44 protein-coding genes are annotated in these 44,671 nt (G+C 40.0%); 32 read left to right on the top strand and 12 right to left on the bottom strand.

From position 1 onward, the window contains the following. The first annotated feature begins 71 nt into the window (after positions 1 to 71). Together AAEY98_RS20660 and AAEY98_RS20655 are read left to right on the top strand one after the other, a co-directional pair. The gene (locus AAEY98_RS20660) at positions 72 to 491 is read left to right on the top strand and encodes a S41 family peptidase (protein WP_351019298.1); all 420 of its coding nucleotides are present in this window, start codon (positions 72 to 74) and stop codon (positions 489 to 491) included. Beyond that, the gene (locus AAEY98_RS20655; RefSeq protein ID WP_351019295.1) at positions 491 to 883 is read left to right on the top strand and encodes a hypothetical protein; all 393 of its coding nucleotides are present in this window, start codon (positions 491 to 493) and stop codon (positions 881 to 883) included. Before AAEY98_RS20660 ends, AAEY98_RS20655 begins: the two co-directional genes overlap by 1 nt. Before the next feature lie 368 nt (positions 884 to 1,251). On the opposite strand, the gene AAEY98_RS20650 is transcribed toward AAEY98_RS20655, so the two are convergent. Further along, positions 1,252 to 2,691 carry an OmpA family protein gene (locus AAEY98_RS20650; RefSeq protein ID WP_351019292.1) on the bottom strand — a complete coding sequence of 480 codons (1,440 nt, stop codon included), beginning with the start codon at positions 2,689 to 2,691 and terminating at the stop codon, positions 1,252 to 1,254. Between the two features lie 284 nt (positions 2,692 to 2,975). Here AAEY98_RS20650 and AAEY98_RS20645 point away from each other — a divergent pair, with 284 nt between their 5' ends. The 10 genes from AAEY98_RS20645 (at position 2,976) to AAEY98_RS20600 (ending at position 11,205) form a co-directional block, all read left to right on the top strand. After that, on the top strand, positions 2,976 to 3,413 hold the full coding sequence (locus tag AAEY98_RS20645) for a hypothetical protein (protein WP_351019289.1): 438 nt from the start codon (positions 2,976 to 2,978) through the stop codon (positions 3,411 to 3,413). Positions 3,414 to 3,599: 186 nt separating this feature from the next. Continuing rightward, positions 3,600 to 4,148, top strand: a complete 549-nt coding sequence (locus AAEY98_RS20640; RefSeq protein WP_351019286.1) for a hypothetical protein — start codon at positions 3,600 to 3,602, stop codon at positions 4,146 to 4,148. A gap of 226 nt (positions 4,149 to 4,374) precedes the next feature. Further along, positions 4,375 to 5,277 carry a hypothetical protein gene (locus tag AAEY98_RS20635; protein ID WP_351019283.1) on the top strand — a complete coding sequence of 301 codons (903 nt, stop codon included), beginning with the start codon at positions 4,375 to 4,377 and terminating at the stop codon, positions 5,275 to 5,277. Positions 5,278 to 5,377: 100 nt separating this feature from the next. Continuing rightward, positions 5,378 to 6,091 (top strand): hypothetical protein, encoded by a 714-nt coding sequence (locus AAEY98_RS20630; RefSeq protein ID WP_351019280.1) that lies wholly within the window; start codon positions 5,378 to 5,380, stop codon positions 6,089 to 6,091. A 230-nt stretch (positions 6,092 to 6,321) separates the two neighbouring features. After that, positions 6,322 to 7,560 (top strand): hypothetical protein, encoded by a 1,239-nt coding sequence (locus AAEY98_RS20625; RefSeq protein WP_351019277.1) that lies wholly within the window; start codon positions 6,322 to 6,324, stop codon positions 7,558 to 7,560. Between the two features lie 106 nt (positions 7,561 to 7,666). Continuing rightward, positions 7,667 to 8,068, top strand: coding sequence for a hypothetical protein (locus AAEY98_RS20620; RefSeq protein ID WP_351019274.1), 402 nt, complete (start codon positions 7,667 to 7,669; stop codon positions 8,066 to 8,068). A 58-nt stretch (positions 8,069 to 8,126) separates the two neighbouring features. After that, the gene (locus tag AAEY98_RS20615) at positions 8,127 to 8,885 is read left to right on the top strand and encodes a hypothetical protein (RefSeq protein ID WP_351019271.1); all 759 of its coding nucleotides are present in this window, start codon (positions 8,127 to 8,129) and stop codon (positions 8,883 to 8,885) included. A gap of 1 nt (position 8,886) precedes the next feature. Continuing rightward, positions 8,887 to 9,363 carry a hypothetical protein gene (locus tag AAEY98_RS20610; protein ID WP_351019268.1) on the top strand — a complete coding sequence of 159 codons (477 nt, stop codon included), beginning with the start codon at positions 8,887 to 8,889 and terminating at the stop codon, positions 9,361 to 9,363. 147 nt (positions 9,364 to 9,510) lie between these two features. Further along, a complete protein-coding gene (locus AAEY98_RS20605) occupies positions 9,511 to 10,542 on the top strand; it encodes a hypothetical protein (protein WP_351019265.1) in 1,032 nt (343 codons plus the stop codon). Between the two features lie 54 nt (positions 10,543 to 10,596). Further along, positions 10,597 to 11,205 (top strand): hypothetical protein, encoded by a 609-nt coding sequence (locus tag AAEY98_RS20600; protein ID WP_351019261.1) that lies wholly within the window; start codon positions 10,597 to 10,599, stop codon positions 11,203 to 11,205. 324 nt (positions 11,206 to 11,529) lie between these two features. Here AAEY98_RS20600 and AAEY98_RS20595 read toward each other — a convergent pair whose 3' ends face one another. The 4 genes from AAEY98_RS20595 to AAEY98_RS20580 form a co-directional block, all read right to left on the bottom strand. Further along, a complete protein-coding gene (locus AAEY98_RS20595; RefSeq protein WP_351019258.1) occupies positions 11,530 to 13,332 on the bottom strand; it encodes a hypothetical protein in 1,803 nt (600 codons plus the stop codon). A gap of 150 nt (positions 13,333 to 13,482) precedes the next feature. After that, positions 13,483 to 14,115, bottom strand: coding sequence for a response regulator transcription factor (locus tag AAEY98_RS20590; protein ID WP_351019255.1), 633 nt, complete (start codon positions 14,113 to 14,115; stop codon positions 13,483 to 13,485). 329 nt (positions 14,116 to 14,444) lie between these two features. Further along, positions 14,445 to 15,326 (bottom strand): 23S rRNA pseudouridine(2604) synthase RluF, encoded by an 882-nt coding sequence (gene rluF / locus AAEY98_RS20585; protein ID WP_351011404.1) that lies wholly within the window; start codon positions 15,324 to 15,326, stop codon positions 14,445 to 14,447. 140 nt (positions 15,327 to 15,466) lie between these two features. After that, positions 15,467 to 16,372: a DUF72 domain-containing protein gene (locus AAEY98_RS20580; protein WP_502959377.1), complete on the bottom strand. Its 906-nt coding sequence runs from the start codon at positions 16,370 to 16,372 to the stop codon at positions 15,467 to 15,469. 221 nt (positions 16,373 to 16,593) lie between these two features. On the opposite strand from AAEY98_RS20580, the gene AAEY98_RS20575 reads away from it, so the two are divergent. Beyond that, entirely contained in the window at positions 16,594 to 19,641 is a 3,048-nt protein-coding gene (locus AAEY98_RS20575; RefSeq protein ID WP_351019252.1) for a transglycosylase domain-containing protein, read from the top strand. A 79-nt stretch (positions 19,642 to 19,720) separates the two neighbouring features. On the opposite strand, the gene AAEY98_RS20570 is transcribed toward AAEY98_RS20575, so the two are convergent. Next, positions 19,721 to 20,161, bottom strand: coding sequence for a DUF3429 domain-containing protein (locus tag AAEY98_RS20570; protein ID WP_101086135.1), 441 nt, complete (start codon positions 20,159 to 20,161; stop codon positions 19,721 to 19,723). 312 nt (positions 20,162 to 20,473) lie between these two features. Here AAEY98_RS20570 and AAEY98_RS20565 point away from each other — a divergent pair, with 312 nt between their 5' ends. Beyond that, complete coding sequence (locus tag AAEY98_RS20565) at positions 20,474 to 20,959, top strand: GNAT family N-acetyltransferase (RefSeq protein ID WP_157822781.1); 486 nt, start codon at positions 20,474 to 20,476, stop codon at positions 20,957 to 20,959. 12 nt (positions 20,960 to 20,971) lie between these two features. Here AAEY98_RS20565 and AAEY98_RS20560 read toward each other — a convergent pair whose 3' ends face one another. Beyond that, a complete protein-coding gene (locus tag AAEY98_RS20560; RefSeq protein WP_162022300.1) occupies positions 20,972 to 21,169 on the bottom strand; it encodes a hypothetical protein in 198 nt (65 codons plus the stop codon). A gap of 276 nt (positions 21,170 to 21,445) precedes the next feature. On the opposite strand from AAEY98_RS20560, the gene AAEY98_RS20555 reads away from it, so the two are divergent. The 5 genes from AAEY98_RS20555 (at position 21,446) to AAEY98_RS20535 (ending at position 28,794) form a co-directional block, all read left to right on the top strand. Continuing rightward, positions 21,446 to 22,711 (top strand): DEAD/DEAH box helicase, encoded by a 1,266-nt coding sequence (locus AAEY98_RS20555; RefSeq protein ID WP_351019249.1) that lies wholly within the window; start codon positions 21,446 to 21,448, stop codon positions 22,709 to 22,711. Positions 22,712 to 22,884: 173 nt separating this feature from the next. Continuing rightward, on the top strand, positions 22,885 to 24,945 hold the full coding sequence (locus AAEY98_RS20550; RefSeq protein ID WP_351019246.1) for a PhoX family protein: 2,061 nt from the start codon (positions 22,885 to 22,887) through the stop codon (positions 24,943 to 24,945). 193 nt (positions 24,946 to 25,138) lie between these two features. Next, positions 25,139 to 25,525, top strand: a complete 387-nt coding sequence (gene gloA2, locus AAEY98_RS20545; protein WP_335690678.1) for an SMU1112c/YaeR family gloxylase I-like metalloprotein — start codon at positions 25,139 to 25,141, stop codon at positions 25,523 to 25,525. Between the two features lie 243 nt (positions 25,526 to 25,768). Further along, a complete protein-coding gene (locus AAEY98_RS20540) occupies positions 25,769 to 28,099 on the top strand; it encodes a TonB-dependent receptor (protein WP_502959655.1) in 2,331 nt (776 codons plus the stop codon). Positions 28,100 to 28,113: 14 nt separating this feature from the next. Next, positions 28,114 to 28,794, top strand: a complete 681-nt coding sequence (locus AAEY98_RS20535) for a Fe2+-dependent dioxygenase (protein WP_335690682.1) — start codon at positions 28,114 to 28,116, stop codon at positions 28,792 to 28,794. A 232-nt stretch (positions 28,795 to 29,026) separates the two neighbouring features. Here AAEY98_RS20535 and nrfD read toward each other — a convergent pair whose 3' ends face one another. The 4 genes from nrfD to AAEY98_RS20515 all read right to left on the bottom strand — a co-directional run bounded on the left by nrfD (position 29,027) and on the right by AAEY98_RS20515 (position 31,662). Then, on the bottom strand, positions 29,027 to 29,968 hold the full coding sequence (gene nrfD, locus AAEY98_RS20530) for an NrfD/PsrC family molybdoenzyme membrane anchor subunit (RefSeq protein ID WP_351019240.1): 942 nt from the start codon (positions 29,966 to 29,968) through the stop codon (positions 29,027 to 29,029). Then, complete coding sequence (locus tag AAEY98_RS20525) at positions 29,965 to 30,651, bottom strand: 4Fe-4S dicluster domain-containing protein (protein WP_351019237.1); 687 nt, start codon at positions 30,649 to 30,651, stop codon at positions 29,965 to 29,967. The genes nrfD and AAEY98_RS20525 overlap by 4 nt, the downstream gene beginning before the upstream one ends. A gap of 6 nt (positions 30,652 to 30,657) precedes the next feature. Beyond that, positions 30,658 to 31,122 (bottom strand): multiheme c-type cytochrome, encoded by a 465-nt coding sequence (locus AAEY98_RS20520; RefSeq protein ID WP_124729735.1) that lies wholly within the window; start codon positions 31,120 to 31,122, stop codon positions 30,658 to 30,660. Positions 31,123 to 31,197: 75 nt separating this feature from the next. Next, complete coding sequence (locus tag AAEY98_RS20515) at positions 31,198 to 31,662, bottom strand: hypothetical protein (RefSeq protein ID WP_101086125.1); 465 nt, start codon at positions 31,660 to 31,662, stop codon at positions 31,198 to 31,200. Between the two features lie 518 nt (positions 31,663 to 32,180). Here AAEY98_RS20515 and AAEY98_RS20510 point away from each other — a divergent pair. The 8 genes from AAEY98_RS20510 (at position 32,181) to AAEY98_RS20475 (ending at position 39,373) form a co-directional block, all read left to right on the top strand. Then, complete coding sequence (locus tag AAEY98_RS20510) at positions 32,181 to 33,140, top strand: LysR family transcriptional regulator (protein WP_101086124.1); 960 nt, start codon at positions 32,181 to 32,183, stop codon at positions 33,138 to 33,140. 562 nt (positions 33,141 to 33,702) lie between these two features. Next, the gene (locus AAEY98_RS20505; RefSeq protein WP_351019233.1) at positions 33,703 to 34,488 is read left to right on the top strand and encodes an AzlC family ABC transporter permease; all 786 of its coding nucleotides are present in this window, start codon (positions 33,703 to 33,705) and stop codon (positions 34,486 to 34,488) included. Next, positions 34,485 to 34,787: an AzlD domain-containing protein gene (locus tag AAEY98_RS20500; protein ID WP_059746143.1), complete on the top strand. Its 303-nt coding sequence runs from the start codon at positions 34,485 to 34,487 to the stop codon at positions 34,785 to 34,787. Before AAEY98_RS20505 ends, AAEY98_RS20500 begins: the two co-directional genes overlap by 4 nt. A 97-nt stretch (positions 34,788 to 34,884) precedes the next feature. After that, positions 34,885 to 36,300: a UDP-N-acetylmuramate:L-alanyl-gamma-D-glutamyl-meso-diaminopimelate ligase gene (gene mpl, locus AAEY98_RS20495; protein ID WP_351019230.1), complete on the top strand. Its 1,416-nt coding sequence runs from the start codon at positions 34,885 to 34,887 to the stop codon at positions 36,298 to 36,300. Between the two features lie 25 nt (positions 36,301 to 36,325). Continuing rightward, on the top strand, positions 36,326 to 36,985 hold the full coding sequence (locus AAEY98_RS20490; protein ID WP_182745345.1) for a flavin prenyltransferase UbiX: 660 nt from the start codon (positions 36,326 to 36,328) through the stop codon (positions 36,983 to 36,985). Between the two features lie 7 nt (positions 36,986 to 36,992). Then, positions 36,993 to 37,523 (top strand): hypoxanthine phosphoribosyltransferase, encoded by a 531-nt coding sequence (gene hpt, locus AAEY98_RS20485; protein ID WP_011638672.1) that lies wholly within the window; start codon positions 36,993 to 36,995, stop codon positions 37,521 to 37,523. 144 nt (positions 37,524 to 37,667) lie between these two features. Continuing rightward, positions 37,668 to 38,603, top strand: a complete 936-nt coding sequence (locus AAEY98_RS20480; RefSeq protein ID WP_101086323.1) for an ABC transporter ATP-binding protein — start codon at positions 37,668 to 37,670, stop codon at positions 38,601 to 38,603. After that, positions 38,603 to 39,373 (top strand): ABC transporter permease, encoded by a 771-nt coding sequence (locus AAEY98_RS20475; RefSeq protein WP_350997714.1) that lies wholly within the window; start codon positions 38,603 to 38,605, stop codon positions 39,371 to 39,373. The genes AAEY98_RS20480 and AAEY98_RS20475 overlap by 1 nt, the downstream gene beginning before the upstream one ends. 124 nt (positions 39,374 to 39,497) lie before the next feature. On the opposite strand, the gene AAEY98_RS20470 is transcribed toward AAEY98_RS20475, so the two are convergent. Further along, positions 39,498 to 40,490, bottom strand: a complete 993-nt coding sequence (locus tag AAEY98_RS20470; RefSeq protein ID WP_351019226.1) for an integron integrase — start codon at positions 40,488 to 40,490, stop codon at positions 39,498 to 39,500. Positions 40,491 to 40,803: 313 nt separating this feature from the next. On the opposite strand from AAEY98_RS20470, the gene AAEY98_RS20465 reads away from it, so the two are divergent. The 5 genes from AAEY98_RS20465 to AAEY98_RS20445 all read left to right on the top strand — a co-directional run. Further along, positions 40,804 to 42,246, top strand: a complete 1,443-nt coding sequence (locus tag AAEY98_RS20465) for an amidohydrolase family protein (RefSeq protein WP_351019223.1) — start codon at positions 40,804 to 40,806, stop codon at positions 42,244 to 42,246. Positions 42,247 to 42,358: 112 nt separating this feature from the next. Then, the gene (locus AAEY98_RS20460; RefSeq protein WP_351019220.1) at positions 42,359 to 42,799 is read left to right on the top strand and encodes a hypothetical protein; all 441 of its coding nucleotides are present in this window, start codon (positions 42,359 to 42,361) and stop codon (positions 42,797 to 42,799) included. A 114-nt stretch (positions 42,800 to 42,913) separates the two neighbouring features. Then, a complete protein-coding gene (locus tag AAEY98_RS20455) occupies positions 42,914 to 43,315 on the top strand; it encodes a DUF4259 domain-containing protein (protein WP_351019217.1) in 402 nt (133 codons plus the stop codon). A gap of 92 nt (positions 43,316 to 43,407) precedes the next feature. Beyond that, entirely contained in the window at positions 43,408 to 43,635 is a 228-nt protein-coding gene (locus AAEY98_RS20450; protein ID WP_351019214.1) for a hypothetical protein, read from the top strand. 93 nt (positions 43,636 to 43,728) lie between these two features. Beyond that, on the top strand, positions 43,729 to 44,671 hold a 943-nt coding region (locus AAEY98_RS20445; protein WP_351019212.1), incomplete at its 3' end, for a transposase.

The following is a 44,671-nucleotide window of genomic DNA, read 5'->3' as shown; positions in this document are numbered from 1 at the left end:
TGTTAATGTTGGCATTGTTAATGTTGATATATATATTGAACTAATACATATAAAAATGGGTGGCATTGTTAATGTTGGCATTGTTAATGTTGATTCAAATTGGTGGCACAACGTGCGGAAAGCCTTATGGATTTTACCCAACACCAAACTGCGGCATCACTTACTTTAGCATTCAATTTAAAGGTGTGAACGATAAAGGTTTTGGTGATTATTCAGATGGTTTTGTACCCACTACAAGTCCAACACTCGACAGTGAAATTAAAGGTTGTGCGCTAAGCGATGATTTAAACCATGCGCTTGGTGATACCAATGAGCGACTCTTAAGCGCCGCATTGTATTACCGTGATAATAACCAGTGTCCAGCGCTGACGTCATCAGCGGCTAAAGTGTCAGCGGCCCCAACAATGATGGATAAAGGCTTTATGTTGAAAGATGACCGTCACTCAACATTGCTTAAAAATAATCGGATAATGTCGACAGGAGCCATGTAATGTCCCGTTTACCTTCTGGTTTCCTTATCGCTGTAGTGATGTTTTCCACGGCTTTTATGGGATGTGGTACTTCAACGGCCGGAAACGATAGAGCGGTTCCTGCGCTAATCACGTCGCCAAATAGTGCCAGTGTGGATGAACTACAAGCGGCTATTGCCAGTTTGTTGAATACAGACCATGTGATGATTGCTCAAAGCGCGTTTACAGACACCAGTGTCTTGTCTATTGAACCTGCAATGCACAAAGACACTAATGGTCGTTTATTAATGGGTCGCTCTACCGAGATGCCAGAGAGTGTGCAATTATTTATGCAAGCTGATACATGCTTGCTTGAGCACGCCAAAAGCGGCCAGCGTAAAATATTGCAAATAACCACCTGCCGAGCCAAGTAACACTGGCTAACTTATGGCGTAGTTACCTGTTAATTCAGGCTTGGACTCAGTAGTACCAATGACGAAATATTATCATTGGTACTACTGGAATATTGCTGGTTTATTACCGGAGTTTTATTGTCAATCTGATGGATATTATTGTGGTTATTTAACGCTTCAGCGTTAATCTCAATAATGAGTTAAGAGTTAAGAGTTAAGAGTTAAGAGTTAAGGATTGAGTTAAGAACTAAATTCAGGACTAAATACAGACTACGTATTAACCTTGTGTCTGGTAAGTAAAATATTCTTAGTGAATAGAAAGGTAGCCTAGGCTGCCTTTCTATGATTACTTCTCCAGTGAGATAATTATCTATTATCTGTAGCAGAGGTTATTTATTATCTGAACGTATCACTAACTCAACGCGGCGGTTTTGTTTCTGGCCCGCTTCATCAAGATTATTGGCAATAGGCGAGTACTCACCAACCCCTTTGGCTTCAACTTGTTGTGCAGAAATAGAGAACTGTTTGATCAAACGGGTTTTAATTGCAGTCGCGCGTTTTTCTGACAAGGTTTGGTTATAAGCTTGCGAGCCCTGGTCGTCTGAGTGTCCTACAACATAAAACAGCTGTTTAGGGTGTGTTTGTAGGTATTGAGCTACCACTTCAACAATCGGATAAGCTTCTGGCAGTAATTCATCGCTATCATATTTAAACAACAAACCGTCTAGTGCCACATGGCCCGTTTTGGCTATCTCGTCAGTTAAGCCCTGCAAATCAATTCCCACACGATTATTGTTTAATATGGTTTCTTCAATGATCCTGATTTCAGCGGATAATCGCCCTGAAAACCCAATAACGTAAACCATAGCGTAAACATTACCTTCAGCTCTTTCTAACTTATAGAGTCTATAAAATTGGTTTTCTTCGCGACCAATTGCTGAATGTAATGCTATCTTAGTTTCTAATGTATCTTCGTTTCCGCACTCCTTCCCTAAACAGGTATAAACTTCCGTAAAACCAAGTTTGGTTAATGCGTTATGGTAGTTTGCATCAATCTCAAATTCTGAGTAAGTACGTGGCAATATGTATGTAATATCGGTAACTTTCCCTTCCAGTTCCAACGTTTTATAGTTATCTCCAGCAAGTACCATGGTTTGGTTAAAGCCATGAGTCATATATTCCTGTATGTAAGCTCCAGCGACTCTGCTAAGCATTGGGTGGTCAGCCGAGTTTTTAGTATCTTTATCGCTATTGTCTTTAACCGTTATTTCACTCACAGCTTGTGATAAATAACTTTGATTAGTGGCCACCAAATCTAATGGCTCAGCGATGACTTCTATAATATCCAATTCTAAATTGGTAGCATTCTGCCAGCTAATCGCATATATCGACACATAAACTTGTTTTTTAGGCAGGGTAATATGTGCTGTTATTAATGATGGCAAGCTACTGGAAATATTTGTCAAAGGCGAGATAAATGAAGATAGCTTACGTTCATCACCACAACTTGCTTGTTCACATTCAAAAATAATCTCGGCATTGAGCGCTTTTAGCTGATTTTTATAGTTATTGATTAAATGTGCCGGTGTATAAGACGGCGGTAGCTCATAGTTGGTTCTAGTTAGTTTACCTTTCACTTCTTTTGATTGAATATTTTTATCGTCAATTGCCGTGATCAATTGCACAGGCGTGAAGTGCCTTAATTCATTTTTTGTGTCTTTTACCTCTTTAGGCTCAGAAAATAATTCTTGTGATGTTGCCGAATAGGCATTCATCGCTGGCATCACTGCAATAGTAACAGCCAATGACATAAGTACGGGTTTTAACATTTCAACTCCCTGTTGTGTGGTATCCAATATTTTGTGAAATAACATTAAGTGATCATAAGATATTCAAACATCAATAAGGTGTAAATGAATTGTGCTCATAATTAAAAACAATCTAATTATAAGTGATATATTTTTATTTTAAGCACACCTCTAAGGATGTATTTTGTGCTGGGTAATTGAGCGGTGTTAATTATTAGATGACAGTGAACAGGAATTTGTTAATGATAAATAAAAGTTGATAGTGATTAAAGTCATAATCGGGTTAATTTTACAAGGAAGTTGCTATGTACAAATTATTTTTTATAGTGGTATTTGTATTGCTCAATAGCAGTGTTGCAGAAGCTCAGTTTAATGAAGATTTACAAAAAAGATGCGTTAACATTGTCAACGATAAGCTGGCAGGGGAGCTAGACTCGTTATTGCAATATTATTACCTTAAAACCAGAAGTAATCCTAAATTTGTTGATTTTCATAAAAAAAGGCAAGTCAAACACGCTAGAAGAATTGCAGAAAAAGGGACTGTTGATAGTGTATCTGTCGTCGACACTAACGAGCTTGCTAATCCTGCAAGCGACAGTAAGCATGCCGGATTTAATATTGCTGAACAACGCTCAATTCTAACTCATGTTAAGTTTTCTAAACAGGAGCGACCCGTAAGCTATGAATGTATATTGGGTCGTGAAAAAGAGTCAAATGAGTGGTTTATTTTAAACGCGATTTAGACTTTAGATGATAAAAACAAACTAAAACGACTGACATTTGTTAGTCGTTTTATATTTTCAAATAAAAGACTACAGTGATTTTTTATGCCTTGGATAGCAAACAAGCTCCGAAAATTTAACAACACATCCTCTTTATCAGACCAATTGGCACAACAGCATAAGGTTGTTTTAACATCAAATAGAATAGTGTGGCCCTTATCTAACTACACTTGGGCGCTATTTTTGCTGTGTTTAGTGAGTATTCCATTGGGGTTATTAGCATTGGATTATTATCAATATGTATTAGAGGCGACGTTTACTGCATTAGCCGTCATTCTGGTTAGCCATTTTATGCTTCATTTTAAGAAAGGTTTGAAAGCAATCTTAACAAAAGAGGCCATTGAATTACCGACGGCATTAATGGGGCGGCATTCTACGGGATATGTGCCATTTAGTCGGGTTGAAGAAATTCGTATTCAACGTTTTTATCATATTTATCGCTATGTCAAACCCGGCGCCATTTTTAACTCGTCCGCCAAGGGCGAGATATACACCCACGCGCGTCTAATATTAAGCAATGGCGAAGTGGTTAATTTATCTCGGGTAAACGTAATAGCATTACCTGAGCTTATCGAATACATACAGCAGCGTTATTCTCCAAAAATCAGTTATCGTTATCCAATACCTCTGACATTTTTAGGTGGGATGTTTCTGTTATATATCGTATTGCTTACCTCACAGATTATAATGACTTAAGTGTTTGACTAGGCAAAACCTCTGCTTAGTATTTTTACGCCAGAACCGCTCGTTTGTAATGCACTGTAGTCAACGGTAGTCAATAGCGGGGGAGAGTGATTTAACTCAGGTTTGGTAAGGTGAACTGTGCGGATGCAAGCACCTTTTAGATTGTTATTAACGTAAAGATGAGCTTGGAATAACATCAGTAAAAATTGAAAAATGGATTTATATAGGGATATAGGCAATGAAATATAATGTACTTTGGTTAACAATGTTGTTAGCTGCTAGCGTAGGTATGAGTGGTTGTAATCGTGATTTAGCTGAGGGTGTGCAGCAACCGGAAACTCCTACTACTGCAATTGATTCTATAGAGGCTGTTATTTCACCAAATCAAGTGGTTCAATCCGATCTAGGTAGGCTTATTGGTACCTGGGAAAACAAAGATGAGGACGTTGATGGCGTGCTCGATGAGCAAGATGACTATCCATTTGATGCGAGTAAGAGTAAATATCCGCTATTCATCGAACAGGAACCGAACGATTACCCTGGCATCGCTACGCGGATAGAAATTGATCAAGGGGTTAGAGTACAAGGGGTCATAAGCTCTGAATTGGACAAAGGTGATCTGTTTAAGTTTGTGACAACTGAGCTTAAACAATACACAGCGGTTTTCAAAACTTCATCAGCGAGATTTAAACCACAAGTGTACATTTCAAACGCTGACGGACTAGTGATTGATGCAATATTTTTATATAAGTACACTAAACCGAATGTGTACGTGGTTAATTTTCCTATTTACGACGCAGGTATTTATCAACTGAGTTTAATCGATGACAATTTTGCTGGGGGGCCAGACCTTTCGTACGAAATTGTATTTTTTAACGATACTGATGTTGATTCATTCGATGATATGAAAGAGCGTGCATTAGGTTCTGATTTACTTGAAAATGATATGGATCAAGACAAGATCCTTGATGGTTTAGAGTTCATTTTTGGTATGTTGAATTCAACGATTGATCAAGATAATGATGAACAACCCAATTGGCTTGACTCAGACTCTGACGGCGACGGTATTTCAGATTTGATTGAAGGTAGTGGTGATACTAATCAAAATGGGAAGGTTAATTTTTTGGATTCGAAAAGCTGATATAGATGTCAAATCTATTAAAATAATCCGCTTAACACCAAGCGGGCGCATTAATACATAGTGGTTAAATTTTTGTTATGCAGTAAAAAGGACATTTTATATGCAAGGAAAGCTTACTGTCGAAGATGAACGTTGGTTTGGTTCAACTTACTTTAAAGGTATAAAACAACTTAACCCTGCGAGTAATATCACGCTAAAAATTATCACATTTTTCTATCCATTAAAGGTTAGGACGCAGTTACTATTATCTGTTGGCTTACTTTTGATGGGATTGTTGCCTTTTATCACGCCTAGCGCGATATCGTTATATCCAATGTTCCCCGAGGTTCCGTTAATTTTTGTCATTATTAATCTGTGTTTTGTTCCTGGGCATTTAGTATTACGTCATTTTTTAATTAGACGTCAATATAAAATAGAGGCCCTGCAACGTTGTCATATTAGTGCTCGAACAGTCTCATTACCGGTAAACAGCTTGGTTAATGAGCCAGATGGACAATTGGTATTATCGAAAAATGATATAAAGGAAATAGATGTAATTTATAATGTTCAAACCAATAAAGGCCATTCTATTCGCACCGTATATCAAGTTACTATTTGTTTAGCTTCTGGTAAGGAATTAAATTTTGATATGTTGCATTACCCATTAAAAAGTATTTTTTATTTATTAGTTTATTTTAATTACCCTATGAAATTGACTCAGCGACGGTGGACGATGAAGTATCAGTTACATGTAGTGGTGTTAATTTTCCCTATACTAGCTCATTTTGCATTGACTAGCTTGATGGTTTTATTGGTATCTCCGTTAAATTTATAATGATTTTAAGTCATTTACATGACTTATCTCCGCTCACTCCGTTTACACTATATGGTGTGTGTATTGTTTTATTCTACATCACTTATGATAATTGGTGTCGCAACCTACAAGCTGTTAATATTATTTCTATTCATATTTTTTAATTTAATGAATTCCAAAAATGGGTGGCATCTTTATATTAGTAGTACCTGACAGCAACACTAGTAAGTTAAATACGATTAAGGAATAGGATGTTTAACAAGTTAACAGGGACGTTATTGAATACCGCGTCATCATTTTCAATTGTGTCAGCCGTTGAAAAAATAAAGTGGATTTTTATATGCTTTAATCTAGTTTATGTGGTGTTGGCGGTAAGTGTCTTTTCTTTTTCGGCTGAAACTGTCGGGCGTTTAATGCTCAGTATATTGTCGATGTTGGTAGCGTTTAGTTATCAATGTCGATGGTGCTTTGATGCCTCACGCAAGGTGTTAACACGGTTCCATGGTTTCAAGTTAGGGAGGAAATCCATTTATTCCCTTCAACAACAAGATGTTGATTACTCAATAATAAAAAATATTGAGTTAAAAGAAGTGCATAATACTTATAAAGTGATTTTGCATGTTAAAGAGAGTCAACAAGCTCAATTTTCTGAACCGATATCGATATCGTTAAAAGTGAAGCAACATAAGTTGCCCGCATTGGTGCAACAATGTCGAAAAGAGTTAATGTCGCAGGGGATTAATGTTGTCGGTCAATTTGATAGCGTTAGTCGTAAAGATTGGCCAACCTTTAGTTCAGTTCCGCTCGACCTAGATACCGTAAAAGCCTTTATTGGGATTAAGCTATTTAACGACCCGATAAAATTACAATACCCCGTCACACTGTTTATGCTGCCTTTACCTCGGCAATACTTTCATCAAGTCTGGGCTTCAAGTTATATTAGTTTTATGGCCGCCCTGTTTATCCTTTATTCCAGCCATAATATCGTAGCGGCCATAGTGGTTGCCTTATTTGGGGTAGCTGTGTCTGCTGTAAGGCGAAAGCTCATTTGCGATAAGCATTATACACAGGGTATATCGACTCCTAATGAGATTGTTATCAGCGAAAATTCACTTGTTATTCCAAGAGTGTATTTTGAGGACAAGCAAGTTAGACAGATAGAAAAGTCTGCGATTAAATCAATTAATATTGAGTGGAATTGGTATAAAGCTGGCGATGGTGACAGTACCCGGAGGCAATACAGGCGACCTTTTGTATTTAGAGTAAACATTGATGTGAGTAACGGTGAAAGCATTACGTTAGCCGGGCAAACATTTGATAGTAATAAATTTGTTATTGCACTGTCTCAACTCGGCTACAGTGCAACGTTGACGCAAATCCCAAAAATAGCAGCGGTATGGCGTTTTTACATACTCATACCGATGGCTATAGCGCTACTAGGTATGACAGGCTTTGGCTTGTACTCGCTATATATTCGTTATTTGGTTTAACAGCAAAAGCATTTACGTTGTCATAGCACGACAGAGTTAGTGTTATAAACGTGAAACCTCTGGGAAATGGTATAGACAAATATCGAAAGATGAATTTTATACCCTAGTGCTTCACTACAATGATGACTCTGGCTTTAAGCCAAATATCTATTTTTCAGGCGAAGATGGTATGGCATTGAATTTTGGTAAGATACCAATAAGTAACGCATTGAAAATTATTGCAATTAACGTTGGGATCTTAAAAGACGGAAAGTATCACATCGGTGTTAATGACATTGATTTTGATGGCAAAGAGAGTTTTACCTACAATGCCACAATCTTTATTGATAGAGATGGAGATGCGCTCAGTGATGATCTGGAATCTGCAATGGGTATCAATAACTTAACGCACGATACTGATAAAGATAACATTTGGGATACGCAAGAGTATTACCTTGGGTATTTCGACTCATTTAATGTTGATCAAGATGATGATGGTTTACCCGATTGGTTAGATAAAGATAAATAAAATCAATTAGCTGTTCTATTTATAAAATAATATTTCGTATCGTTGTTAAGGATAACAAATGCAGTATTCGCAATTACCTAAACAGTATAAATTTATCAATCCGGTAGGGTTACCAGAGCAATTACGCATTGCCACTAAAAGGCATTATTTTTGTAAGGCGTTTTGTTTTCTTGGGCTAATACCTCTGTGTGCATCAGTGCTAATGACTTTAACACTTGATGGAAACCAGCAACTTTTTTATCAAGCTGTGGTGGCGTTATTATTACCGACGCTAATATTGTTAGGTTTGTGCCAACATTACCTCGTGTTTGACCGCGCAACTCATCAACGTTTTTTGCAATTACAATTGTTAGGTTATTATTTTAAAAAAAATAACTGTGAGTCACTGCAGTCAACTGAATTAATCTTGCTGCATAATGTTAATGACAGAAGCCAATACTGCATGAGATTAAACGGTACCAGCTATATGATTGGTACTCTTCAAGAAGCATCTAATCTTGTGTTATTTATTGCACAAAATTTTAATATTACAGCAAAAGAGCAAGTTACTGACTTTCCTAACATCCATACTTTAGATACTCATGTGCCAGCCGTATCATTGGCTGAATCGGGCTCTCAAGGCATTTATACCATGGATATGCCTACCTCTAACTCTAACTCTTTGCATAAAGCTAATGCCAAGCAGACAAATTCCATTGATTCACCGTCAATGTTTATCCAACCACTTTGGCAAGTTCGTATTGGATTAAGGCTGTTATACCCATTACCTTTTATATTGTTATTTTGCTTTTCCATGAAATACATCGGAGGCTTATAGCATGTTTTTTAAACCACTATCACCAACAATGGCCGTTATGGCCAAGACTCGTTTACACATTATCACCCGAGTATTTTTTAGTTGCCTGTTTGCTTGTATGCTTTTAATTGTCATGATGGGGATTGCGCAACACACATATAGTGAGGTGTTCATGTATTCAACTCTTGCGCTACTCTGGTGGCATTTCACATTTGCAAAGCGACAAGTCACATTTGATCTTCAAAGCCAGCATATTACCACCAAAATCAGCTCCCTCTATTTATTAACTCAGCAGGTTATTCCCATCAGGAATATTGCAGCGCTGCAATTACGCCGCAGGGCAAGTAATAATGGCGGTCGTGCTTACGAGTTATTAATCGTGATGCACACCCAAACTGAACCGTTAAGGTTTGAGTATGGGGGATTATATCGAATGCAATCGCTTGGTAAGCAAATAGCAGATTTCTGCAACATACCGTTTATAAATCAGTTAGATTAACAATAAAAATGAGCTCAAACCGCTAGTTGACTCGTTTTGTTGATAAGCTAGAACAAGCACATAATGGACATAGTGACCTAGGCTAGTCGTATCAATTAAACCACGTCACTTTGCTTTTTTAATACCTAAAGCATATTAAAGGGATTTATGAGTTATAAAATTTGTAAGCAGACTGATGATTGCATTGTGCTGCAAGATACTGGTGGCATTATCGACTTTATTTTTGGTATTGGTATGGCCGCCATGGGGGCAGGTGTTATTTATTTAGGTTGGTTTGGCTACCAAGATACCGGTGAGATATTTATGCCACTCATTATAGCCCTTGTCGGCAGTTGTTTATTCTTCCCTATGTTTAAGCGTAACCGATTAACGATTGATGCGATCCGTAAAGAGGTGGTGAAAACAAAGTCCTGGTTCGGTATAACCAAAGAAAAAGAGATAGTGACTAATAACAATCTTTCATTACTCGAAATGTCTGGTTTCATTACCGGTGAATTTAACGCTTTTTTTGATCGTCAAGAAATAGTTAGGCATCATTATGCGCTTAAGTTTTATAGCTTCCCTGAATGGCATATCACTATCAGAAATGTTTCAACCATGATCAATATTGTGATGTTTTTTGAAAAACACTTTGATACCGATTTGGCATTAGTTGTTCAGCATAAAAGGCATAAATTTAATACCAAAGGGTTATTAAAAGACCATAAGCCGACTGCACTTCCAACAGGTGATTTAGTACGTGAATCAGGCTTTCAGCAACTAACTATCGGCGGCATGCCTTTTACATCATTAAGATTTTGGTTGTTTGCGATGAGTACCATAGGCATATCATTTTTTATGTCGATATTTATATTATTCTTTTCTGAATCCGTTTTTACGCTTTATATATCCTTGCCAGTTCAATATGCTTTATCAGCGTTACTGATTGGCTTTTTTTCTTGGGTATTTTTTTACCGCGCAGCGGGGACAAAACTCAGAATTTATAATGATACTTTGATTGTTAAACATGGTGTGTTTAACGAAAAAACCTATAAACGTTCAGATATCATTGGTGTAGTAAACATTACCCGAAATACGTATTTAGTGACTCGATTGGGTGCCGAATGGTTAGCTTTTAGATTACCAACAGAGCACAGCTATGCGATTCACAGTTGGTTAATGCCATATCTGAAACACTAAACGCTGGATTTATTATAAGCACTTATTTAAAACTCAACTAACAGGATGTTATCGATGAATATGATGAAAAAAGCCAGCTTGCTGGTGGCCATGACTACCTCCATTACGACAATGAGCTTTGCTGCATTGGCGAGTAACCAAGCTGCTATTGATGCATTTGAAGCTAAAACCAAACCCATAGCGCAAGATGCAAAAGTGCTATCCGATAAGCAGCTAGTCTTGATGCAAGAGTTTAATCAGCTTATGGATTCTGGCAATGCGTCGGCTGTATTCCAAAGTGGCAAGGTGCAAGAATTACAAGCACTCGGTGAGCAGACGTTGGTGCAAGCTAGGTTGTTTGTAAAAGAGTATGAGCAGTTTTTATCGCAATTACCTGAAACATCTACCTGCAATTTGCCTGAAAACGTCACAGAATATAACAATCTCATTGATGAGGTCTCTGCTAATAACCAGTCGTTATCTGAATTGAGCGCTACAGTATCACCCGGCGATGATGCAGGTGCCACCATGGCATTATTAAATGTACAAATGCATGCAGGACGGGTTAGCTCTTTTGTGCAAATGTTTCAGCTGGTGAAAATGTGTTATATAACCGAAGCCATGGGTTACACCAAGCAAGATGTTGAGCGTATGGAAGCTGAAGAAGATGGTGATGAGCTGTAATGCCAGTATCTAATATGTCACTTTACATATTGGCAGTGTTTACTTTGTTGATTGTTAATAAGTAACAGGTTATTGAGTTGGATGGGGTGTATGCTATAGCAGTCATTCTATCTAGCATATTTAGTGCATTAGGGATTCATCATTTTTATGGCAGCAGAACGGTCCTTTGTCTATGGTGTGTTTGATTTAGTCTTAGCGATTGTTGGTCGTTTTATTGATAAAGAAAACGATATGATTAAAGCAGGCTAATATTTGTGGCTTGATGATAAAAAACCATTAGCTTTTGCTAATGGTTTTTTACATTGCGAGTAAGCAATAAGCCTCTTATGGTGTTGTTTTTAGTGACAATAAATGATTGTATAATATTTGGGTAAAGCGTTCTGAATTGTCATAAGTCATCATTAGTTGATTGTTTGCGTCTTTCGTGTCGAAAGCTTTATTTAAATTGACTTCAATTAACTGTTGATCTGCAACTAAATAATATGTCGGAAGAATGTGCTCAGCAACTTTGTCATTTATAGCGTCCTCAGTTGTAATAATAAATGGCTGATTACTTGGGCTAATGCTGCGTTCTACTGTAAATGTCGTTTCTGGTTGCAGGTTAATATCAAGCAGAGTGATCTTACTTTGTTGCTCATCGACGATGATAAACTCTGGATATAAACTATCAAATTGTGCTCTAGCGATATCATCAACTGTGATCATATCAGCCGTCTCGTAATCAGGAAGGTCGTAGATTTCATAATTATTGACTTCACGACACATGACATCAGCTTCTTGAGATACGTTTATAGAATATAATGTTTGTGGCCAATTTAGCGTGTTGAATTTAAGACTATCAGGAATAATGTTAAGTATTGAGCTCCAGCTATCACTTGGTGTGAGTATTTTTTCTACATTAATAGTGACATTAACATCTGTTGATTCATACACTGTTTTGTAACTATTACCATCTATAAACGGTTCAGTCGTCGGCAATGGTGCAATGGTATACCAACCGTTATGGGTTGTGTTCCAGCATTCTATTTCTATTTCTTGTTCACCTATATCTTTAGGGAATTCGGTAACATACCCAATTCCGTCAATAGAGGCTGATCCTATAACAGTCTTTCCTGTCTCATCATTGTCTAGTGAGAATGTGCTGAACTGTGACAGCAACGCTAGCGATAAGGTATTAGCAAAGCCGCTATCATTAATGATATTACCTAGCACAACATCCCAATCGTTTTGTGACAAAATACGTGAATCGATCGGTAATTCTGTAAATCCTAATGCGATAGCTGAATCACTAAAGAGTATATTTGCGGCTAAAGTAAATATGTCGTCTGAGAAGAACTCTTCGATAGAAAGGCCGCTATCACTTAATATTTGCCAAAGTTGAGCATAAGTAGCTGCAAGAATTTTTTCTGCAGCGATTAAGTTTGGGATTTGAGTTGCGATGACTTGCTGTAAATAAGCAATGGCATAGTCTATGCGCATAAAGTTAGCTGAGGCTGATGTTTCCGCTGAAATAGAATACAAGGAGTCTGCATCTAATTGATACAAAATAGCCAATAGAGTGTCTAATTCAGCCGATAATTGACTAATATCACTGTTAGACAGACTTTGACTCTTCATCTCAATCACCCGGGAGAGTTTAATATGGGTCAGGTTATTAATCGCGCCATTGTACTGTGGGCTAGCGATTAAAGTGCCTTTTCCTGCGTCACTAACGATAGATTTTGGCGTAGCGCGGGTGGTTGGATTTTTAACCTTAAGTGCTAAAGAGCGGGCTTGGATTGCTTGTGTTGCTGTCGCCGCCTGCCAGTTAGCCACTAAATAATAGTCTGGGGTTTCGACTTCGCTCTTCCAATCAATTTGGTAGTTACCGTCAACATCTGTAATAGTAAAAGGTTCATCACTATCACAGGCTAAGTTTTGGTTTAAATCGGCGCAAACAGTCGCACCAGATAATGCACCTTGATATACCGCTAAACCGGTTACCTGGTGATCGTATTCTGATACGGGCGTTGTTGGTGTGCCTAAATCTGGTTGCGTGATTTCGGTATTAGAATCGTCGTCAGATGAACCGCAACCGACTAAGAGTGCGCCAGAGATTAATATGGCTAATATGCTTTTATGGTGCATTAATGTGTCCTTACATTATGAGGTGAAATGTTTTCACCTGTTATAGAAAATTCTAACGAGTGAATATTAAGTAACTTAGCTATATATCTCTTAAGGGATACATAGGTGAGTTTATTTTCGGTTTTAGTTGAATTGTTAGGTGTAAATAAGTTAACTGGCAGCGAAAGCAAATAATTGGCCACGGTTTTTAATCTTGGTTTTTTTATAAATATTCTGTACGTGCATTTTGACGGTATTAACAGAGATGTTGAGCTCTTTGGCCATTTCTTCGTTGGTTAATCCATGCAGTATAAGTGATAAGACTTGTTGTTCTTTTTTTGTGGTGACGGCAAGTATTTTGGCTCGATTACCTGATGATGGAATACGCTTTCTTTGGAGGATGTATTTAGAAACGGCTTTAGGGTTAAAGCTAATGTCGCCATCTTGTACTTGTTTAATGCTTTGTATTTGATGAGCGATAGAGTCAGAGACACTAATGGCGCCATGAAATCCAGATGAAATAAGGATAACTTCTAGTTCTACATTCAAAGCAGAACAAAATGCAATGTGCAAGTCGCTTTTAAATAATTCAGCAGATAAGTAACCAATTTCTTGTAATGGATTATCAAGATAATGAACCATAATGGCGCTGCCATTTTCGGCATTTGATGCAGCAGACAATTCTGATAACGCGCAGTTCGCATTGGTTGGAATTAAGTTAAATTCAATCAAACTAGCGAGATTTTGAAATTGTCCATGAAGATGGACAGGGAAATCTACGATTATAAGGTTATTGCTGAACATGTCACATTCCTTGTTTAAAAACCCAGCGTCCGTTTGCTGTTGTTTTATACTTTTTCGATGTTTGTTTGTGCTATTTATTGAAAACTTGCAGCAACACTAGCATGTATCAAATCAATAAAAAATGCATTTTGTGTAATCTATTAGCATGAGTGATTATACAATGTTTACTGTAAACCGATGTTTTATTTACATTTGAGCAATATTGATTGTTTAAATAATGCTCAGAGCAGTATCCTACAACATAAAAAGACTATTGCATACGGTAAAATGATTATTTTTAACCCGTAAGCTTATCCTAAGCGGTGTATCACTTATGCTGTTTTTTTGGATCAACGTTTAGGTTTTCTTGAATGACTTGGTTTACCTTTATTCGCCACCGGCTTTTTAGGTTTCGCGCCTCGACCTTGCATAAAGTGCTCTGGACCTTCAATTTTATCTCGTAAACTTTGAGTCGGCTTTTTCTTGGCTTTTTTGGGCGCGTTTTTGACTTCTGAAGATGAATGTTCAATTAACTTCATTAGCGTGCTGAGTTCTTGCTCATCCAAATCGCGCCATTCTCCTACAGGCAGCCCTTTAAGCGACACATTCATAATTGACTGACGTTCTAGCTTGGTCACTTCAAAGTTGAAATGTTCGCACATTCGACGAATTTGACGATTAAGCCCTTGAACTAGAATTATGTTAAATACGAACGTTGAAACTTGTTCAACTTTACATTTTTTAGTGATGACACCTAACATCGGCACGCCTGCTCGCATACCTTGTAAAAATGCTTCGGTGATCGGCTTATTAACCGTGACCACATATTCTTTGTCGTGATTGTTGCCTGCGCGGAGAATTTTATTGACTAAGTCACCATTGCTGGTGAGAAATATTAACCCTTGTGAATCTTTGTCTAAACGACCAATCGGAAATACGCGTTCGCTGTGGTTTACAAAATCGACAATATTATCGCGTTCGGTATTTTCGGTGGTACTCACAATACCTACTGGTTTATTAAGGGCGATGAAAACAAGATCGGCTTCGTCTCGAGGGGCGATATCGTGACCATTCACTTTGACTTTATCGCCAAATTCGACGCTGTCACCAATTTTGGCGCGTTTACCGTTGATAAAAACATTACCTTGCTCAATGTAGCGGTCTGCTTCACGGCGTGAGCAAATACCACTCTCACTAATGTACTTATTTAGACGGGTTGCAGATTCACTCATGGTGGTTCCTTTATCAACATAAACGCACTGCAAAGGCAGGCTGGATCGGCGCAGATAATATCATAAAATAACCGGACAAAGAGCTGTTTGATAAACGTTTATTATCAGTCGTGAGGTTTCCTATGTCATATAGGTGAGTATCACAAATCAAAACCCAGTTGCGTTGTGGTGTGCTGTTGTTGAGGTAATAGGTTAATGTCGGCCAATACTGATGCACTGTGTGCCAACTGTTGTTGCAGTAAACGGTACAAATCGACCGCTAATTGCGGTGCATTGTGATTGTCTGGGGTGTGGATAAACAAATAGGGTTGTTTGTTTTGCGCGATCCATAAAGGCAGCTGTTTAAGCCAGTTTTGGAAAAAATGTATATTGGCTTCCGCTTGCGGATGACCAATAAAGCGCACCACAGGATTGTTTGCGGTTGCAATGGCGTGTACTGGCACTTTAGGCTTTTTTTGGTGGGCATCTATCACTGCGGCTGTGGTTGGCGCGGCCGCAAAAACAGGCCTCGTATCCATAATGATACGATTGCAGTTATTGTCGATGAGTAAGCGGTTTAATGCTTGCTCTGCTTCACCTTTAGCAAAAAAGGCGCTATTACGTACTTCGACGCCATAGGTTAGGCCTTGTGGCACTTGAGTTAAAAATTGTGCTAACTGTGGCAACGATTGTGGCCCAAAACTGGCCGGAAGTTGAATTTTCCACACCCCGGTTCGGTTAATTAGCGGTTCCATTACGCTAAAGAATTGTTGTAGGGCCGGCCCTGCATGTTGTAGCTGTAATTCATGAGTGATGTGCTTGGGCAGTTTAAAGGTAAATTTAAAATCGTCATGGGTTGCGGCGTACCAATTTTGTACATTCTGTAACGACGGCGTGGCATAGAAAGTAGTGTTACCTTCAACGGTATTAAATATTTCGGCATAGCGCGCGAGCCGATGTGCTTGGCTATTGCCGTAGACGGTTTGTTGCCATTGGTTTTGTGACCACATGGCTAAACCTAATCTTAATGGCGGATAAATAGTCGCTGTTGAAGTGCTATTGTCCAAAACAATCCTTAGACTTGGGTAAGTGTTTTATATAAAAATATCGATATTGTGTTAATAAGGTCTTTAATGGGCTAAAAAACAACATTTAGTTATTTTTGTCTATATCTAATAGCTTTACCCATCTGATAAAATTATCACAATTAGTTACGCGATGTATTGAACATCTCAACCAAAAGTTAAATGGTGCGTTATTGTGATTTTATGCGTTAGATGGAGAGTTTGTGTCTAGTCCACATACAGACAGTCAGTTTGATAATTATCGACCTAATACATCTTCCGCCAAACCGGCTCCGGTTCGTCGCAGTAAAGCGGGTTGGTTATTCATCGTATTATTGTTAGCAACAGCCTATCTGATCGAGTTTGAGGTGCGGACATCGTATTATCAATCTTATTTTTTGCATCAATATGCGACTAAATTAACCTATAAAGTACGTGATTATCGCAGCGATGCAGTGATTTATCCTAAGTATGGTCCTTTTGATGATCGCCATGGTTATAGCCAATTACCGCAGAAAATAGCGCGTTTAATTGAGCGTAATTATCAAATCACTCAGCAAGTGGCATTTTCACCAATGTTGATGGATTATACCAATATTGGTTTTTTCCCGCCGTATCATGAAAAAGCCCAATCAGGCTTAATGATAAAAGATTGCCGTGACATGACGGTATTCGATTTCTCCTATCCTAAACGAGTGTATCAAGACCAAGATAAAATCCCCGACCAAATCATTAATACCTTATTGTTTATCGAAAACCGTGAAATGTTGAGTCCAGAAGCTAAATACAATCCTGTGGTTGACTGGCCTCGATTTGTGTTGGCTGCCGCCAGCCAGGTAGCGGGTATTTTTGGGGCTGATATGTCTAAAGCGGGTGGCAGTACCTTGGCCACCCAAATTGAAAAATTTAGGCATTCTAACCACGGCTTAACCTTGAGTATCAAGGATAAGTTATTACAAATTGGTTCGGCAATTGTGCGAGTGTATCAGCAGGGTGAAAGCACCATTGGTGCTCGCCAACGTATCGTACAAGATTATCTCAACACAGTGCCATTATCATCGGCGCCAGGGTTTGGTGAAGTTCATGGCATTGGTGATGGCTTATGGGCCTGGTTTAAAACAGATTTTAATCAAGCTAACCAAATACTATTGAGCCGTCATACTCAGCAAAATGCTGCTGAGCGTGGCAAGGTGTTTCGTCAAATCGTGGCCTTAATGATTGCTCAGCGTCGGCCGTCGTATTACTTACGCCAAGGTCATGAGGATTTAGAATCGTTAGTAGACAGCTATTTACGTTTACTGGGCGGTGATGGTCTGATTGAAACGCAATTGATGGTGTCGGCACTTGAGCAAACATTACAATTTAATTCTAGTAAGTTAGCGACGACTAACCTCGCTAACAATAAAGGGGTTAATGCGGTACGTATTCGTACTGCGGGTATGTTGGGATTAAGTTTATTTGATCTCGATCGCTACGATTTATCTATTAACAGTACCTTTCATGGTGACTTGCAACAACAAGTTAGTGATTACTTACGTAGTTTAGCTCAGCCCAGTTCGGCTGAACGTATCGGACTACTGGGTGAGCGTTTACTGTCTGTGCAGCAGTTAGATAAAGTGTTGTACAGCTTTACCTTATATGAAAGCACCGACAGCGCCAATCGGGTACGGATTCAAACCGACAGTATTGATCAGCCGTTTGATATTAACGAAGGCAGTAAGTTGGAGCTTGGTTCAACGGCTAAGTTACGTGTATTAGCGACATATTTAGACATTATTGCCGAATTACAACAGCGTTTTTCGGCAATGACGGTGGCTGATTTACGCCAAGTGGATGTGGAACGTAAAGACCATATTACACGCTGGGTAGTTGATTATTTAATTACTACCCGTGACCGTAATTTAACCCGAATGTTAGATGCAGCACTGCAGCGCGAATATTCGGCTTCACCAGAAGAACGTTTCTTCACCGGTGGTGGTTTGCATGTATTTAACAATTTTAATAAAAAAGAAAACAGCCGCGTACCAACATTATATCAAGCATTGCAAGAGTCAATAAACTTGCCTTTTGTGCGCTTAATGCAAGACATTGTTAATTACAGTAGTAGTTATAATAGTGAAGGCAGTGTGTCGCAGCTATTGCGTAACGACAAAGATCCGCGCCGTGAAGAATACCTAAAAGCATTTGCTAAGCGTGAGGGCAGTTCGTTTGTAAAACGTTTTTATCGCAAGTATCGTCAGCTTGTACCAGAGCAACGTCTTGAGGTGTTATTTGATGGTATTCAACAACAAGAGCACAAGTTAACGGCGGTTTATCGTTATTTAAAACCTTACGATGGTGCCCGTGAGTTAAAGATTTTTCTTGCAGGGCGTTTACCAGCAAAAACCTTTACTGATAAACAAATTAATGTGCTGTACAACAAGTATGGCGAAGAAAAGTTCAATTTGGCTGATCAAGGCTATATTGCGCGGGTGCACCCGTTAGAGCTGTGGGTATTACGTTATTTAAATGACTATCCAGAAACGGGTCTTACTCAAGTATTAGAGGATGCGCAGCCGCAGCTACAAGAAGTGTATCGCTGGCTGTTTAGAACGCGTCATCAAAATGCACGTGATGTGCGTATTCAAGTGATGTTAGAAGTTGAAGCTTTTTTAAGTATTCATCAGCGATGGGTGAGAATGGGTTATCCGTTTGAATACATGGTGCCTTCATTAGGCTCAGCTTTAGGCAGCTCGGGCGACAGACCTGCAGCATTGGCTGAGTTAATGGGTATTATTCAAAATGATGGCTATCGTTACCCTACAGTGAGAATTGATGAGCTGCAGTTTGCCAAGGACACTCCATATGAGGTGACATTGGCCAATAATAAGCAAACTGTTACACGAGTAATGCATCAAGAAGTTGCGCGAGCGTTGAAAAAAGCACTGGCAAATGTGGTCGAAAATGGCACTGCGAGAAGGCTCAAAGGCAGCTTGGTGGATAGCAATGGCCAGGCTGTTGTTATGGGTGGTAAAACGGGTACAGGTGATAACCGTATAGCGACTGAAATTCGTAATGGCCGTAAAGTGTCTTCAACCGCTATAAACCGTACCGCAACGTTTGTGTTCTATTTAGGCGATCGTCATTTTGGTACCTTAACGGCGTTTGTGCCAGGGGAGAAGGCTGACGACTTTAGCTTTACTTCAGCACTGCCATTACAAGTACTTAAAGGCATGATGCCGATTTTATCACCGATGATAAACCAGCAAGAACAGTGTCAAACTGGTTTATAAATGATGAATCCAGCTTGCTGCGATCAACAAAAAAGCCCATGCTGTAAAGTATGGGCTTTTTGTTCGAATTAACATGTTGTTAAACGCTAAAAAGACTGAGCATAACAATAATGTGGCATACTACAGCAGCACTGGTTAATATTGTGCGTAATGTGAGGTAGCTGGTGGTGGTTGATAATTGTTTGGCTTTAAATTCAATATACAATAAATACAGATAACCACTGGCGAGTAGGATAAGCGCGGATAATGCAAATGGTGTTAACAGTGCAATCCAACAAGCGAGAGCGATGATATTACTAATGATAAGTAACTTAGCGATGTTGTCATCTAAGGTTAATATAACCGCTTTGCCCCACAGAGTACCGGCAACAAAACTTAAAATCACTGCGCTATAGCTAACAAACCCTAGCATAGTATGTTCGGGTGCTAATAGGCTATGATTGAAGGCTAATACACTGAGAATAATAAAAGGTAAAAGGCCAGCAAAGCCCAACCATTGCCATGTTTTAATGCTTTTCATCCTGTAGTCCTTTAATGCATGTTGATACGGTTATTCATCGTCAAGTGTGTCGATGAATGAGAATATATAACCTCAATTATGGATAATAAACGGTCATCAAACAGGCATTTCCGCTATCAGTGTTGAATCGACTTACAATAGGCGAGCTATTGATACGTCCAATATGCCTTGTTAGCAAAACACATGGCAAGTTTGATATTGCAGACTTGAATTAAACCCGTTTTTAACGATTTATCCCATCTCTTTTTAGAGCTGAGGTTATCTATAATATAAATGATCTTGGTGACACAACATAGAAAAGGCGAACCCGAAATGAATATTTCTCTTCATCCCATTACTGAAGCAGATTTAGATATATTGTTTGAATTTGAAAACGACCCTATTGCTAATAAAATGGCAGATTTTGTGCCGCGTAAACGTAAGGCTTTTAACCTGCATTGGCAGCAAAAAGTATTGGCTAATGAAAAGGCGATAGCGCAAGGGATTTGGATCGATGATGTTTTAGTGGGTAATGTTTTATCGTGGATTAATACCGACGCAGCAGCAAAGTCCGACCCACAAATGCGTTTAGTTGGGTATTGGATTGGACGTGAACATTGGGGCAAGGGCATTGCCACCAAAGCAGTGGAAATGTTTTTAAAGCAATTTATTTCGAGCCCAGTTTTTGCTTATATCGAGAAACAGAATCAAGGCTCAGTGGCAGTGGCGTATGCCAATGGCTTTTTCGACGTTACAGCGCAGTATCCGCAATTAATCAGTAAAGACAATTTACGTTTATTCAGACGTGGTAACGTTTAATATTCTCGTGGATTAATGATTGCCGCCGCCACATCCACCGCAACAACTGCCACCATTAGCTTGTTTTTTGGTAGTATTTTCAGCCTGAGATACTTTTTCTGTTGCAGAGTTCGAGTCTGTTACAGCAGTGTCCTGGGCTGTAGGTGCCACATTGCTAACTGGTTCAGCTTGCTTGGCTGGCTTGAAAATACCGCTAATTGAAAAACTCATGGTGATACCTCGTTATGGGAGCTGATTGTGTAATGTTGTGATGAAATCTAGTGGCTAAATTTAAACATGTTTTTTATTTGCATGTTTAAATTGTATAAGGCTTACTTTTTTAGTCAAGTGATATCTGCCGCAAAAAGCTCGACCTGCTTAAGATGTGTTGAGCATCACATTTAACTGCCGTGTTAATTAACGATAATCCAAGCAAACACTGCCTAGAGCCTTTGTTTTCATCTGAATGAGCGTGATAAACTGCCCATCCACATGTTTGGAGTTTTTATGTCTTTTGCAGATTTATCGTTACATCCCATATTGATTAATCGTCTAGCTGAATTGAAATATCAGCAACCTACGCCAATCCAACTACAGGCTATTCCGGTTATTTTAAGCGGTAAAGACGTGATGGCGGGGGCGCAAACGGGCACCGGGAAAACGGCTGCATTTGCATTACCGTTACTGCATCAACTATTGACTCATAAAGATGCTCTAGTCGCTCAGCCAGATACTCAACATATTCATTTAACCCCTATTACCGCGCTTGTATTGGTCCCAACTCGAGAGTTAGCCCAGCAAGTGCACAGTAGTATTGAGCAATATGCTTATGGCAGTTCAGTCACTAGCGTGATGGTTTATGGCGGGGTTAGCATTGGCGAACAAATCCGTCAGCTAGCCAATGGCACCCATATTTTGGTAGCGACTCCAGGGCGGTTATTAGACTTGCTGCGTAAGCGTGCGTTGTCATTGTCGCAATTAACTCATTTGGTATTTGATGAAGCCGATCGCATGCTGGACATGGGCTTTAAAGATGAAATTGTCGAAGTGCTTAAGCGTTTACCAAGTACACGGCAAACATTACTATTTTCAGCCACCTTAGATGACCGTATGCTCAGTTTTAGCCGACGCTTATTACGCTCACCACAAGTGATTGAAGTGGCTCAGCGAAATACCACCGCCAGCAGTATTGTTGAGCGAGTGTTTAATGTCGACGCTAACCGAAAATGCGCCATGCTGTGTCATTTAATCAGCCAAGAAGGTTGGCAGCAAAGCTTAATATTTAGCCGCACCAAACAAGGTACTGATGCACTGGTAAAGCAAATGAATCAAGCTGGTGTAGCGGCTGAAGCATTTCATGCTGACTTATCTCAAGCAGTACGTGAACAAGTATTAGCAGCATTTAAAGCCGGTGATGTGGCCGCGTTAGTCGCCACCGATGTGGCTGCTAGAGGGTTAGATATTAACGAGTTGAATTATGTCGTTAATATGGAGTTACCGTTTCAAGTTGAAGACTACGTACACCGAATAGGCCGCACAGGCAGAGCAGGTAAAGCAGGGCAAGCTATTACATTATTAAGCATCGATGACGAGCCATTATTAACTAAACTAGAAGCCTTTTTAGACCGACGTTTACCACAGCAATGGCTGGCAGGTTTTGAGCCAGACCTTGATTTAATTGCTCCAGTTACCCGTAAAACAACCAAATCTGCATTAAAACAACAAGCACGTAAAAAGGCATTAGCGGCATCTTCACGTGGTAAAAAACGCTAACATGAGTTTTATATTAATTCCATCACACATGACAGTGTGGTGAGTGTCTTTTTACTGCCACATTAATGTCATCTAGTTTGAACCGAGTTGTCACATTAGACGCTTATCTTAACTGACAAATAATTATACCTATATTTGATCCGTTATTTTCAGAGCATATCTAAGGACAATTTATGAGCAAGGCGACATTTGATCCAACTCGTTTTAACAACAGTAAAAATACCCCCTTCAATGAAGTGATGGATAATCATCTATCACGTCGTAATTTTGTTAAGCGTGGTTTAGGCCTTAGTGCTATGACGGCGTTTGGTGGCTTCGGATTAAGTGCTTGTGGCTCTGACAATGACACCGTTGCAGAAACGCCAACAACGCCGACCACACCAACAGCACCAACAAAAAGTTCTGCAGTATTAGGTTTTGAGTCTATTGCCGGTTCTAAAACCGATGCAGTTGCGGTAGCTGCTGGTTATTCAGCTTATGTGTTAGCACCTTGGGGAACACCCTTAAATTCGAAAGCTGCAGCGTGGAAAGCCGATGGCAGTAATACTGCTATCGATCAGGAAAACTCAGTAGGTATGCATCATGATGGTATGCATTTCTTCCCGTTGAATGATTCGGCAGATGACGGTTTATTGTGTATTAACCACGAATACATTGACCAGGATGCTTTACATCCAACAGGCCCAACGTTTGATGCTGATGGTAAGCGCACTGTAATTGATGAAATCCGCAAAGAAATCAACGCCCATGGTATTTCAGTTGTACGTATTAAATTAGTTTCTGGACGATGGCAAGTGGTCGAAAACGACAGCCATAACCGTCGTTTTACCGGTGCAACCGTGATGGATATTGCTGGCCCACTAGCGTACAGCTCATACCTTGAAACGCGTTATTCGCCCGATGGCAGCCAAGCGCGCGGTACCTTAAATAACTGTGGTAATGGTTATACGCCTTGGGGCACTTATTTAACATGTGAAGAAAACTGGCCTGGTTACTTTGTTAATAAAGGCACCTTAACGCAAGAGCAAACCCGCATTGGTATTTCGACTTCTGACACTCGTTATGGCTGGAGCCATTTAGCCGGTGATGACGATGAGCGTTTAGACGAATTTGCTCGTTTTGATGTGACGCCAACGGGCTCAAGTGCGACTAATGATTACCGTAACGAAGCTAATGGCCATGGTTATATTGTTGAAATTGATCCATACAATCCCAACTCGCGCGCCATTAAGCGTACTGCATTAGGTCGCTTCCGCCACGAGGGTTGTGCCTTTGGTAAACTTGAAGAAGGCAAACCAATCACATTTTATTCAGGCCACGATTCACGTTTTGAATATCTGTATAAGTTTGTTTCTGACGCAGCATGGGATCCAGCAGATGCTAACAGTACTAACCGCTTAACAGTTGGCGATAAGTACATGAATGCCGGAACCTTATATGCGGCTAAGTTTACCGAAGACGGTGTCGGTGAATGGTTACCGCTAACGTTAGATGGGGTGACTGCCGACGGAAGCACGCTTGCGAGCAGCTTTGACTCACAAGCCGCGATTATATTAAATACCGCTGGCGCTGCTGATTTAGTGGGTGCTACACCCATGGATCGCCCAGAATGGACAACAGTCGATCCATTTACAGGTACGGTATACCTAACGTTAACCAACAACAGTAAGCGTACCGACAGCACCAACCCTGCTAACCCACGTTTAAATAACAACTTTGGTCATATTATCCGTTGGGATGAAGGTGATGCAGCAACGGAATTTAGCTGGGATATCTTTATATTTGGTTCACCTGCAGATGGTGATGCTGAGACTAACTTATCTGGCTTAACTGACTTAAACCAGTTTGCTAGTCCAGACGGTTTGGCGTTCGATCAACGTGGTATTTTGTGGGTGCAAACCGACAATGGTGCCTCTGAAGTTACCGAAGAAACCAACGATCAAATGTTAGCGATTGTGCCATCAACGATGGTAGATGCAGACGGTAATCAACAAGTGGTAACGGCTGAAAACCAAACTCAGCTTAAGCGTTTCTTTGTTGGCCCTAACGGCTGTGAAGTGACTGGTTTTGGCATGTCGCCAGATTACACCGCAATGTTTGCCAATATTCAGCATCCTGACAACTGGCCATACTCTGATAGAGCAGATGAAGAAACGCCTGCAGGCACAACGGTTCGTCCACGTGCGGCCACAGTGATGTTTATTAAAGATGACGGCGGTGAAATCGGCGTTTAATTTAAGCCACTTTCTCTGGAAGTCATTAACCTTGCTTTAGTTTTGTTTATGACTTTAAAAGCGTATATCAACCCTGATAGACTTGTTCTATCAGGGTTTTACTTTTTTCTGTGTACAAAATCTAATTACCAGCTCTAATTACCAGCTCTAATTATCAGCTTTAATTATCAATAGTCTATTTACAAGGACAGCCATGCTAAATGGAATTCATCACGTCGCGATTATCTGTGTCGATTACCCACGTTCAAAAGCATTTTATACTCACGTTTTAGGGTTAAAAGTTATTGCTGAGCATTACCGCCAAGCACGGGATTCTTACAAGCTTGATTTAGCTTTGCCCGATGGTAGCCAAATTGAGCTATTTTCATTTAATGGTGCGCCGCCAAGACCCAGTTATCCCGAAGCCCAAGGCTTACGTCATTTAGCGTTTAAAGTTGATGATCTCGATGTGGTAGTGGCCCATTTGCAGCAGAACAACATCTCAGTCGAACCCGTTCGTATTGACGAATATACCGGTAAACAATATACCTTTTTTAGCGATCCAGACGGTTTACCGTTAGAGCTTTATCAAGTCAGTTAATCGATATCGACCAGGCCGCTGTTTTTGAGCGGTATTCAAACTGTTATCAATAACGGTTTTTATCAATAACCGCGGTTATTAATAACGGCTACCTATCTGCTTATTGCCTCCTTTGTTAGCTAAATCTCTTATTTAATAAATCTTTACACAAATGATAATGATTTGCATTTGCGATCTTTGTTTCATTTATGTAAAGTGCATCACATAAATGAAATTTAGTTAACGCTTATTAATAACAGGATGATGTTAAGCATGAAGTCGAGTAATTACAGTAAGTTATCGTTAGGTGCTCAAGCCGTTGCTGCAGCATTAGTATTCAGTAGCCCAGCGCTATATGCTGCAGACACCAAAAATGAAACTTGCGATAAGGATATATTGGCGAAATGTAAACCCGCGCAAACGGACGAATCAATAGAGCGAATTCGTGTTCATGGTGTGCAAAACTCGGTTTACATGTTTAATAACTCAGCCGACAAACGCCGTATGGCTACACTTGTCGATACGCCTCAAGTGATTACCGTGTTAACTCAAGACCAAATTCAAGAGTCAGGAAATACGGACTTAAAAGACATTTTGTCAGCTCAAGCGGGTGTCACCCTTGGTACGGGTGAAAACGGTAATGCATTCGGTGATCGTTATATTATCCGTGGTCACGAAGCACGTAGCGACGTGTTTGTAGATGGACTTCGCGACCCTGGCATGACCACTCGTGAAAGTTTTGCCACCGAGCGAGTTGAAATTACCAAAGGTCCAAGTTCAACATTTGCTGGCCGTGGTTCATCAGGCGGTGCCATTAACAGTGTGACTAAAAAAGCCTCAGTAGCTTACGATTTTGGCCGTGTCGATCTGGGTATTGGTACTGACGATCACACTCGTCTAACGGTGGACTATAACTTACCGATATCAGACAAAGTGGCAGTACGCCTTAATGGCTTAGCGGCTGAAGAAGACAAGCCGGGCCGCGAAGGCATTACGAGTGAACGCCAAGGTGTTCAGTTATCGGGTGTGTATGAAGCCACCGATGCATTGTCATTTACCGCCGATGGTTACTACCTAGACGCGAAAGATGTGCCAGATTTAGGCAGTTATTTTGATCGAGATACTCGTAAGCCGCTAGAAGATATTCCTGTTTATGCTCAAGATGGTGACTTTCTAAATTCTAAGGTCACCACGTTTACCTTACGTACCGAATATGAGTTAAATGACAGCATTACGTTGTACAACGCCACACGCGTAGGACATACCGAAAATGGCTATATTACAACCGGTATGGGCGGCACAATGCGGGCAGATACCGACCCAACAGCGCCTGGTGCCAGCACCTTAACGCTTAGTACTCACCAAGGTAACCAAGATGTTGATTATGTCAGCACTCAATTCAACTTATTTTGGAACACTCAAGCACTGGGTTTTAATCACAAGTTAGTATTTGGCCTTGAATACACCGATGAAAATGTTGATAACGGCATATATAGCATCACCAACAACAATGATGGAAATTGTTTGACCAATGGTCGCGGTGGCGTATCAGAGTCTTATTGTATTATTGATGGTGACGGCAATACTGTCGATAATATCGGCCAGTTAATCAATCGCAGCTATGTTGATGGTGGATCAGATGCGATATACGACATCGAAACCGTGTCGGCATACATGATGGATACGGTCGAATTAACCGATCAATTAGCATTATTCTTTGGTTTTAGACAAGACAGCTTTGATTACAGTAACAACACCACAGGTCGTGATGGCGAAGTGGATTATGCCTATTCCGATACCATGTATAACGGCAATATTGGCTTAGTTTACGACTTATCTGAAGATGCGAATATCTACGCCAATTACAGTACTGCAACCAACATCAACGGCGGTGAGTCTGACTTAGGTGCTAACTGTGGTTACGGTGGTATTTGTGGTACGCAAGAGCAAGCTGCTGAAGCCGATGCCGAAATCGTTGAAAACCTAGAGCTTGGCACCAAGTGGATGTTGTTTGACGACAAAATGATGTTTTCGGCATCAATCTTCCAAATCACTAAAAGTGATGTAATGGAAAGTGTTGGCGACAGCTACTCAACTTTGGGGACACTTAATACCGGTAAAAACCGCGTTAAAGGTATTGAGTTTGGTATGGTCGGCAATATTACTGACAAACTCAGCATACAATTCTCGGCTGCCAAAATGGATTCTGAAATTTTAGAATCTTACAATCCAGCTAATATTGGTTTAGTACTGAGTAACTTTGCTGATGAAAGCGCTTATTTGCAACTGCGTTATGAGCTAACAGAGTCATTTGTATTTGGTGGTAGTTACACTTATCAAAGTGAAATGTATGGTGGACAACCAGACACTGCAGCAGGTTATGATAGCGACAATAGCCGTTACAGCATTGTGGTGCCTAACTATCAAGTAGTTGATTTATTTGCCAGTTACAATGCTACTGAGGATTTAACTTTCCGCATAAACGTAGGTAACATATTGAACGAAGAATATTGGACGGCAGCTTATCGTTCTGGCTCATTTATGTACTTAGGTGACGCCCGTAATGCTAAATTGTCGATGACATATGAGTTTTAATTAAAGGTATTTGCATGATTGTTATTGAACAAATTCTCTCGAAACAGGATGTCGGTGCTTATCGTCAGCAACTGGCTGAATGTCCGTGGGGCGACGGTCGTAAAACCGCAATGGGGATGGCGGCGTCGGTTAAAAATAACAATCAAGCAGATGCGCAACACGCTAATGTGCGCCAACTGGCTAATCAACTACTGGCGCGTATTGGCGAAACGCCTAAAATTGTATCAGCGGCGTTACCGCATAAGATATTTCCGCCGTGCTTTAATCGTTATAGCGAAACTGAAGAGTATGGTTACCATGTCGATGCAGCCATCATGCGGATCCCCAATACCTCAGAAGTGATCCGCAGTGATGTATCCATGACGGTATTTTTGAGTGAGCCCGAAGAGTATGACGGTGGTGAGTTAGTTATTGCCACTGAATTTGGCCAGCAGCAAATTAAATTACCTGCAGGATACGCCGTAGTATACCCGTCGAGTAGTTTGCATAAAGTGACCGCGGTAACCCGAGGGCAACGCGTAGCAGCTATTACCTGGATGCAAAGTATGGTTGCCGATGTGACTTTACGCCAAACCTTGTATCAGCTCGATCAAAGCATTCAAAACTTGATCAAAACTAATAACACAGATCGCGCCGAGTTAGATAACCTGCATAATGTGTATCATAATTTGATCAGGCAGTTTACCCAGCTGTAATAGCTCTAATGGGCTTTGAATGACGAGGTAATAATGGCTGGTTTTGAATTGTTAGCTTGTCTTAATGCCAATTAAAATCAATTGGTAAAAATAGTTAAGCGAGGGTGACTCAAAAAATGGTGATTCAAAAAAATGAGACTCAATAAAGGGACGAGGTTACAAACAGCGGTATCTTCTGTCGAATAGACGGTGACAGTACGGTTGCTAACGCGTGCTATCACCGTTAATTTTATTAACTTACCACCATTTGACCGGTATAAAGTATAAAGTTACGTAATAATATGACGCCCAATAAACTCAGACATGCTGTTCCGGCAACATAGGAAAACTTGCGTTTTGAAGTGGCGGTCATAAATAAGTTCATCGCTAATGGGGCCGACAATCCTAGTCCCATAATGCCGAACCAGAATATAAATCCCCAAAAGCCTACTCCGATAGCATTGAATGCCGCAACCTTGCTTTGGCCACCACTGAAGACCAATCCTAGGAAGAAGGTGAACATAAGGAGTATCTCGCCTAAAATCAATGGGATCTCTATTTTATGAATAAAACGTACTTCAGCACCATTGGGATTGCCTTTGAGTAACACACCACCTAATAGTGATGCAGCGGCACCTGAAGACAAACCAGAAGCTAAAAATAGTAAGGGTAATACTCCTGTATTCCACATCGGGAAGTGAGGTTGAGCCGATAATAAAAATCCGGTATAGGCACCTAGAGACATTGAGAAAATCACTAGTAAACCGGTTATACCTGCTTCATATCGCGCTAGCAGCCTGGTTAACGTACAGACGATTGGTAAATGTTTTTCACAAAACTTATCAATGGTTTGTCTGAATGTTACTGCAATCCAAGCATACATAAACACTTGATATAGCATTAAGATAATCACCCCCATCGACATCACCGACGTAGGATTGTAAAACACTAGAATCTTCCAAAAGTCCCAAGGTTTTGTTAAATCTAATACCAACACTCCTAAGCCTGCTAAAACGGAAATTGCCGCAATAATACAGGCAGCTATAATAAATCCAGACTGATATGCTTTCTCTTTTAAGCAAAAATGTTTCAATAAAACAGCGAAGAACATGGCGCCTGCGGATGCCCCGGCTAAAAATAGGTATATTGCAATGGGCCAGTGCCAAACCAATGTATCAAAATGAAAAGCACTCATAATATAATCTCCCCTTGTTTCGCTTTGATACGAAATATTTTAGGTCGGGTACCTAAATCTTGCTTAAAGCGCTCAGTCGGATTCGCCTTTAATAGCGCAACCAGTTCAGACTCGGGATCTTTAAGATTGCCAAACACTAATGCTTTTGTCGGACATATTTCTACACAGGCAGGTTGTTTACCCTGTTTGAGATTAGTTTCACGGCAGAAGTCACATTTGTCGGCAGCTTTAGTAACAGGATTAATAAAACGCACTTCATAAGGGCAGGCTGCAATACAGTATTGGCAACCGACACATTTATCTGCATTTACTGCAACAATACCGGTTTCTTTATTAATAAAGGCGGCCCCGGTTGGACAAACAGAAACGCAAGGTGCGTTCTCGCAATGTTCACAAGAATGTCGAGAAAAATGATAAAACTGATTAGGGTATTCTCCAAACGGCCCAGTTCTTTCAATGCTTAGTCGTGTGACACCTTCAGGTACATGATTCACTTCTCGACATGCTTCAACACAGGCATTACAGCCAATGCATTTAGTTTCATCATGTAACAAAGCGTACTTTATGTTGTTTATAGCGGGTTCCATGTCGGCATTGGCATTATTACCACTGAGTGGATATACCGACACGCCTGCAACCAATGCGCAGGTGCTTTTAAGGAAATGCCTTCTTGAGTTTTCCATGATTACTTACCTCTGCACCGTGTGACAATTTCGGCACACATTACTGCGATCTTTTGATCCTAAGCCCATTATGGGGTCAGATTCAGGATGCAGTTTATGGCAAGATGTACAACTCACTTTTTGAGCATGTACGTTGTGAGTCCACTCTGCTTGGGATATCTTTTTAGGCGAATGGCATTTCAAACAAACGTCATTTTTAGCGTCTATTGTAATGTCGTTTCCCGCCGAAAATACCATCAGGTCATTGGGTTTTTTAGGGTGATTTCCTTGCTCACCATGGCATGAACTACAGCTCATTTTTAGCTGTGCTTGGGCATGGTGGCCTAGCATTGCACCATTGCGTTTATGGCATCTCATACATGAGTCATTGTTAATTTTCTCAGTAGAGTCAGCGCTATTTGCTCCCTGACTAATAAGGGCAAACGACAATACGCCTACACTTAACATCAGTAGCCAGTTATTCCGGGACATAATCAGTCCTCTCTACAATCATGGGTTATCAAAAAATATCGGGTGAAAACAGATTGTCTTCACCCGACAGGGTCTTCATACCGGTAGGGATAGCTTTAACATTTGCATGTCGTAAGGTTTGCCTCGAACGATTTCAACTAATTTAACGTTGAATTTTTCAAACAAACTTTTTGCGTTAGCATCATCTTGTTGACTGAAATCAGAGATAACCAATTTCACTTCCGACGAGTCATGATCTATCACGACATAATCGAATCGTGTATGGTTTTCGGCTGCGGTTTGGGCATCCATTTCGAACACGGTATCGATTGGAACGTTGCAACAAACATCATATTTTCCGCCCACCATTGTTTTTAGTGATTTTAAAAAGTTAAAGCTCTGAGTATCAAAAAGCATTTTTTTGAACTTAATTGAGTGCTCTTCAGTGTCAGTTTTGAAGAACTTTATACAAGTCATAATGAAAATTACTAATATAAAGGGAACCACAATAAACAGCACAGAGTACACAAATGCATAACTTAAAAAGACTGAAGTAATCATATTATCCTCCAAGAAATCGTTTTTAATTTATTGTTTTATGAATTAAACATACGTCATTGACGTACGATTAATATTATCCTTATATTTTGGTTTTTAATTGATCGTAATCAATTAAATGATGTGCTTTTAATTTATTCGATCGTAGTTATGATTTAGGTCTTATTGTTTTTTTTTGCATTTTAAGTTGATATATATTTGAAATAAACAAAGTTGATTTTAAAGTTATTAAGTTTAAATTTGATTTTTTAAAATATTGATATGTTGAAATTTAATAAATCAATATGTGAATATCTGTTTTCTCGAAATTCTAGTTGTTTAATTGGATATTACAATACATGAAATTAGCTTTTACTAAACATTGCTCCAATCGATGGAAGCATTCTATGTGAAATATGTCGTGTTATAAAATCATTTTTATGATCTGGAATAAGTAATCATTGAATACTTAAAATAACATTATGAACTCTTTTGAAAAGCGTTAGAATGCTAGGTTATATACCTAAAATGGAGTATCTAAGATGAAGCCAATTGACTTAGATAAATTAGATTTATTAACACTATCTATATTAGTGAGTCTTTATGAAAATAAATCAGCGACGCATGTTTCTAGAATATTAGATGTGCCAGCTTCGAAGATAAGTCGTTGTTTACACACAGCAAGACTAATATTTGGTGATGAGCTGTTTATTAGACGGAAATACGGATTAGTCCCAAATGATTATGCGGGAAAAATTTATCCCATTGCTAAAGAAATAGTGGACTGTGCTAAAAATTTCAATCGAGTTAATAGTGCTGAACAATCGCATAATCGATACTTTGAATTAGTCATTCCTGGAATGATTGCTTATGCCTATCCGCGAGCATTGATGAAATCCATTAAAGAACATAATAAAAATATTCATATTAATGTGAGTAGCTGGAATAGTCATTCTCTGGAAAGCGTGATTAGCGATCCACACAGTATTGTGATGTGTTGCTGCAAAGGCCCTGAAGAGATCCTCTGTTTTGACCAAAAATTACAAGTTGAAGTGCTTGCGACAATGAACCGACAATACTTACTCAGCTGCAGAAAGCACCCTATATTAAAGCAAGACATCTCTCTAGAAACCATTGCTAAATACCCATATATCAATACGCTTATTGGTATCCAGGCCCCCATACTCAACCCATTCCAGGAGTATTGTCAGGCTAAGGATTTATCTCTGAATACCGAAATGACCATTACCAGCGTGTCTTCTTTATTTGATTACCTCTCAGACTGTCAGTCATTGGCAATAACGCCCTACAAAGCAGTGTATGACATGTTAGATGATGACTCTGGTTTACATGCTTGCCAGTTATCTGAGTACGAATGCAATCGTCTATTTGAGGTTGTAGAGCCATTAAAATTGGTTTTAGTCACTCATCCTAGTGTTGACAATGAAGATGCAGCATGGTTAAAAAAGCAAATTCGTGAATTAACCCATGAGCTAATTTAATATAAAACGAGTTAATATGAAGGTTCGCATTATTGCCTAATGAGTGAAATTATAATTATTTCTGTATATTTAATAGAAATAGAAAATAGAAAACAAAAGATAGGGGCAAGGAATAAGGAGTTTAGCTTACTGGTATTTAGTTCTTAATATTTAGTTCTTAATATTTAGTTATTAATATTTAGTTATTAACATTTAGTTCTAAAGATTTAGTTATTAATATTTAGTTATTGCTTATTTTTAAAGATGTAAAATGTCATTTTTGCATCTTAAAAGAAGGGTTTTGATATCTAATTTATTAAATTATAATGTTGGTTATACAATTTGTAAGGTTAACGTTATCATTGTTTGTGCCTATTGATATTAAGTTAATGTATCAATTTTTTATATTTTACTAATAGATTTTATACATAATAAAGAAGCCCCTCAAGATCTCAACCCACAGCATAGTTTGAAAATTCTCCATAATGATCAGTTTTCAGGGGCTTTATTCATTTATTCACGTTAAGCTAATCTTCTTGTCACTTAGCGCGTTAGCGTAATCAGTGCAGCATAAGGAGATGATGTGAGCGCAACCGAATCTATCAGTATCACTACCACTAAAACCAAATCATTTTTAGCTGGCGCGCTTGCCGTTATGCCGCTAACGATAGCGGTGATCCCTTGGGGGATTTTAGCGGGCTCGTTTGCCCTTGAAGTTGGCCTTACAGCCGTTGAAAGCCAAGCAATGTCGGCCATTATCTTTGCTGGCAGCGCCCAGTTAGTTGCGCTTGGCATGATAAAAGCCGGTATTGGTATCGGCAGTATTCTGATAACCACCTTACTAATTACTTCAAGGCATTTATTGTATGCCATGGCCATGCGTACTCATATTAGCCCGTTGCCGCTTAAATGGCGTTTAGGGCTAGGGTTTTTACTCACCGACGAACTCTTTGCTATCGCTAATCAAACTCACAGTGGTGATAAACCAGGCCAACATCAGTTTGATCGTTGGTACGCTTTGGGCGGCGGGTTAACTTTTTATGTCGGCTGGAATATTGCTACCTTGCTCGGCATTGTCGCAGGGCAGTCTATCGACAACCTAGGCGAACTCGGGCTCGACTTTGCCATTGCAGCCACCTTTATTGCCATAGTGGTACCGACAGTAAAGAAGCCGTCAATATTAGTGTGCGTTTTAGTGTCGCTTACGTTAGCTGTGGTGTGCGCAGTATTCGCGATCCAAGCAGGGCTGTTAATTGCCGCTATATCGGGTATGGCTGCAGGCATGACCTACGCCAAACTGACTAATGAAGGAAGTGCAGTGGCAACCGATGCCGATTCAACTCCTAACGCTAAGGAAGATAACGCATGACCTGGCTGATTATTTTATCAATGGCAGCAGTGGTATTTGTTAGTCGGCACTTACTGCTAGAACCTAAATTGCCTATTCGGTTAAGTAAAAATACCTTAACGTTTTTAAGCTATTCAGCACCTGCGGTATTAACCGCCATATTAGCCCCTATCGTATTTGTGCCCGAAGGCCAGCTGGCTATTAGTGTGCATAATCCTTATTTAACCTGTGCGCTAGTGGCCACTGTGCTGGCTTACGTCACCCGTAATACCTTGCTCACAACCGTGCTCAGTATGGGGCTGTTTTTTATTTTGTATTAACAACATACTCTAGATTAATTTCAATCATTGTTAACTGACATTCTGTGGCGCAATAGATTAGAATAACCGCCATATTACGGACCAATTAGAGTTGAGTATGCACGTACACATTTTAGGTATTTGTGGCACTTTTATGGGCGGTTTAGCCCTACTTGCCCGCGCAATGGGCCACAAAGTTACCGGCAGCGATGCCAACGTTTACCCGCCGATGAGCACCCAGCTTGAGCAACAAGGTATTGAGCTAATCCAGGGGTTTGATCCGGCTCAATTAGGCAAAGAAGGCGACAACCAACCAGACTTAGTGGTTATTGGTAACGCCATGAGCCGCGGTAATCCGTGTGTAGAAGCAGTATTAAATCGCGGCATAAAATATACTTCTGGGCCGCAGTTTTTGGCTGAATATATTTTGCAAGACCGTTGGGTATTGGCGGTAGCGGGTACACACGGTAAAACTTCTACTTCAAGCATGCTTGCGTGGGTTTTAGAGTACTGCGGCTACGAGCCGGGTTTTTTAATTGGCGGCGTACCGCAAAATTTCGGTGTGTCAGCACGTTTAGGTAACTCAGTGTTTTTTGTTGTCGAAGCCGACGAATACGACAGTGCCTTTTTTGATAAACGCTCTAAGTTTGTTCATTACCATCCTCGCACCCTAGTGATCAATAATCTTGAATTTGATCATGCCGATATTTTTGCCGATTTAGCGGCGATCCAACGCCAGTTTAATCATGTTATTCGTACAGTGCCGGGCGAGGGTAAAGTGATTTGGCCTAGCGACGTTGAAGCCGTACAACAAGTGATTGATATGGGCTGTTGGAGCGAGCAAGAAATTTATTCTAAAGCCACAAGCTTAACCAGCGATTCAGCTCAACAAGGTGAACCAAGTGCTTGGCAGTCGCGTACTATTGCCGACGATGGCCATGAATTTGAAGTGCTGTTTAAGGGCGAGTCGCAAGGAGTATTAAACTGGGCATTGATAGGCCAGCATAATATTGAAAATGCCATAATGGCAATAGCGGCTGCTCGTCATGTGGGCGTAGCGCCAGGTCATGCTATTGAGGCGTTGGCACAATTTAGTCCACCAAAGCGTCGTTTAGAGCTATTAGCCACAGTAAACGGTGTGGCGGTGTATGACGATTTTGCTCATCATCCAACCGCTATAGCCACTACATTGCAAGGGTTACGGGCTAAAGTTGCATCTAGTGACAATCCTAATGGCAACATTATTGTGGTGCTAGAGCCGCGCTCAAATACCATGAAAAGCGGAGTACATAAAGATACTCTCGCCAACTCGATGGCATTAGCCGATGTAGGTTATCTATATCAAGCGGATAATATTGGTTGGGACATTCATGCCAGTATGGCTAACGCGCCAATTCCTGTGACTGTATTTAACAACATTGAAGATATTATTAGCACTGTCGCCACCACAGCAAACCAAGGTGATACCGTGGTCATCATGAGTAATGGTGGCTTTAATGGGATTCACCAGAAAATTATTAAGGCTTTAGCGTAAGGCTTTCGCCGACAGAGGGTACAACATGGCCTACGCCAAAAAAGCTAAAGCAATTAGTCTTGCCTGGACGGGGGCATCTGGCGCTCCTTATGGCATTAAGCTGCTGGAATGTTTGTTAGCGGCCGATTACCAAGTTTTTTTAATGATATCCAGTGCAGCGCGGGTGGTATTAGCCACCGAACATGGCTTGCAACTGAGCGCAAATCCACAAAAAGCCAAAGAGCAATTAATTGAACAGCTGCATAATTCCGATGAGCCATTAAAAGGTGAGCTAGTCGTATTAGGCAAAGATGAATGGTTTTCGCCGCCAGCATCAGGCAGCGCTGCGCCTAAGCAAATGGTGGTTTGTCCGTGCTCAACTGGCACATTAGCCGCTATCGCGACAGGCATGAGTAATAATTTGCTCGAAAGAGCAGCAGACGTAGTATTAAAAGAGCGCGGGCAGTTAATCCTTGTTCCGCGTGAAACTCCGTTTAGTGCCATACACTTAGAACATATGTTAAGCCTTACGCGCAACGGTGCGACCATCATGCCAGCAGCCCCAGGCTTTTATCATAATCCCAAATCGGTTGAAGATCTGGTAAACTTCATGGTTTCCCGAATACTTGATCATTTGGGCATTGAACACGACTTAACGAGTCGCTGGGGATACGGACGTACTCAGTCACACGACATCGACAATTGAGAGATTTATGAAGCACACCATTGAAATGATGATTTCAGAACAAGAAATCAATAAAACCCTAGACCAGCTAGCAGAACGTATTAATGCTCATTACGCCGACAGTGAACGCTTATTAATGGTTGGCTTATTAAAAGGTTCTGTCGTGTTTATGGCCGATTTGTGTCGCCGTATCAAAGGCCATGTTGAAATCGATTTTATGTCAGTATCAAGCTATGGTAATACCATGAACAGCTCGCGTGATGTGAAAGTGCTTAAAGATGTACAGTCTGACATCGCCGGCCGTGACGTATTAATCGTTGAAGACTTAATCGACTCAGGTAACACCTTAAACAAAGTGCGCGAGATGTTATTACTCCGTGAGCCAAAAAGCTTAGCGCTTTGTACATTATTAGATAAACCAGAGCGCCGTGAAGTCGATGTTTATGTCGACTTTATTGGTATTACCATCCCAGACGAGTTTATTGTGGGTTACGGTATCGACTACGCAGAGCAGTATCGCAACTTGCCTTACATCGCTAAAGTGGTTCCATTAGATTAATGAGATTTGTATACACTCCCGCTACAGGCGGGAGTTTTGTTTTGGGCGTCAGAATATTTCAGCGTCTTTCTCATCTACATTACGTCATAAGCAGCACGTAATAAAAAGTGTTTAATTCGCAATTCATGGATTAGAGGTATGACAATGAGTAACACCAACAATGCATTGGTGATCGAAAACCTTAAAAAAACCTATAAAGGTGGCGTAGAAGCCGTTAAGTCGATCAGTTTGACGGTAAAGCAAGGTGATTTTTTTGCCCTGCTTGGCCCTAATGGTGCGGGTAAATCTACCACCATCGGCATTATCAGCTCATTGGTACAGAAAACCGCAGGTACAGTGTCGGTATTTGGTTTTGATATTGATAAGCAGCTCGAACATGCCAAGTTATGCATCGGGTTAGTGCCGCAAGAATTTAACTTTAACCAGTTTGAAACCGTGCAACAAATAGTGGTTAACCAAGCAGGTTACTATGGGGTACCAAAAGCGGTTGCATTAGAGCGTGCTGAAAAGTACCTCACCCAACTTGATTTATGGCAAAAGCGTCACGCCCAAGCCCGCGAACTGTCTGGCGGTATGAAACGCCGTTTAATGATTGCCCGTGCGTTAATGCACGAACCTAAATTATTGATTTTAGATGAGCCAACAGCTGGGGTCGACATTGAACTGCGTCGTTCAATGTGGGAATTTTTAAAGCAAATCAACAAGCAAGGTGTGACCATTATTTTAACCACCCACTACCTTGAAGAAGCTGAAATGTTGTGTCGCACCATTGGTATTATCGATACCGGTTTGCTGGTGGAATGCACCACCATGAAGGCATTATTGAGTAAGCTAGATGTTGAAACCTTTATTTTCGATTTACGACACGATCTCGACGTAGCACCAATGCTCACCAATATGAATTGCCGCTTAACTGACGCACATACCTTAGAAGTCGATGTGGCCAAATCGAACAATATCAATGAATTATTTACTCAGTTAACAGCAGCCAATATCGAAGTGTTGTCGATGCGCAACAAAGCTAACCGCTTAGAAGAATTATTTGTAGAGCTGGTAGAAAAAGCCAAGGAGTCAAAATAATGAACAGTCTGTATTTTGTGGCTTTTAAAAGTATTTTAACCAAAGAAATTAATCGCTTCACCCGTATTTGGATCCAAACACTGGTGCCGCCAGCCATTACCATGACGTTATACTTTTTAATTTTTGGTAATTTAGTTGGTAGCCGTATCGGAGAAATGGGCGGCGTTACCTACATGGAGTTTATCGCGCCAGGTTTAATCATGATGTCGGTGATAACCAGCTCATATTCTAATGTAGCCTCATCGTTTTACAGCGCCAAGTTTCAACGCAACATTGAAGAAATCATGGTGGCCCCAGTGCCACATTACGTGATGATAGCCGGTTACGTCGGTGGCGGCGTCGCCCGTGGTCTAAGTGTTGGTTTAATTGTTACCACAGTGGCGATGTTGTTTGTTGATATCTCGTTACATCATGTTGGCTTGGTGGTGCTAACCATGTTTTTAACCTCAGTGTTATTCTCACTCGGTGGGCTAATTAATGCGGTATTTGCCAAAAGCTTTGACGACATCAGTATTATCCCGACATTCATTCTCACACCATTAACCTACTTAGGTGGGGTATTTTACTCGTTATCGTTATTGCCACCTTTTTGGCAAGGTGTATCGGGCTTAAACCCAGTTGTGTATATGATCAACGTATTCCGCTATGGTTTTTTAGGTTTTGCTGACTTAAGTGTACCGTTATCCATCGCAATTATGGTTGGTTTTTGTGTCAGCTTATGGATACTGGCTTACTATTTGATATCGCGCGGGATTGGGTTGCGCAGTTAAGACGACCTTGCTGATAGCGCAATAGCATTACACATAAAGGGCTCAAAAGAGTCCTTTTTTGTCGGTGTTATCTAAAAGGGATCGTCGGTGTTGATTTGAATGCAGTCTGAGTCACTTTTTGTTGTTAACTATAATCCATTGGGCTTTGTACACCGGTTTGGTGTAAACCAGCTACATGAGTATAAATTTGGGTCGTTTTTACATCGGTATGGCCTAATAGCTCCTGTACCGTTCTAATGTCGTGCCCACGCCTAAGTAAGTTTGTCGCAAAAGAATGCCTAAAAGTATGGGCGGTAATGCGTTTCGTGATAGTCGCTTTCTGAACTGCTTTTTTTAATGCCTTTCTAAATGTTGTTGGATCAATGTGGTGTCGACACAGATACCCATTAATTGGGTGTGACACGCAGTGAATCGAAGGAAAAAGAAATTGCCAATGTAATTGTTTGGCGCTTGTTCCAAACTTTTTGAGTAAGCTAGGAGGTAAAGAAGCCATCCCTAATCCCTGAGATAAATCGTGAGCATGAGTCTCTCGCACGTGGCACATTTGCTGCTGTATGGGATCAATGGCTATTTTAGGTAAAATACAAACCCTATCTTTTTTACCTTTACCTCTAAATATAAAAAGTGTGCGATTTTCAAAATCGATATCCTTAAGTCTAATGCTTAAGGCTTCACTTAACCTCAATCCCGCACCATATAATAAACTGCCTATTAGCTGATATTTCCCTTGTAAATGATCAATGACTTGCTTGGCTTCTGCATCATTTAAAACCTGAGGAATACGTGTTGGTGCTTTAGCATAAGGAAACTGCAAATTGTCTGTATTGATGGCTAATACATGTTTAAAGGCAAAAACCAGCGCGCAAAGCGCCTGCTGTTGCGTACTGCTAGACACTCGCCGCTCGTTTGCTAGAAAACATAAAAACTGTTCAATGTGCTTAGGTAAAATATACTTTGCAGCAGTAAACTTAAAATATCTTATAAAATAACGGTTCCAATAAAGGTATGACTTTTCAGTTTGGTAGCTGTAATGCCTTACTCTAATTTGTTGTCTAATTGCTTCTATATATCCCGATCCCGCCATCACTTCCCCCTTTATGTTACTTATACTGTTCATCCATACAGTTATAATGGGTTTTGAATGAATTACCATAAAATGTGTACAAAAATCAAACTAAAGTGCTAGATATGAATAAACAGATAAAACCTAATCTATTGATATTAGGCGATTAATATTTTTAGCATTTAATTTCGACACTTTTAACGTGCAATCGAAGTTTTATATCGAAGGTTAAGAGTCATTAAATTGCTTTACTTCAATGAGATAGAAAATGTAGGATGATATAAATCAATAACTTAAACGGTCGGCTTTATTGGTCGAGCCGTTCAATAAGCTGTTAGCTATTTAATTAATCTCACATGGAAGTATCATGATTAAAGCATTATTACTCTCAATTTCTTTGTTTTCTTTTGCTTCATTAGCGGAAAACAAAGTTCTAATAGAAAATGTCACTATCGTTTCATCTCATTTGCAAGCTCCAAAAATTCAGATGAATGTATTAATAAGTGATGGACGAATTACCGAAATAACTAGCAAAAAGATTACATCCTACGATCTTAAAATAAATGGTTTAGGTAAATTTTTAACACCAGGTCTTATGGATAGCCATGCACACGTATCGTCAATCCCAGGTATGGGGTTTGGTGTTGAGCCAGTGGCGATTAAAAATCCGAAACTCGCACAAGCTTATTTTGAACAACAACCACGAAGCTTTTTATATTATGGAGTCACTCAAATACTTGATCCGAATCCGGGAGTGAGTTTCAATTATTTTACTTCGGCGCCTCATCGTCCTGATTATTTTCGCTGTGAAGTATTAACATCAAAAAGTACCTTTCCATATGTAGAGAAAACAGACGACCTATCAAGATCAATGTTTACTTATTTAATTGATGAAAGTGCAGAAGCAACCGCAGAAAATTCAGTAGAAATGTTAATTAGGAAAATTGCCCATTCAGGTGCTTCGTGTATAAAGCTTTATTTTGAAGACGGTTATGGTAATGCTAACCAATGGGCAACGCTTTCAACTAACACACTAAAACGAATTAAATTATCTGCAAAAAAGTCTAATTTGCTTATAGTCGCTCATGCTAATGCCTTAGATATGCAGCAATTAGCACTTGCCGCAGGTGTTGATGTTATCGCTCATGGTATGTGGAATTGGGGGCCGTATAATCGCGAACAAAATATACCTAAAGAAATATCTAACACTCTGGATAAAATGATTAATGACGAAGTAGGTTATATGCCAACACAAAGAGTGATTGCTGGTTTAGGTGAAGTAATGCTCCCTACTATTGTTAATTCTCCTGAATTTTCATCTATTACACCTAAGTCACTTATTGATTGGTATAAAACCACTGAAGCGCAATGGTTCAAAGAAGAGCTTCGAATTGGCTTTGATGGAATGCCTGATCAATCAATCTCAGATGCATTTTTATATGGGCGAATAGGAAAAGGTAATAAAGTTATTCAATATCTAAGAAGTTCTAACCATCCTATTTTATTGGCTTCGGATTTCCCTGGAAGCCCTAGTTTTGCCAATCAACCTGGACTGACAACCTACCAAGAAATGAAAGCTATGGTTACTGCAGGGCTATCGCTGGAAGAAGTACTGGCGGCGGCAACCATTAATAATGCTAAACAATTCAGAATTGATAATGATTACGGTACAGTAGAAGTTGGCAAAATTGCTAACCTTCTGCTACTTAAAACTAATCCTTTAGACTCTATAGAATCGTGGAACCGTATAGAAACGATTATCCTGCATGGAGATCCCATAGCTAGAGAAAGTTTGGTGGTCAATAAATAGCTAACAAGCTGTTAAAAAAGGACAAAAAACAGTTGGTTTTTTGCTCCTGCGTCGCTAATTTTAACCAACTATTTTTTGCCTGTTCACAGGGCGTTATAAGTCATAGGAAGGTATGGAGTTTTTAATTAAGCCTCATGATGGAATTGGGCCCATCAAACTTGGAATGTCTAGAAAACAAGTCAAAGTGCTATTCGCTGGTTTTTTTACTTTGTCCGATGGGGCTCGCGATTTCTATTTTGATAGTTGCCTTCAAATTGAATTTGAAAACGATTTAGTAGACTTTATCGGTGTATCTCAAAACGATAATTACCAACTTATGTTTGGTGGTCTCTACGCATTTGATGTTGAAGGCATAACTTTGTTTAATGCAATTTCCGCTAATGAATCGGAGAGTCACTCGTTTAATGAGTCGGAGTATATTTTCCCCGATCAAATAGTTACTCTCTGGGACATGGACGAACAATACGATTACCTTGGCGATCACAAACGTAAAGTTTGGGCACAGGTTGGTATTGGTACTAAGTCCTACCTTAAAGTGGCAAATGGCTTATAACAAGTCGCTTAAAATGGCGCAAAAAAGTTGGCTTGCGCTCATTCTTCGCTAATTTTAGCCAACAATTTTGCGCCCGTTAGCGAGGCGCTATCGAATCGAGAGTAAGGAGTAGAAATGGGAGCTTCAGGGGTTGGTGTATTTGATGATGATACATCCTGCGATTTAATTGATGAGGCGGTTGAGTCAGATGCTGCATCCTTTATACAAAGAGTCATAAATTATAAAGCCGCAGACTATCTTGAATATGATGAGTGCCAAGAAGTTATCGTTTCGGCAACTATCCTCGATTCAATGATAAATGGAACAACCTATGAATATGATGAAGGTGAGTTCGTAGAATGGATAAGAAAGCAGAGCCTTTCAACAGTTATAGAATACAAAAGTGATATAATTGCTGCTCTCAAAGTTGTTCTTTCAGATAAGTCCGAGCTTAAAGAGTTGTGGTCAGAGAATGAAGAATTTTATCCCGACTGGGTGGAAAATATTAAAAGACTAATCAGCAGTCTAGGCAGCTAACAAGTTGGTGATGTTCGCTGCGGGCTTGCAGCCCTTCGCCGGACAGCCACCGCTGCGCGTTCCAAGGTGTTATGTGAATAGTGAAATATCTGATGAATATCGACTTTTCAAAAATTGAAAAATACGTCATTGCTAGTGATGTAGGAAGCAGGGACGGCATTGGAGTCGAAATTTACTCAGGTGAAACAATGCTTTTGGAAATATTCCGAGATGATACAAAGAAAAAAATGGAAGTAACATTGTATCAAAAAGAGCTAGATTTGGAGTTGGTAGAACAGGCAATCGCTTTGTTTAAAAAGGAAATTCCAAGAAAAAAATAAAACATAATAAAACATGGCCACCCATTCTAATTGGATAAATAATAAAGACTCAACTAGGCTTTAGTTACCTTTATCTCTAACAGGTAACCTAAGATGGCCAGACCAAGACAAACTATCGTTAGCTTAGACGATACGCCTTACTATCATTGTTGCTCACGAGTTGTGCGTAAGGCTTTTCTTTGCGGAATAGATAACTCGACAGGCGAGAACTTTGAACATCGACGAGAGTGGGTGGATTCACGTATTCTTGAGTTGGCGACCATTTTCGCCATTGATATTTGTGCTTATGCCGTCATGAGTAACCACTTGCATGTGGTGATAAAAGTCGATGCAGACAAAGCGAGGCACTGGTCAGATAAAGAAGTACTGATGCAGTGGCATAAAGGCTTTAAAGGCACATTGTTAACTCATAAGTATGTTAAAGAGGAAGATCTTAATCAGTTTGAGCGCCAAATAGTCGATGAATGCATTACAGAGTACCGTAAACGATTAGTTGATATCAGTTGGTTTATGCGGTCTCTCAGTGAGCCGATAGCTCGAATGGCCAACAAAGAAGATAAGTGTACAGGTCGCTTCTGGGAAGGTCGTTTTAAATCTCAAGCCTTATTAGATGAAGCGGCCGTATTAGCCTGTATGGCGTATGTCGATTTGAACCCAATTCGAGCCAAGATGGCTGCGACCCCAGAAACCTCAGATTACACCAGTATTCAGCGCCGAATAAACTCAGCAATAAAAGGCGAGCAACCTACAGAGTTATTACCTTTTGTGGGTAATGAACGTTTAGACATGCCTAATGGGCTAATGTTCAGCGTGAAAGACTACATTGTACTCGTCGAAGATACAGGCCGGATTATTCGAGAAGATAAGCGTGGTGCTATCAGTGAAAGTAGCCAAGATATACTTAATCGATTAAACATCCCCGAAGAAAATTGGTTAAAAATCACCACAGAGTTTGGTGCGTTATTTAAAGGCGCTGTTGGTGCATTACCCGCATTAACTGAATATTGTGAGCATTTAGACCGAAAACGACGACAAG

The organism is Shewanella sp. AC91-MNA-CIBAN-0169 (genome assembly GCF_040310165.1).
Taxonomy (GTDB): domain Bacteria; phylum Pseudomonadota; class Gammaproteobacteria; order Enterobacterales; family Shewanellaceae; genus Shewanella.
Note: the sequence above shows the minus strand (reverse complement) of the source record. Positions and strands in the feature narration are given on the sequence as shown.

Excerpts from the sequence above, each read along its gene's own strand:
- AAEY98_RS20465 (WP_351019223.1), top strand. The coding sequence starts at position 40,804 with ATGATTAAAGCATTATTACTCTCAATTTCTTTGTTTTCTTTTGCTTCA.
- AAEY98_RS20630 (WP_351019280.1), top strand. The coding sequence starts at position 5,378 with ATGCAAGGAAAGCTTACTGTCGAAGATGAACGTTGGTTTGGTTCAACT.
- AAEY98_RS20540 (WP_502959655.1), top strand. The coding sequence starts at position 25,769 with ATGTTAAGCATGAAGTCGAGTAATTACAGTAAGTTATCGTTAGGTGCT.
- AAEY98_RS20455 (WP_351019217.1), top strand. The coding sequence starts at position 42,914 with ATGGGAGCTTCAGGGGTTGGTGTATTTGATGATGATACATCCTGCGAT.
- AAEY98_RS20490 (WP_182745345.1), top strand. The coding sequence starts at position 36,326 with ATGGCCTACGCCAAAAAAGCTAAAGCAATTAGTCTTGCCTGGACGGGG.
- AAEY98_RS20565 (WP_157822781.1), top strand. The coding sequence starts at position 20,474 with ATGAATATTTCTCTTCATCCCATTACTGAAGCAGATTTAGATATATTG.
- AAEY98_RS20610 (WP_351019268.1), top strand. The coding sequence starts at position 8,887 with ATGTTTTTTAAACCACTATCACCAACAATGGCCGTTATGGCCAAGACT.
- AAEY98_RS20595 (WP_351019258.1), bottom strand. The coding sequence starts at position 13,332 with ATGCACCATAAAAGCATATTAGCCATATTAATCTCTGGCGCACTCTTA.
- AAEY98_RS20615 (WP_351019271.1), top strand. The coding sequence starts at position 8,127 with ATGCAGTATTCGCAATTACCTAAACAGTATAAATTTATCAATCCGGTA.
- AAEY98_RS20590 (WP_351019255.1), bottom strand. The coding sequence starts at position 14,115 with ATGTTCAGCAATAACCTTATAATCGTAGATTTCCCTGTCCATCTTCAT.
- AAEY98_RS20560 (WP_162022300.1), bottom strand. The coding sequence starts at position 21,169 with ATGAGTTTTTCAATTAGCGGTATTTTCAAGCCAGCCAAGCAAGCTGAA.
- mpl (WP_351019230.1), top strand. The coding sequence starts at position 34,885 with ATGCACGTACACATTTTAGGTATTTGTGGCACTTTTATGGGCGGTTTA.
- AAEY98_RS20600 (WP_351019261.1), top strand. The coding sequence starts at position 10,597 with ATGAATATGATGAAAAAAGCCAGCTTGCTGGTGGCCATGACTACCTCC.
- AAEY98_RS20510 (WP_101086124.1), top strand. The coding sequence starts at position 32,181 with ATGAAGCCAATTGACTTAGATAAATTAGATTTATTAACACTATCTATA.
- AAEY98_RS20555 (WP_351019249.1), top strand. The coding sequence starts at position 21,446 with ATGTCTTTTGCAGATTTATCGTTACATCCCATATTGATTAATCGTCTA.
- AAEY98_RS20570 (WP_101086135.1), bottom strand. The coding sequence starts at position 20,161 with ATGAAAAGCATTAAAACATGGCAATGGTTGGGCTTTGCTGGCCTTTTA.
- AAEY98_RS20520 (WP_124729735.1), bottom strand. The coding sequence starts at position 31,122 with ATGTCCCGGAATAACTGGCTACTGATGTTAAGTGTAGGCGTATTGTCG.
- rluF (WP_351011404.1), bottom strand. The coding sequence starts at position 15,326 with ATGAGTGAATCTGCAACCCGTCTAAATAAGTACATTAGTGAGAGTGGT.
- nrfD (WP_351019240.1), bottom strand. The coding sequence starts at position 29,968 with ATGAGTGCTTTTCATTTTGATACATTGGTTTGGCACTGGCCCATTGCA.
- AAEY98_RS20460 (WP_351019220.1), top strand. The coding sequence starts at position 42,359 with ATGGAGTTTTTAATTAAGCCTCATGATGGAATTGGGCCCATCAAACTT.
- AAEY98_RS20480 (WP_101086323.1), top strand. The coding sequence starts at position 37,668 with ATGAGTAACACCAACAATGCATTGGTGATCGAAAACCTTAAAAAAACC.
- AAEY98_RS20475 (WP_350997714.1), top strand. The coding sequence starts at position 38,603 with ATGAACAGTCTGTATTTTGTGGCTTTTAAAAGTATTTTAACCAAAGAA.
- AAEY98_RS20470 (WP_351019226.1), bottom strand. The coding sequence starts at position 40,490 with ATGAACAGTATAAGTAACATAAAGGGGGAAGTGATGGCGGGATCGGGA.
- AAEY98_RS20625 (WP_351019277.1), top strand. The coding sequence starts at position 6,322 with ATGTTTAACAAGTTAACAGGGACGTTATTGAATACCGCGTCATCATTT.
- AAEY98_RS20660 (WP_351019298.1), top strand. The coding sequence starts at position 72 with ATGTTGGCATTGTTAATGTTGATTCAAATTGGTGGCACAACGTGCGGA.
- AAEY98_RS20550 (WP_351019246.1), top strand. The coding sequence starts at position 22,885 with ATGAGCAAGGCGACATTTGATCCAACTCGTTTTAACAACAGTAAAAAT.
- AAEY98_RS20450 (WP_351019214.1), top strand. The coding sequence starts at position 43,408 with ATGAATATCGACTTTTCAAAAATTGAAAAATACGTCATTGCTAGTGAT.
- gloA2 (WP_335690678.1), top strand. The coding sequence starts at position 25,139 with ATGCTAAATGGAATTCATCACGTCGCGATTATCTGTGTCGATTACCCA.
- AAEY98_RS20635 (WP_351019283.1), top strand. The coding sequence starts at position 4,375 with ATGAAATATAATGTACTTTGGTTAACAATGTTGTTAGCTGCTAGCGTA.
- AAEY98_RS20500 (WP_059746143.1), top strand. The coding sequence starts at position 34,485 with ATGACCTGGCTGATTATTTTATCAATGGCAGCAGTGGTATTTGTTAGT.
- AAEY98_RS20650 (WP_351019292.1), bottom strand. The coding sequence starts at position 2,691 with ATGTTAAAACCCGTACTTATGTCATTGGCTGTTACTATTGCAGTGATG.
- AAEY98_RS20525 (WP_351019237.1), bottom strand. The coding sequence starts at position 30,651 with ATGGAAAACTCAAGAAGGCATTTCCTTAAAAGCACCTGCGCATTGGTT.
- AAEY98_RS20515 (WP_101086125.1), bottom strand. The coding sequence starts at position 31,662 with ATGATTACTTCAGTCTTTTTAAGTTATGCATTTGTGTACTCTGTGCTG.
- AAEY98_RS20535 (WP_335690682.1), top strand. The coding sequence starts at position 28,114 with ATGATTGTTATTGAACAAATTCTCTCGAAACAGGATGTCGGTGCTTAT.
- AAEY98_RS20605 (WP_351019265.1), top strand. The coding sequence starts at position 9,511 with ATGAGTTATAAAATTTGTAAGCAGACTGATGATTGCATTGTGCTGCAA.
- hpt (WP_011638672.1), top strand. The coding sequence starts at position 36,993 with ATGAAGCACACCATTGAAATGATGATTTCAGAACAAGAAATCAATAAA.
- AAEY98_RS20655 (WP_351019295.1), top strand. The coding sequence starts at position 491 with ATGTCCCGTTTACCTTCTGGTTTCCTTATCGCTGTAGTGATGTTTTCC.
- AAEY98_RS20645 (WP_351019289.1), top strand. The coding sequence starts at position 2,976 with ATGTACAAATTATTTTTTATAGTGGTATTTGTATTGCTCAATAGCAGT.